Consider the following 56,975-nt stretch of genomic DNA (forward strand, 5'->3'; position numbering starts at 1 on the left):
CAGCCCAGGCCGGATTGTTCGGGTTATGGTTCAGGAAATCACGCCACAGCACTTCGGCAATGTCAGCCATACCCATCGGGGCCCCCGGGTGGCCGGATTTGGCTTTCTGTACAGCGTCCATGCTCAGGGCGCGCAGCGCGTTGGCGCATTGGCTGCGAATGGTTTTTGTCGTCTTCATCAGTCTTTATCCCTGCGGCTTACAGCATCTGCTGAATCTGTTGTTCCAGTTTCACCTGATCGACAGCAAACAGTCGGATCCCTTCCGCTAGTTTTTCCACTGCCATGGGATCCTGATGATGCTGCCAGAGAAACTCCGCCTGCGTCATCGGGCTGGGACGGGTTTCCGTCACGCAGCCGGGGGCCAACTGGCGGGTCAGCGCCCCTTCGCTGGCCGCCAGCTCGTCCAGCAGTGCCGGAGAGATGGTCAGGCGATCGCAGCCCGCCAGCGCCTGGATCTGCTCAATACGACGGAAGCTGGCGCCCATTACCACCGTGTCATAGCCATGGGATTTGTAATACTGATAAATCTGGCGCACGGAGACCACGCCCGGATCGCTGTCCACCTGATAGGCTGACTGCGGCTGGTGCTTCTGATACCAGTCGTAGATGCGGCCCACAAAGGGCGAGATGAGAAAGACGCCCGCTTCGGCGCATGCCCGGGCCTGAGCGAAAGAGAACAGCAGCGTCAGGTTGCAGTTTATACCGCTCTGCTCCAGCTCTTCGGCAGCGCGAATGCCCTCCCAGGTGGCGGCGAGCTTAATTAGAATCCGCTCGGGACCAATGCCATTTTTTTCATATAACTGGATGAGCTTGCGCGCCTTCGCGACGCACATCCCGCGATCCCAGGCAAAGCGGGCATCCACTTCGGTGGAGATACGCCCGGGCACATGGCGCAGCACCTCGCTGCCGATATCCACTGCCACCTGATCGCAGGCGTTAATCAATTGTGTTTCTACGCTGCCTCCCTGGCGGCGTGCCTTGCCAATCGCATCGGCAATCAGCGGCTGATACTGCGGCAGCTGCGCGGCCTTCAGCACCAGCGAGGGGTTGGTGGTCGCATCCTGGGGTGCAAACTTTTTAATCGATTCAATATCGCCGGTATCAGCAACAACCGTGGTGTATTTTTTCAGTTCGTCTAACTGGCTCATCATCTGTTCCTTATTTTACGACTGCGGAGGTTAATCTCTGGCATGCTGGTGTTCGTAATAATCAATACGTTCCACTTTGGGCGCGGATCCGCCGCCTTCATATTCGGATTCAAGCCACGCCTGAATGATTTTTTTACCCAGCTCGGTGCCAATCACGCGCGCGCCGAGGGTAATAATCTGCGCGTTGTTACTTTTACGCGCTCGCTCAGCGGAGAAGGTATCGTGACACTGGGCGGCACGGACCCCGGGGACTTTATTGGCCACAATACTCATCCCAATGCCGGTACCGCAGATCAGAATGCCGCGCTCGTGTTCGCCCTGTTTAATCGACATCGCCACCGCATGGGCAACATCCGGATAAACGGTACTCCCCTGGCGTTTATCGCTGCTGTAATCCGCGACGTTAATTCCCAGCCCATTCAAATAAGCGACGATAGTATCGCGAAAAGCATAGGCGGCATCATCCGCACCAATAGCGATTGTTTTCATGGTTATTTCCTTAATTTAACAGTACGTCTTAATGACAATTCGGGTAAAACGAAATTTGGTCGCCGGGCTGAATAATTTGTGGTGGTTCGCCGTAAAGGTGTACCGTCCCGGGTAATTCAGCGATATCTGCGCCATCAAAATTTAGCGTGATATGGCCAAGCTGTCGTAAATTTGCCGTTGCCACACTACCTACCGCGGTCACCCGATAATTTTTATCATTTAATTTCATTCGCTGACCTGGCGCTAACTCGGCGGTCAGTTCGCTAGCCTGGTGTACGGCGCAATAACTCGCAATATCGTCGGGAACGGCATCGGAGAATAAAATAAGCCGCTGCTCCCGCAAAGAGCACTCAACATATTCCCCGACGGCGGTAATTCGTAATGAATACAACGGCACGCTCATGCTATTTGTGTCCTTTGGCGGCAGGGGAAGATAATGTCACGCTCTCTTCACTTTTCGCGTCTTTCAAAGGCTCAGCGGCTGGCGCCCGCTTTTTCAGCCGTTTATCAAACCAGGCGACCAGTATCGGCGCGGTGATCATGGTGATAATGCTCGCCGTCGCCAGCTGCGCGGTGGCGGCATCCACATACATCGCCAGAGAAGGATCCGCCTGGGCAACCATCGCCGGCGTCAGCGCTGAGCTGGCGGCGGTGGTTCCCAGCGCAGCGCCCAGCGCGCTTTTCTTCTTCAAAAACAGGTTGTAGATAAAGTAGAACACAATCCCGGTGAGCGCGGAGATAATCCCCAACAGGATCCCGGACAACCCGGCGGTGAACACCGTATTGATACTGGAATTGGCGCCGATGGCGAACGACATAATAATGATCACCAGCGGCTGCGCCGCGGCGCATAACTGTTTAAAACGTTCGTCCAGATTGCCCCACAGCATGCCAATCAGCAGTGGAATCAGCATCGACAGCAGCGCGGCGAAGGGAATATTGGCCAGGCCGCTGACGCCCAGCACCATCATGGTAACAAACGGACCATCCTTGATGCAGAACACGGAGATCGCCCCGGCATCACTGGCATCGCCATAGTTGCTGCACAATGCGATATAGAGGGAGCTGTTCGAGCTGGTCAGGCAGGCAATCAGCGCCAGGGTCGATATACCGAGAAAACCACTCGGGCCAAACAACGTTCCCGCAGCCCATACCGCCAGGGCCCCGGCCAAACATTTGAGAAACAGCAGCACGGCGCCTTTATAGAGCGGCAACCCGGCCTGACGGATATTGATCGAGGTTCCGCAAATGAGCAAAAATATGCCCATCATGGCACTGGATCCGACTTTAAATAAGGCGGTGGTCGGGCCGCCAATGCTGAGCACTTGGGGCGCGAAAGTATTAATCAATATGGCCACCAACAGTGGAATAATAATTAACCCACCCGGCACCTTGTTCATTTTCTCAAGTATATTAATATTCATAGGGTAACTCTTAAATTAAGATTTAACAGAGATAACGACGCAATACTACCCTGACGACCATTACGTCGTTTATTATTTATTAGATGACTGGGTTATTGCTGTGCTTCTTGATAAATTCGGTCAACAATGATGCTAATAATATCTTCCGGTCCGGTTAACCCTCCTTTTCCGACACAAATTAGGCCGGCATAATCACCACCAATAATCCGCACCATATCGGTTTGCGGGATGACATAGTCAATCATTTCTATTCCGGTCGCGCCCAGCTCTTTTAGTACATTGACCATGGTGTCACCGCCGGTCATATACAATCCTTTAATTTCACCCGACGCACAGTTAAGCACCTCGCGTACAATACTGCCCAATCCGTGGTTAATATTTTGCGCAGCCTCACCGTGGGCCAGACCAAATCTCTGCTCCTCTTCCTGAAGGTTTAGCAACCGCCCGGTCAACGCGGATTCAAAAACAAAGAGCGCGTTGTGCTGCGCCGGAACGCACTGTCGGGCATGCTGTACCACGCGATTGACTTCAATCTCAGCGGCGTTTTTCCTGTCAACCAACAGCTCGGCATCAACCGGGATATGGCAGACCCGGTCATCCCTGGCGATCAAATACTGGAGCTGCTTTTTGGTTACTGGCGTTGCGCTGCCGGCGACGATCAGAACCGAGCCGCGCTGACTGTCCGCGGTCAGGCTCGTGGGCGCGCTGCTCCGCGCTTCGCGCATCAAGCCGCGACGAACCGCCAGCCGTTCGGTAAAGGGCCCCGGATCGACGGCCAGCACGTTCCAGTTCAGGGCCACTACTGCCCCGGCGATGGCATCAACATCGTCGACGGTAATTGCATCGACCACTATCACCCGCACGCCGTGCTGCTGTTGCTCCTGCAAATCCTGCTGGATTTGCCCTTCGCCTTTCATCACCGACGTCAGCGCGATATGCCCGACCTGATGATGGGTCTGCGCCGCCAACAGTCCCGGCACCCACGACTCGGTGACCGGGGTACGTACATCGCGAGCCACATCGGTCCGCGACAGGGCTACCGAATCAATCACCGAATAACCGCCGACGAGAATACGCCGTGACTGCGGCATCGCCGGCACCACAACCGCCACCGTCTCCTGCGGCAGTTGTTCCAGCATGGCATCGATTTCAAATCCGATGCCGCCGCGCAGCGTGGTATCAATCCGCTTGGTGAAGTAGTGCGCGCCGCGAGCCTGCAGCTGTTTCACCGCAGCGCTCACTTTCTGCTGGGCCTCCGCTTTCGGCAACGGGCGGCTGTCGCTGCTGACGACCATCGCCGGATACTCGACCTCATTGCGGGAGAAGGATTCGGTATCGAAAAACGCGGCGGTTTTTAAACCGCTGCGCGCCAGCAGCACCCCGACGGTGGTCGCCCCGGTCAAATCGTCAGCCACGATCCCAAGCTTTCCGCCTTCCCCTTGTGGCCAGACCATCTCAATGCAGGCAGGCGTAACCCCGGAGACGTAGATCCCTTCGTGTATAAATTCCGCCAGCGGGCCGCTTTTGCCGGTGGGATGCAGGTTAATGGTGGGAATTCCCCGCTTCGGATAGAGTCCGCAGCGCAACGTGCCGCCGCAGTCGATGACCATTAAACCAATCTCTTCTGCCGGCGGTTCGCCATTTTTGAATACATCAATGGAGGGCCAGCCGGTCAGTTCGCTCAGGCGGTCGACGACGGGGGGACGGATCCCCCCGGTAATGTACGCAATCTTTTTCCCCTGACCCAGCGTGATAGTCAGAGGCCCACCCCAGCCCTTACAGCCCTTGCTAATCAACAGATGTTTTTCCATTTCTCTGTCCTCGTGATTCGCATGAACCTCAGCGATTATTGATGCTTCATTTTCCAGTAACGGGCCGCCACCAGCGTCGACTCCAGCATACTGACGGTACCCGCCTTACCGGTACCGGCGATATCAAACGCCGTCCCATGGTCAACGGAGCTGCGCATAAACGGCAAGCCGAAGGTAATAGTGATCGAACGTTCAAAGTCGAGGGTTTTGCAGGCGATATGCCCCTGATCGTGATACAGCGAGAGAATGGCGTCGTAGCGCCCCTGTTTGCCGAGATGGAACACGGAATCGGCCGGTACCGGCCCGATAGCGTTGATCCCCATCTCCTGGGCCGCTTTCACCGCCGGGATCAGATTGTCTGCCTCTTCGTGACCAAAAAGACCGTTGTCGGAACCATGCGGGTTCAGGGCGGCCACGGCAATGCGCGGATTGTTGATGTTAAGGGCAGTAAATTCATGATGGATCTGCTGAACGCAGGCCAGCACCCGCGCTTTATTGGCATAGTCACAGGCAGCTTTTAGCGCCATATGGCGGCTCACGAAGAAGACGCGCAGGTTGTGGACGTGGAACATGGTCAGACCGTAATCAGATTGGGTTTCCACCTGATAGATTTCGGTATGGCCCGGGAGCTTACATCCTGCCAGCTTGATGGCTTCCTTATGAATTGGTGCAGTAGAGACCACGTCGATCAGCCCCGCTTTGCCCAGTTCAATCGACTTCATCACATAATCCAGCGACATTTGCCCCGCCAGCTTCTGCACCTTGCCCCATTCGATGCTGTCGCAGTCGTAGTCGCCGGTTTCCAGGACATCCAGCGTCCCCCAGCTGAAACGGGCCTCCTGCGGATGGGCAATCTTATGGATAGCAAAATCGCAGCCCATGATTTTCATCGCCCGGCTGATAATCGGTACCGAGCCGATCAGGAACGGTTTGCACTCGTCATACACGCTTTTGTCCATCATGGTGGCCACGGTGATCTCTGGGCCGATCCCTGCCGGATCGCCAATGGTAATCGCCACAACGGGTTTTTTCTCTGCTGACATCATGCGCCTCTCTTGTCTCAGTTGATTGTTCATATGTTCATAGTCAAATCATATGCTCAAAACATTACCTGATGAATGAGCCGCCATTAGTGATGAGGATCACATAAAAAAATTCATAGATTTTTTTCATCGAAAAATGTGATCTAACATATGTTCATGTACTGATAAAAAGTTCAACCTCAATACAGGGTATAACACCCACATTTGGCAAGCGTTTGATTTTATTAAGAGGAGAAGCAAAGATGCCCCCGATATGGTTAGGAACCAGCTGGAAAATGAATAAGCCGCTGTCGCAGGCCATGGCCTGGTGCGAAACGCTGGCAGCGCGGATGCCAGAGGGCTGTCACCCTGCTATTCAGCCCTTCGTCATTCCCCCCTTCACCGCTATCCAACCCGTCAGCCATTTTCTGCAAATGCATCAGTTACCACTTTTGACCGGCGCGCAGAATATGCATGAAGCGGATCAGGGCGCCTGGACCGGGGAAATCTCGGCGGCCATGTTGGCAGAAACCGGCGCCACGCTTGTTGAGCTGGGACATTCAGAACGACGCGCCGCCTTTAATGAAAGCGATGCCGCGATTAATCGAAAAGTACATAGCGCCTTAGGTCATGGCCTGCGCCCACTGATCTGTATTGGCGATAGCGCCGAGGAGAAACGCTGGCAGGTGTCGCGTGAAAGCGTGGTGCGGCAGATGAAGATCGCCCTGTATGGCCTGAGCCACCAGCAAGCGCTGCAGACCCTGATTGCGTATGAACCGGTGTGGGCCATTGGCGAACATGGTACGCCCGCTTCACCGCAGGAGGCGGGCGTCATTCATCAGGCGTTGCGTGAGGCGCTTTGCGAGCGGTTTGGTCATGAGACGGGGATCCGTATCCCACTGCTCTATGGCGGCAGCGTTACGCTGCAAAACGCGGTGGAACTGCTGCGCCAGCAGGAGATCAATGGCTTGTTTATCGGCCGCGCGGCCTGGGACGCACAAGGCTATTGCGACATTGTTCAACGCGTTACACAGGAATTTATTTTGCAGGCGCAGTAATATAAGAGGGACACCAGAGATGGAAATTCCAGGCCATGATTGAACAAGACTCAGATTACGCCCTGCTCACTGAAATTGCGGTGGCTTATTACGATCAGGAACAAACGCAGGAAGAGATCGCCAAACGATTCGGCATTTCGCGTATCAAAGTCGGGCGCCTGCTGAAAAAAGCGCGCCAGGAAGGGATTGTTGAGATCAGCGTCAAATACCATCCGGTCTTCAGCTCCCAGATTGAGCAGCAGTTTATTTCGCACTTTGGCATTAAGCGCGCGCTGATTGCCCTGGATCACCATGATGAAGATGAACAGCGCCAGCAGGTGGCGGCCCTGGTCAGTAACTACCTGGCTGGGGTGTTAAAAAACGATATGACCGTCACCGTTGGTCAGGGGCGCAATGTGGCCGCGGTGGCGAATCACGTCGGCGTGTTTCCTGAGCGCCACTGCCGCTTTATCTGCGGCATCGGCGGAACCAAGCGCGACAATCAGCTGATCGACGCCGACCACATCAGCCGGAATCTGGCGCGCAAATTTAACGGCTTCAGCGAAACGCTTTACGCCCCGGCCTATGTGGAAACCCCGGAGCTGCGCGCCGCCTTTATGCAAAACCGCCTGATTAAGGCCACGCTCGAACAGGCCAGCAAAGCTGACGTGGCGATCATTGGCCTCGGCGATATGAATGAAAACAGTTTTATGGTCCAGCTCGGCTGGTTTACGCCGCAGGAAATTGCCACCGCGCGTCAGGAACAGGGGGTGGTGGGCGATCTGGCGGGGTACAGCTTTTTCAATATTCAGGGCAAACCCGTCGATACGGTGATGAATGACCGGGTCATTGGCTTAAGTCTCGAACAGCTGCGGGCCATTCCCTGCGTCATCGCTATCGCCTCCGAAAGCACGAAAGCGACGGCGATCCTGGGGGCATTACGCACCGGGGTTATCGATGTGCTGGCTACCAGCGCCTCGAACGCCCGTTCGGTCATTAATATGCAAAAGGCGCTATAAATAAGCCACAGCGCAGGCGGCGGATCAGCGTCGTCCACCGTCACGCTGGCCTTTGCCCTTCCCTTTTTCGGCTCGCCGCTGCACAAAATCTTCAATGATGCCGACAACCCAGTTGAGAGGTTTCCACAACACCACCAGCAGCAGCATGGGGCCGTATATCCGCACACTACCTGTCGCGACCTGACCAGTGAACAGCAGGGCTAAGATATCCAGCAGCAGGCACAACGCGCTGCCAGTGCCGACGAACAGACACAGCAGGAAGAGGATCGGTCGGCTATCGGCGTGTAGTGGTAAAGCACGCTGGCTCCAGACGCCAACGAGAATGGCCGCGATCAACATGATCGCTTCGATAACCAGCGGATTGTGCATGGTCTGACTCCTGTCATGACGTTTCATCCTTGTCAGCAGCGCTGCCGGAATCAGTGGCCAGGGCCCTGGCTACCGGCAGGCGGCTTCAGTTTATAGCGGGTTTTCCTGCAGCAGCTTATCGATAAAGGCCGGCACCACTTCGCTTGCCAGCCCGTAGTGCTGCTCGGCAAACTCGCTGCCCACCTGGCTGGGCTCCAGGTTCAGCTCTACCGTATGGGCGCCGTGCAGCCGCGCCTCGTGCACAAAGCCAGCCGCCGGATAGACATGGCCGGAGGTACCGATGGCGATAAAAATATCCGCGTCGGCCAGCGCGCTGTAGATCTCGTCCATCCCCAGCGGCATTTCGCCAAACCAGACTACGTGCGGACGCAGCGCCGCCGGGAACTGGCAACAGTGGCATTTGTCCTCAGCGGTGACGTCGCCGGTCCACTCCAGTACCTGGCCGCTCCACGAACAGCGCACCTTCAACAGCTCGCCGTGCATATGGATCACCCGGCGGTTGCCGGCGCGCTCGTGCAGATTATCGATATTCTGTGTGACCAGCAGGAAATGGTCGCCCAGTAGATCTTCCAGACGCGCCAGCGCCAGATGCGCCGCGTTCGGCGCGATTTCCGGACTCTGCAGCTGACGACGACGGGCGTTGTAGAACGCCTGCACCAGCGCCGGATCGCGGGCGAAGCCTTCCGGCGTCGCCACATCTTCCACCCGATGATCTTCCCACAGGCCATCGGCCGCGCGGAAGGTTTTGATCCCCGACTCCGCCGATATGCCCGCGCCGGTTAACACCACCACTCTCGGTTTTGCCATCGCTTCAGGTTTCATCCTGTCCTCCCTAAAGAAAATCCGCTGACGCAGACGGTCACGCAACCGACGTTTATTGCGACGAAAACGGCTCAATCGATGTAAACGGCGCGACTGCATAGCTACCTCTGTGATTAATGGGTCAGATGAAGGAAGGCCGCACCGCGCATTCCCCCGGCATCGCCGTGGCGCGCGCGCTCAATGCGCGGAACCCTGGCGACCGGCAGAAGATGGCGCGGCAATCGTTGCGCCAGCCCTTCGCTAATGGCCGTAAAGTTAGATAATCCACCGCCGAGCACCAGTAAATCCGGGTCGACAATGGTCAGTATATTCCCCAGACACACCGCCAGCAGATCGAGATAGCGCTCAACGTGCGCCTGGGCGCGCGGATCGTGCTGCTGCCACTGCGCCACAATCTCCGGCGAGGAGAGCGGGTGTTGGTAAAAATGTTCGTACAGCCAGGCGAAACCGCGGCCGGAGAGATAATTTTCAATGCAGCCCAGCTGGCCGCAGCCGCAGCGCAGCAGCGGAAAATCGCGCCCGACCACCTCCAGGGCATCCACCGGCAGGCGAATATGGCCGAACTCGCCGGTGATATAGCTATGTCCGGTAATCGATTTACCGTTCAATACCAGGCCGCCGCCCACGCCGGTGCCGAGGATCAGCCCCATCACCAGCGGGTATTGCGTAAACTCATCGTCCCACGCTTCAGACAGCGCAAAACAGTTAGCGTCATTATCGAGGCGCACATCGCGCCCCAGCCGCGCGCTAAGGTCGGCGCGCAGCGGCCGGCCGCTGGCGGCTGGCACGTTAGCGGCATACAGCGTGCCGTCTGCCGTTTCCGGCATCCCCGGGATACCAATCCCGACCGACCCCTGCTGGTCGAAGCGCTCATCGGCCTCGCGGACCAGCGCCTCCACCGCCTGGAGAAAATCCTCATAACTGCTTTTCGGCGTGGCGACGCGTTTTTCCCACTGCAGTCGCCGCTCCTGATTAAATACGCCCAGCGCTATCTTGCTGCCGCCAATGTCAAATCCATAATACATTTCAGCAATTCCTCTTGTGTCGTCAGCAAAGCCGACGATGACGATAAATTACTGGCCACTCAGCACCCTCGCCGGGTCGATGCGGCTGGCGCGGCGGGCGGGATACCAGCTGGCCAGCAAACTCAGCAACAGTGCTGTCACCAGCACATAAAAGACGTCCAGCCAGTGCAGTTCTGACGGCAGGAAGTCAATAAAATAGATGTCGCCGGAGAGGAATTTATGCCCAATCAGGTATTCGATGCCGTTGATGATTGACGTCAGGTTCAACGCGCAGATCACGCCGATCACTACCCCGAACAGGCTGCCTACCGATCCGGCTAATAAACCATACCACACGAAAATCGCGCGAATTAAGCCGTCTTTTGCGCCAAGCGTGCGCAGCACCGCAATATCGCCGCTTTTGTCTTTGACCGCCATCACCAGCGTCGAGACGATGTTAAAGCAGGCCACGCCGATCACCAGCACCATCGCCAGGTACATAATGGCGCGGATCATCTGGATATCGCGATACATATAGCCATAGGTGCCGATCCAGCTCTTGATGTAGACGTAGCTGTTGGTCACTTCTCCCGCATCGCGTACCAGCTTGTTCGCGTGGAAAACGTCGGTGACCTTGATGGCGATGCCGGTCACGCTGCTGCCCATCTCCAGATACTGCTGCGCATCCTGCATCGGGATCATGGCAAAACTATGATCGAGCTGGCCGCTCAGCTGTAAAATTCCGGTCACATGCAGCCTGACGCGTTTTGGCTGCAGCAGTTGATGGTCGGCGTCGGCATTAGGGATCATGATCGACACCCAGTCCCCCTGCTTCACGTGCAGCGCATCGGCGACCCCTTTACCCAGAATCACCTGCTGTTCACCAGCCTTGAATCCGGCCCACGCGTTATTCTGCACGAAGGTAGGCAGCGCGCTGAGCCGGGTTTCCTGCTGCGGATCAACGCCTTTCACCTGGATGGCGCGCATATTACTGCCGCTCTCCACCAGGCCGGTGAAGTTAATATAGGGCGCCGCCGCGACAACTCCCTTCACCTTCTGCACCTTCGCCAGCGCCTCCTGCCAGTTATTCCACGGCTGGTTCACGGGTTCGATTTCACCGTGCGGCACCACCGCCAGCACGCGGTTATTCAGCTCGCGTTCAAAACCGTTCATCGCGCTGAGGCCGACGATCAGCACCGCCACCCCCAGCGCAATGCCGATGGTGGAGATCACCGAGATCAGCGACACCATGCCGCCGCGCCGCCGTCCGCGGCTGAAACGTAACGCAATCAGTAACGATAACGGAGACGCCATTACTCGGCCCCCATCAGGGTCAGGTCGGCGGTCAGACGGCCATCGCGCATCTCCAGCTGGCGGCTCATCCGTTTCGCCAGCTGCAGGTCGTGGGTCACCACCAGAAACGCGGTGCGCTGCGCGACGTTCAGTTCGCCCAGCAACTGGAAGATGCTGTCGGCGTTGCGAGCGTCGAGGTTACCGGTCGGTTCATCCGCCAGCACCAACCGCGGTTTATTCACCAGCGCGCGGGCAATCGCCACCCGCTGGCGTTCGCCGCCGGAGAGCTCCGACGGACGGTGATGGCTGCGGTGTTCAAGCCCGACCGCCTGCAGCATCGCTTTCGCCTGGCGTTCAATGTCCGCCGGCTTCTTTTTACCAATCAGCAGCGGCATCGCCACGTTTTCCAGCGCGCTAAAATCCGGCAGCAGATGGTGAAACTGATAGATGAAGCCCAGCTCGCGGTTACGCAGGTCGGCGCGCGCGGCGGTAGAAAGCTTACTCATCGGCTGGCCAGAGAAAATCACGTCGCCAGAGGTGGGCGTATCCAGGCCGCCGAGCAGATGCAGCAACGTACTTTTGCCAGAGCCGGAGGTGCCGACAATGGCCATCATCTCGCCTTCACCAATGCTGAAGCTGACATTGTGCAGGACATCGGTTTGCACATTGCCTTCCTGATAGCGTTTGCACAGGTTGTCGCATTGCAGCAGGATCTTATTCATAACGTAAAGCCTCAGCGGGTTGAGTGGCGGCAGCGCGCCAGGAAGGGTACAACGTAGACAACAAGGCCAGCACCATCGCCACCAGGGCGATAACAATAACCTGCAGCGGCTCAATCGCCACCGGCAGCGCTGCGCCGTCAAGGAAGGCGCCGATGATTGGCATTAAATTATTCAACTGGCTGGCGAGCAGCGCGCCAAGCGCGGCTCCCAACAGCGCGCCGACGATCCCGGCGCTGGCGCCCTGCACCATAAAGACGGCCATAATCTGCCGCGGCGTCAGCCCCTGGGTCTGCAGGATCGCCACTTCGCCCTGCTTCTCCATCACCATCATCCCCAGCGAGGTAATAATGTTGAAGGCCGCGACGGCGACGATCAGGCTCAGCAGCAGGCCCATCATATTTTTCTCCATGCGCACCGCCTGGAACAGTTCGCCCTTGCGCTCGCGCCAGTCCTGCCACTGGGTACCCGGCGGCAGAGTCTGCTGACTCAGGGTGTCGACCTGCAGCGGTTTATCCAGCCACAGGCGCCAGCCGGTGATATTGCCCAGCGGGTAGCGCATTAAACGAGAGGCGTCGTCGATATTGGTCAGCATCTGATAGCCATCGACTTCGCTGTTGGCGGCGAAGGTGCCGATGACCGTGAACAGACGCTGGCTCGGCACGCGGCCCATTGGCGTAAACTGACTGGCGGAAGGAACCATCACACGAATTTGATCGCCACGATTAACCCCCAGCTGGCCCGCCAGCTGTTCGCCAAGAATGACGTTATATTTGCCCGCCTGCAGATCGCTCTGTTTGACGTTCACCAGGTACGGAGTCAGGGGATCGTTCTGCGCCGGATCAATGCCCAGCATGACCCCGACCGCCACGCTGCGCGCGCTCTGCAGGACGACGTCACCGGTGGTGATCGGCGCCACGCGGGTCACCCCCTGTAGTTTCGCCTCGCGCTCCGGCAGTTGCTGAGGGTTCACCGAGCCCTGTTTGGCGCTAAGAATGGCCTGCGGCATCAGCCCCAGGATGTTGTTTTGCAGCTCGCGTTCAAAGCCGTTCATCACCGACAGGACCGTCACCAGCGCCATTACGCCAAGCGTAATGCCGATGGTTGAGAGCCAGGAGACGAAACGACCGAAGCGGTCGGCTGCGCGCCCGCGCATATAGCGCAGGCCGATAAAGAGTGCGGCAGGTTGGTACATGTCATCCATCTGGTTGCTGATAGCCGATGCCCGAGTATATAAGCGAATACGAGCAGCGTAAATGACTGATACCTGACGACTTTATTAGCAATAATCCTAAAAACCAAGCAAATACAATCGGATAGATAAGTACTCATTGATATATCTTTACGCTTATCCGCGACCCGGATGTTTGTTCAACCAACAGCTGATGGCAATTCGGGTTGGCGAATCCAGACCAATCGCGGATAATCTCACTATTGAATATCAGCGAGTTGCCCTCCATATCGGCAGAGCGAATCCCCAAGAGACCATGAAACCGTCTATGCCTGAACAATATCGATACTCATTGCCGGCCAAGGCCGGTGATCTGCGCCAGCTTGGCGAGTTGACCGGCGCGGCCTGCGCTACCCTGGTGGCAGAGATGGCCGAACGCCACAAGGGCCCGGTGGTGCTGGTGGCACCTGACATGCAAAACGCGCTGCGCCTGAACGACGAGATCAGGCAGTTTACCGACAGCATGGTGATGGGGCTGGCTGACTGGGAAACGCTCCCCTACGACAGCTTCTCGCCGCACCAGGACATCATCTCCTCCCGTCTTGCCACCCTTTACCAGTTACCCACCATGCAGCGCGGCGTACTGATCGTCCCGGTCAGCACCCTGATGCAGCGCGTCTGTCCGCACAGCTTCCTCCACGGGCACGCGCTGGTGATGAAAAAAGGCCAGCGCCTGTCGCGCGATGCGCTGCGCGATCAACTGGAGGGTGCCGGCTATCGCCATGTCGATCAGGTGATGGAGCACGGCGAATATGCCACCCGCGGCGCGCTGCTCGACCTGTTCCCGATGGGCAGCGACCAGCCCTACCGCCTCGATTTCTTTGACGATGAAATCGACAGCCTGCGTCTGTTCGACGTCGACAGCCAGCGCACGCTGGAGGAAGTGGCGGCCATTAACCTGCTGCCAGCGCATGAGTTTCCCACCGACCAGACCGCCATCGAGCTGTTCCGCAGCCAGTGGCGCGACCGTTTTGAGGTGAAGCGCGATGCCGAGCATATCTATCAGCAGGTCAGTAAAGGGACACTGCCTGCCGGTATCGAATACTGGCAGCCGCTGTTCTTCAGCGAGCCGCTGCCGCCGTTATTTAGCTATTTCCCGGCCAGCACGCTGATCGTCAACACCGGCGATCTCGAGGCCAGCGCGGAACGTTTCCAGAATGAAGCCCGCGCTCGCTTTGAAAACCGCGGCGTCGATCCGATGCGCCCGCTCCTGCCGCCGGAACTGCTGTGGCTGCGCAGCGATGAGCTGTTCGGCGAACTGAAAAAATGGCCGCGCGTACAGCTGAAAACCGAGCGCCTGGCGGACAAAGCGGCGAATACCAATCTGGGCTACCAGACGCTGCCGGACCTCGCCGTGCAGGCACAAAACAAAGCGCCGCTGGATAATCTGCGCCGCTTCCTCGAGTCCTTTAGCGGCCCGGTGATTTTCTCGGTGGAAAGCGAGGGTCGCCGTGAAGCGCTGAGCGAAATGCTGGCGCGGATTAAAATTGCGCCAAAACACCTGCTGCGTCTGGAAGAAGCCACCGACAATGGCCGCTATCTGATGATTGGCGCCGCCGAGCACGGGTTTATTGACAGCCAGCGCGACCTGGCGCTGATTTGCGAAAGCGACCTGCTCGGCGAGCGCGTGGCGCGCCGTCGGCAGGATTCACGCCGCACCATCAACCCTGACATCCTCATTCGCAACCTTGCCGAACTGCATATCGGCCAGCCGGTTGTCCATCTGGAGCACGGCGTGGGCCGCTATGCGGGAATGACCACCCTGGAAGCCGGCGGCATCACCGGCGAATACCTGATGCTGACCTACGCCAACGATGCCAAGCTATACGTTCCGGTATCCTCCCTGCATCTTATCAGCCGTTACGCCGGCGGGGCGGAAGAGAACGCGCCCCTGCACAAGCTGGGCGGCGATGCCTGGACCCGGGCGCGACAAAAAGCGGCTGAGAAAGTACGCGACGTAGCGGCAGAGCTGCTGGATATCTACGCCCAGCGCGCGGCGAAGGCAGGCTTTGCCTTTAAACACGACCGCGAACAGTATCAGCTGTTCTGCGACGGCTTCCCGTTTGAAACCACGCCGGATCAGGCGCAGGCGATTAACGCCGTCCTCAGCGATATGTGCCAGCCGCTGGCCATGGACCGCCTGGTGTGCGGCGATGTGGGCTTCGGTAAGACCGAAGTGGCTATGCGCGCCGCCTTCCTCGCCGTGGAAAACCACAAGCAGGTGGCGGTGCTGGTGCCGACCACCCTGCTGGCTCAGCAGCACTATGATAACTTCCGCGATCGCTTCGCCAACTGGCCGATACGCATCGAAATGCTCTCCCGCTTCCGCAGCGCTAAAGAGCAGGCGCAGATCCTCGAACAGGCCGCGGAAGGCAAAATCGATATCTTAATCGGCACCCACAAACTGTTGCAGAGCGAAGTGAAGCTACGCGATCTGGGGCTGCTGATCGTCGACGAAGAGCACCGCTTTGGCGTTCGTCACAAAGAACGCATCAAAGCGATGCGCGCCGATGTCGATATCCTGACCCTCACCGCCACGCCGATCCCGCGGACGCTGAACATGGCGATGAGCGGGATGCGGGATCTGTCGATCATCGCCACACCGCCGGCGCGCCGTCTGGCGGTGAAGACCTTCGTTCGTGAATACGACGCCCTGGTCGTGCGCGAGGCGATCCTGCGCGAAACGCTGCGCGGCGGCCAGGTCTACTATCTGTTTAATGACGTCGAAAACATCCAGAAAGCCGCCGACAAGCTGGCGGAGCTGGTGCCTGAGGCGCGGATCGCCATCGGTCACGGTCAGATGCGGGAGCGCGAACTGGAGCGGGTGATGAATGATTTCCATCACCAGCGCTTCAATGTGCTGGTGTGCACCACCATCATCGAAACCGGGATCGACATTCCCACCGCCAACACCATCATCATCGAACGCGCCGACCATTTTGGCCTCGCCCAGCTGCACCAGTTGCGCGGCCGCGTTGGCCGTTCGCATCATCAGGCCTATGCCTGGCTGCTGACGCCGCATCCGAAAGCAATGACCACCGATGCGCAAAAGCGCCTTGAAGCCATTGCGTCGCTGGAAGATCTTGGCGCCGGCTTTGCGCTGGCGACCCACGATCTGGAGATTCGCGGGGCCGGGGAACTGCTCGGCGAAGATCAGAGCGGCCAGATGGAAACCATCGGTTTCTCTCTGTATATGGAGCTGCTGGAGAACGCAGTCGATGCGCTGAAAGCCGGACGCGAGCCCTCGCTGGAAGATCTCACCAGCCAGCAAACGGAAGTTGAACTGCGCATGCCTTCCCTGCTGCCTGACGATTTCATCCCCGACGTCAATACGCGCCTGTCGTTCTATAAGCGCATTGCCAGCGCCAAAAACGAACTCGATCTGGAGGAGATCAAAGTCGAGCTGATCGATCGTTTTGGCCGCCTGCCCGATGCCGCCCGCAACCTGCTGGATATTGCCCGGCTGCGTCAGCAGGCGCAGAAACTGGGGATCCGCAAACTGGAAAGCAACGAAAAAGGCGGCGTGGTCGAGTTCAACGAGAAAAACAACGTCAATCCGGTGTGGTTGATCGGCCTGCTGCAGAAGCAGCCGCAGCACTTCCGGCTGGACGGGCCGACGCGCCTGAAATTCATGCAGGATCTGGAAGAGCGTAAAACGCGGATGGACTGGGTTCGCCAGTTTATGCGTCAGCTGGAAGAGAACGCCGTCGCCTGACTGGCAGGAGATACGGCCCCCGAGCCGTATCTCCCTTCCTACATACCTGGCAATCTTTACAAACATTTTGCAATCCGCCTGGATTTCCCCACACAGACTCACGCCATAATCTCATCTGCTTTTCATATAAAAATAACCACTTATATATTTTGGAGTTATGGTAATGAGAAACCGTTTCCCCGTTACGCTCTGGCTGGCGCTGGTCGCGCTGGTCGCCGCGCTGGCACTGCCCGCGCGCGCCAACACCTGGCCCCTTCCCCCGCCGGGCAGCCGGCTGGTAGGTCAGAATACGTTCCATGTGGTGCAGGATAACGGCGGTTCGCTGGAGGCGATTGCCAAAAAGTACAATGTCGGCTTTCTGGCCCTGCTGCAGGCCAATCCCGGGGTTGACCCCTATGTTCCCCGCGCCGGCAGCGTGCTGACCATCCCCCTGCAGACGCTGCTGCCCGATGCGCCGCGCGAAGGGCTGGTGATTAACCTCGCCGAACTGCGTCTTTACTATTACCCGCCGGGCAAGAATGAAGTGACCGTCTACCCGATCGGCATCGGCCAGCTGGGTGGAACCACCATCACACCGACGATGGTCACGACCGTGTCCGACAAGCGGGCCAATCCGACCTGGACGCCTACCGCTAACATTCGCGCCCGCTACAAGGCAATGGGAATTGAGCTGCCGGCGGTGGTGCCTGCCGGTCCTGACAACCCGATGGGCCATCACGCCATCCGCCTCGCCGCCTATGGCGGAGTCTATCTCCTGCACGGCACCAATGCCGATTTCGGCATCGGCATGCGCGTCAGCTCCGGCTGCATTCGTCTGCGCGACAATGATATTAAGGCGCTGTACAACGCCATCTCGCCAGGCACTAAGGTGAATATCATCAACACGCCAATCAAGGCGTCGGTAGAGCCGGATGGTCGCCGTCTGGTTGAGGTCCATCAGCCGCTGTCTGAGCATATCGATGACGACCCGCAGACCCTGCCCATTACGCTTAACGCGGCCATGACGGAGTTCAAACAGGCACCGCAGACCGACGGGACGGTGATGGAGCGTGCGATGAATTACCGCTCGGGCATGCCCATTGACGTCACCCGTCATTTCGCGCCAGGCCCGCAGTCGATGTAGTCTCATGTTGCAGAAAACAAAAAACCCGCCTGATGGCGGGTTTTTTGTTGGCAAGGGTCAAACAGGGGTACAACAGGGTCTTACTCATCGCTGTCCGGTGAAGGGGGCCGGGCAGCGACGCATCGGGCTTACTTGTAGATAACGGCGGTACCGTGAAGGGTGTTCGGACCGGTTACCGAAGTAATACGGAATGAGGTGGCGCCCATCTCTTCTGCTTTCTGCGCCAGCTGGTCTTCCAGCGAACCCAGGTTGGTCCCGGCAGAAGCAGAGATGGTGCCTACTTTATGCTGACCCGCTGGGGTGGACTGCACCTCAACAGCGGCAAAGCTGGCGAAAGAGAGTGAGCTAAGAACGGCGGCAATAGCCAGAGTATTAACGGTTTTCATGATTATTATACCTGTGCAGATGAATTTTTTAGTAGGGTCGCAAGTATTAACTTAACGATCGATAGGTAAATAGTAATGTGATCTACATCACACGTCAACGCATTTTTATAACGATCGTTTAACTATTTATAAAATGCTTAAATTTCATACTCATATGAATTATTTATTTTTAAACCAACAGCGCTGGCCCCGGCGATCGTTTATTTTTATAATGACCTTTCACCAAACCAACATAGGTACAACGGCATCATGACAACTGACGTTCAAAGTTGCGCCAAAAAAAGCCGTGGCCGACCGAAGGTGTTCGACAGGGATGCGGCGCTGGACAAAGCCATGACACTCTTCTGGCAGCACGGCTATGAGGCGACCTCGCTCGCCGATCTGGTCGAGGCGACAGGAGCAAAAGCCCCCACCCTGTATGCGGAATTTGTGAATAAAGAAGGACTGTTCCGCGCAGTGTTGGATCGTTACATTTCGCGCTTTGCCGCGAAGCATGAAGCGGTGCTGTTTGCCGAGGGGAAACCCGTCGACGGTGCGTTGCGGGATTACTTCACGGCGGTCGCCACCTGCTTTACCAGCAAAGAGACGCCGGCTGGCTGTTTTATCATTAATACCTCCGCCGCGCTGGCCGCCTCCTCGACGGATATCGCCAATACCATCAAGTCACGCCATGCGATGCAGGAGCAGGCGCTGACCCAGTTTCTGCAGCAGCGGCAAGCGCAGGGCGAACTGCCCGCTGGCCGCGATGTCGCGCAGCTGGCGCAGTTTTTAAACTGTGTACTGCAGGGCATGTCGATTAGCGCACGGGAAGGCGCGGATTTCGATAAGCTGATGCAAATCACCGATACCACCTTCCGTCTCTGGCCGCAGCTCCTCGAGTCCTGATGCGCCCGCTTCCGGCGGTATTCTGCCGCCGGATCCGCTCTCCAGTTCGCTTTACCCACACAAAATAGATTGATTTCTATTGTCTTTCCCCGCAAAAGATAAACGCAAATGATATTGATTGCGATATTCATTATGTGCAAAATCCTTTTTTGAGTTTTTCCAGATGTTTCGCATTGTAACTAATGCCGACCCGGCGTCGGCCTATAACAACGACAAAGCAACTTGCTCATAAAAGGAATGGATATGAAAAAGCGCCTCTGGGTGCTCCACCCTCTGCTGCTGGTCAGCACGCTGCCTGCGCTGGCGGCTCAGTCTGATGAAGACAGCATCATCGTTAGCGCAAACCGCACCCATCGCACCGTGGCCGAAATGGCCCAAACCACCTGGGTCATTGAGGGCCAGGAGATTGAGCAGCAGGTCCAGGGCGGGAAAGAGTTCAAAGACGTTCTGGCGCAGTTGATCCCAGGCATCGATGTGAGCAGCCAGGGGCGCACCAATTACGGGATGAACATGCGCGGGCGCGCCATCGTCGTGCTGATCGATGGCGTCCGGCTCAATTCCTCACGCACCGACAGTCGCCAGCTCGACGCCATCGACCCATTCAACATCGAACATATCGAAGTAATCTCCGGGGCGACCTCGCTGTATGGCGGAGGCAGTACCGGCGGGCTTATCAACATCGTCACCAAGAAAGGGCAACAGGATCGCCAGGTCGATCTCGAGGTGGGCAGCAAGAGCGGGTTTGCGAACAGTAACGATCATGATGAGCGCATCGCGGCAGCCGTCAGCGGCGGGACAGACCATGCATCCGGGCGCTTATCGGTGGCCTATCAGCGTTTCGGCGGCTGGTACGATGGCAATAATGATGCGCTGATCCTCGATAACACGCAAACGGGGCTCCAGCACTCTGACCGCCTCGACGTCATGGGGACGGGGACGATTGAGATCGATGACAACCGCCAGCTACAGCTTGTCACCCAGTATTATAAAAGCCAGGGCGATGATGACTACGGCCTGTGGCTCGGGAAGAACATGTCCGCGGTCACCAGCGGCGGCAAAGCGTACACCACCGACGGGCTCAACTCCGACCGTATCCCCGGCACCGAACGCCACCTGATCAGCCTCCAGTACTCCGATGCCGACTTCTTCGGCCAGAATCTGGTGAGTCAGGTGTACTATCGCGATGAGTCCCTCACCTTCTATCCGTTCCCGACGCTCACGAAAGGCCAGGTCAGTAGCTTCTCCTCGTCGCAGCAGGATACCGATCAGTATGGGGCAAAGCTGACCCTCAACAGTCAGCCGCTGGCAGGATGGGATCTCACCTGGGGTCTCGACGCCGATCATGAGACCTTCAATGCCAACCAGATGTTCTTCGATCTGCAGCAATCGCTGGCGTCCGGCGGGCTGCACAACGAATCGATCTACACCACCGGCCGCTACCCGGGATACAGCATCTCCAACGTCGCGCCGTTCCTGCAGTCTAGCTACGATCTGAACGATATCTTTACTCTCAGCGGCGGGGTTCGCTACCAGTGGACCGAAAATCGGGTTGACGACTTTGTCGGCTACGCCCAGCAACAGGATATCGCCAACGGGAAAGCGCGCTCCGCCGACGCCATCAAAGGCGGCAAAACCGACTACGATAACTTCCTGTTTAACGCCGGGATCGTGGCGCATCTGACCGAGCGTCAGCAGACCTGGTTTAACTTCTCGCAGGGCGTCGAGCTACCGGATCCTGGCAAATACTACGGTATCGGTAAATACGGCGCGGCGGTCAATGGTCATCTGCCACTGATTTCCAGCGTCAATGTCGGTGACTCGCCGCTGCAGGGGATCAAAGTTAATTCGTATGAGCTGGGCTGGCGATACACCGGCGATAACCTGCGCACCCAGCTGGCGGCGTATTACTCGACGTCAGATAAGACCATCGTCGTCAACCGCACCGACATGACCATTGACGTTCAGTCCGACAAACGGCGTATTTATGGCGTTGAGGGGGCGGTCGATTACTTTATTCCAGACAGCGACTGGAGCGTCGGCGGCAACTTCAACGTGCTGAAATCACAGGTGCAAACCGACGGTCGCTGGCAAAAATGGGATGTCACCCTCGCCTCGCCGTCCAAAGCCACCGTCTGGGTGGGTTGGGCGCCGGATCCGTGGAGCCTGCGCGTGCAGAGCCAGCAGGTGTTTGACCTCAGCGACGCCGCCGGCAACAAGCTGGAAGGCTATAACACCGTTGATTTTATTGGCAGTTACGCGCTGCCGGTGGGGAAACTGACCTTCAGTATCGAAAACCTGCTTAATGAGGACTATGTCACCATCTGGGGCCAGCGGGCGCCGCTGCTCTACAGCCCGACCTACGGCAGTTCATCGCTGTACGAATACAAAGGCCGTGGCCGTACCTTCGGTCTGAATTACGCGTTAACCTTCTGATAAAAAAAGCCCCTCAGCCTGAGCGATTGAGGGGCTAATCAATAAACAAATCTGTTTTTAGATTTTGTTGTTCAGGACCAGCTGGCCGTTGTTGTCCAGCGGGATCTGGCTGCCAGGATTGTGATCCATACGGATTTTCCCCTGCTGATCGCCTATCTTATAGGTCACATCGTAGCCCAGCATTTTATCGGATTTGTCATACACCGTTTTACAGCGCTGCTGGGTGGTGGTGTAGGTATCGTTGTCCTGCATCGCCCCCTGCAGCTGGTTGCCGGCATAGCCGCCGCCCAGCGCACCCACGACCGTCGCTACACTACGTCCGCGACCGCCGCCAAACTGGTGGCCAATCACCCCACCCGCCACCGCGCCCAGTACCGAACCGGCGATGCGGTTTTCATCCTGGACCGGACGACGATGGGTCACCGTGACATTGCGGCATTCCTGACGCGGCGTTTTCACGGTTTCTTTAATCGGTGTACTGGAGACCACTTGCGCATACTGCGGGCCGCGATCTAACACGTTGAGACCAGCGACAGCTGCAACGCCCAGCGCGGCAGCCACGCCTATCCCTATACCCGCCAACATAGATTTATTCACGGGAGATCCTCCTTTGTTGCTGTTGATACAATTTTGCAACCGGAGCCGGGAAGGCGCAAATCAGATAGCGGATGAAAAGTGCGAGAATTCGCAGCAAATCAAAGGGATTCAGAGGATTCTGAGCGGGATCGCCGCCGTTTCAGCAGACGAGCCCGGAGGCACCGCCAGGGTGCGCTCCGGGTAGAGACAACAATTAGTGCAGCTTAAGGCGCGGGCGAATGATGCGGTTGATGCGCCCGACCAGCATCATCAGGCCGGTCTTAAAGTAGCCGTGCAGGGCGATCTGGTGCATACGGTACAGGGAAATGTACACGAAGCGCGCAATGCGCCCTTCCACCATCATCGAGCCGCGCATCAGGTTACCCATCAGGCTGCCGACGGTGGAGTAATTAGACAGCGACACCAGCGAGCCATGGTCTTTATAGGTGTAAGCCTTCAGCGGTTTGCCTTTCATCTGCGCGAGGATGTTGTTCAGCGCGCAGGTAGCCATCTGGTGCGCTGCCTGGGCACGCGGAGGGACAAAGCCGCCTTCCGGACGCGCACAGGAGGCGCAGTCGCCGATGGCGAAAATATCCGCGTCGCGGGTGGTCTGCAGCGTCGGTTCGACCACCAGCTGATTGATACGGTTGGTTTCCAGGCCGCCGATCTCTTTCATGAAATCTGGCGCTTTGATCCCGGCCGCCCAGACCATCAGATCCGCCTCAATATATTCGCCATCTTTGGTGTGCAGGCCGCCCGCATCCGCGCTGGTGACCATGGTCTGCGTCAGCACCCGTACGCCCAGCTTGGTCAGCTCATTATGCGCCGCCCCGGAAATGCGCGGCGGCAGTGCCGGCAGAATACGCTCGCCCGCCTCGACCAGCGTGACGTTCAGCGCTTCGTTAGTCAGCCCTTTGTAGCCGTAGCTGTGCAGCTGTTTCACCGCATTATGCAGTTCAGCGGAGAGCTCCACGCCGGTAGCACCGCCGCCGACAATGGCGATGTTCACTTTACCGTTGGCACCCAGATTGGCGGAGTATTTGAGGAACAGGTTGAGCATTTCCTGATGGAAACGACGCGCCTGATGCGGGTTGTCGAGGAAAATGCAGTTCTCTTTCACGCCAGGGGTATTGAAGTCATTCGAGGTACTGCCCAGCGCCATCACCAGCGTGTCGTACGGCAGTTTACGCTCAGCCACCAACAGCTCGCCTTTTTCATTGCGCAGCTCGCCGAGGGTGATGGTCTTCCCTTCGCGGTTGATATCGACCACCGAACCCAGCTGGAACTGGAAACCGTGGTTGCGGGCATGGGCCAGATAGCTCAGCGCATCGACACCTTCATCCAGAGAACCAGTCGCCACTTCATGCAGCAGCGGCTTCCACAGATGGCTGTGGTTACGGTCCACCAGGGTGATTTTCGCTTTTTTATGGCGCCCTAACTTTTTCCCCAGCTGAGTTGCCAGTTCCAGTCCGCCAGCGCCGCCACCCACAATTACGATTTTTTTCAATGGCGTAGTCATGTGTACCCCTAAAATTATTAACCAATTGTTAAATAAAAGTTATGATAATAGCCTTTATTTAACAACAAGTTACGTCAATGAAACCATTCAGCACCGTCGAGAATACCATGAACGGTGCATTGGTCATACCAAAATTGATATGCATCAAGTTTTGTCGCGTATTTTTTCAGCGAAACCAATAAGTGTAGACATGAAAAAAACCCGCGCGGTGAACACGGCGCGGGTTTGATGACAGGGGAAAAGGCTTAACCGAGGGTTTTAAACGCTTTCAGCCGCTGCAGGTGCGGCGAGATGTTTTTAAACTTATGAGTCTGCTCTTCATCCCAGATAATTTCATAATAATGGTGCAGGAGGTCGGCGGAACGCTGGCTGTCCAGCGCTTCGTCCTGCCGGGAGAGCACCACCAGGCAGCGATCGCGATTCTTCTCACGGAAGTTGGTCACACACTTGGTCGCGATGTCAGCATACTCTTCCGGGCGGTCGATTTTGCCTTCCATGTTCTCATGCGGAAACAGGTTTGGATTGAACACCGCCTGGCGGATATCGCACAGAAAACCAATCCGCTCCGCCCAGTATCCGCCAAGGCCGACGCCGCAGATCAGCGGCCGGTCATCGGCGGTAAGCTGCAGCATTTTATCGACCTCTTTCAGCAAATGCTGCATGTCGTGCTTGGGGTGACGCGTGCTGTAGCTAATCAACCGCACGTCCGGGTCGATAAACTGCAGCTGCATCACCTTCTCATGGTTACCGGGGCTGTTCGAGTCAAAACCGTGTAAATAGATAATCATCGCATCCTCACCTGACAACAACGCCCCACAGAGCGTTACGCGGACTTCGCCTCTTGCCAGCGCGCATGAAGCTGCTCCAGCTGGGCACTCACCGTTTTCCAACGGGCTGAATCCCTTAACTCCTGACGGGAAAAGGAACCTTTATGATACAATTTCGTAACACGCTCTGCTTTGATCGGCGACAGGTTATCCAGCACACTGACCGCGCCTTTACGATTATTGCAGACCAGTATCATATCGCAACCGGCGTCGAGCGACGCCTGACCGCGTTCGGCATAGCTGCCCATGATCGCCGCCCCTTCCATCGACAGATCGTCTGAGAAAATCACTCCGTCGAAGCCCAGCTCGCCGCGCAGCACCGTTTTTAACCAGTACGCTGAGCCGCTGGCCGGGCGCGGGTCGAGCTCCGGGTAAATCACATGCGCAGGCATAATGGCATCCAGACGCTGTTCGGCGATGAGGCTTTTGAACACCGCCATATCGTGGTCGCGAATCACCGATGCCGGACGCGGATCGAACGGGGTCTCTTTGTGCGAATCGGCAGTCACCGCCCCGTGCCCCGGGAAGTGTTTACCGGTGGTTTTCATGCCCGCGGCGTGCATGCCGTCAATAAAGTGACGCGCCATCGTCAGCGCTTTCTGCGGATCTTCATGATAAGAACGTTCGCCGATCGCGGCACTGATATGGCCGACGTCCAGCACCGGCGCAAAGCTGATATCAATATCCATGGCGATCATTTCGCTGGCCATCAGCCAGCCGGCTTCGGCGGCCAGTTTGCCCCCCTCTTCCATCCCCAGCAGCGCGGCAAAAGACTGGGCCGCCGGTAAACGGGTAAAGCCTTCACGGAAACGCTGAACACGCCCCCCTTCCTGATCCACCGCCACCACCAGATGGTTCCGGGAGGCGTCGCGGATCTGGCGCACCAGCTCCCGCAGCTGCGCCGGATCGTGATAATTACGGGTAAAGAGGATCAATCCTCCCACCAGCGGATGCGCCAGAATCTCTCGCTCTTCCGCATCCAGTTCATACCCTTCGACATCCAACATGACTGGGCCCACACTGACCTCTCTTATTCTTTACGTTCGTTGTCTAACTGACACCATATTTCATCTGCCAGCGTGATAAATTGCCGATCGCCGCTCTGCCGCCAGCGCATTTCATACCACCCCGCCATCAGCAGCAAGACCCACGGGCGCCAGCGTGCAACCTGCCGCCAAAGCTGCTGCGCGTCGATAGCCGCCCGCCGGGCATAGGCCGCCACCAGCTGGCGGCGCTGGTGAGGGGAAATCCACACCGCGGCCAGCTCCAGCGCGATATCGCCATCGCCGGCATATTCCCAGTCGATCAGCCTCAAGCCGGATGCGCTGTGGATAATATTGCCGGCATGGACGTCCATATGCAGCGGCGCCAGCCGCAGAGGACGGGGCTCGCCCTGGCGGCGCAGCCGCTGATGCCAGCGCAGCCAGCGCGGCGTGCGTCGTGCCGGATCGCACGTCTGCCAGTACTGGGCCAGCAGCGGTGCGAGGGTAACACGCCAGCCGAATCGCGGTTGCTGATGCACGTCATACAATAAGTCTGACAGCATCGCGCAGGCCGGTAACTCGCTTTTCACCTCCCCCGCGCAATATTCCACCACCATCCAGCAGGGTGAGTAAAACAGCGGGGCTGGCGCCAGCCTGGCAGGCAGTTGGCGGAGCGCGCGATACTGACGGCGAAAATAACAGGAAGCGGCTGACGGGTCGTGCGGCTGACGCAGCACGTGCCGCCGGTCGCCGTCGCTGATAATCACACTGCCGCCGCTGAGGCCATTCTGGCTCAGCGAGGCGACAGGATGATAACGGGGGAAGAAGCGCGACAAGAGCTCATCGCGCGTCAGCTTATTGTTGCTGAACAGCACCTTTACCTGACCAGATAATCTCGCCGGTTTGCACCAGCATCAACTGCATCTTCAGTTCAGGCGCGTTGACGTTGCCGGTGGCATTGGAGTAAAGCACATACTGCGCGCCCACGTTGCGGGCGATACCCATGGCTTTGCTGCGGCTGCCGAGGCTGTCCTGCGGCGACAGGCCCAGCTGCTGTTTGGCGACCCCCAGCTGCTGCGCCGAGACCAGCGTAAACTTGCCGTTGCCGGCCAGCGCATTACGCAGCGCGGTAGTGGCTTCTCCCGCATTCAGCGTACCGTTGGTGCGGTTGTTCACGCTGTCAACCAGCAGAATGCTGCCCGCATTGACGCCGCTGGCCTGCAGCATCTGCCCCACCAGCGGCTGGACCGCGCCGTTCCAGTCATAATGACGCACGCGCGGCGCCGGCTGGCCCGACTGCTGATCCTGATGCTCAATGGGCCCCGGCTGCGACGGTACGGCAGGAACCGCCGGCACAGTCGGCACCGTTGGCTGCGGCTGCGCAGGCTGCTGCGGCTGCGGTTTGGCCTCTTCGACCGGCGCAGGCTTCTCACGTAACCCCGCACAACCTGCGAGGAATATCGCCAGTGCTGTGATTAACGCATAGCGACACATTTTCATCATTATAATTACCCCTTACAGATAAAGATAAAGGCGGGCCTTATGCGCCCCCAGGATATTGGCGCTACCATACAATGTCACCGAAGAGCGTGCCGGGACCACGATGGTGCGCGGTGCGTCCAGCGGGTGCATCTCCAGACCTCGGGCGTCATACCAGAAAAAACGATAATGCACGGTGACGGGCTGCTGGCGCTCGTTATACAGCGTCGAGGAGGCAGTGGCCTGGATCTCCGTCGCCACCACGGCAGGCTCGCTGGCGCTGATCCCGGCCGCCAGCACGCTCGATTCCATCACCAGCGCCTGCTGGTCAGAAACCGGGATCTCCGGATGTGAACTACATCCGGCCAGCAGTCCCGCCGCCAGGCAGGCGCCCAAAAGGGTCCTGAGCATGGCCTTAGCCTTTATGCGCCAGCATCGGGCCCAGCGGACGACCGCCCAGCAGATGCATGTGGATATGGTAAACTTCCTGGCCGCCGTGGCGGTTGCAATTAACGATCAAACGGTAGCCATCGTCGGCAAGACCTTCATCGCGGGCGATCTTCGCCGCGACGGTCATCATCCGGCCCAGCGCCAGCTCATGTTCGGTGGTGACGTCATTCACGGTAGGAATCAGAACATTCGGGACAATCAGAATGTGGGTGGGCGCCTGCGGGGAGATGTCGCGAAAAGCGGTCACAAGCTCATCCTGATAGACAATATCCGACGGGATCTCCCGGCGAATGATTTTGCTGAAAATCGTTTCTTCTGCCATGACTGATTCCTTATTAGTTTTATCCCATACGCTGGCCTGCTTCTGCAGATAAACGCGGACGCACAGGTTCAGATAAGAGTATGAGCGACATCCTCCCTCTCTTTCAACCTGAAAGCAGTTTTTCTTATTCAACTATAGACTTAGCTGCTGAGGGATTAAGCATTTGCCGGACAATCTCCAGGGTTATCGCCACAGAAAACCTCACCTCGTAACGTAAAAAAGGCAGCCAATTGGCTGCCTTAGTCTCCCCGATACTACGTCTTAACTGTTACGGATGTACTCATCCATTTCAGTTTTCAGGTTATCGGACTTGGTACCGAAGATGGCCTGTACGCCAGAACCTGCCACTACCACGCCAGCGGCGCCCAGTTTTTTCAGGCCAGCCTGGTCAACTTTCGCTACATCCGCCACGCTAACACGCAGACGAGTAATACATGCGTCGAGGTTGGTGATGTTCTCTTTACCGCCGAAAGCGGCGATCAGAGCCGGAGCCATCTCGCTGGTTGCGCCAGCTTTGCTCTCTTCGGTGGTATCTTCACGACCCGGTGTTTTCAGATCCAGGGCTTTAATCAGCACGCGGAAAATGACGTAGTACACGATCGCATAGCAGATACCGACAATCGGGAACAGCCACAGCTTGCTGCTATTACCGGACAGGACGATAAAGTCGATCAGGCCGTGGGAGAACGAGGTACCGTCACGCATACCCAGCAGGATACAGATCGGGAACGCCAGACCCGCCAGAATGGCATGGATAACGTACAGGATCGGCGCCACGAACATGAAGGAGAACTCGATCGGCTCGGTGATACCGGTCAGGAACGAGGTCAGCGCGGCGGAGATCATGATACCGCCCACTTTGGCGCGGTTTTCCGGTTTAGCAGAGTGCCAAATCGCGATAGCCGCTGCCGGCAGACCGTACATTTTGAACAGGAAGCCGCCAGACAGTTTGCCCGCGGTCGGGTCGCCTGCCATGTAGCGCGGGATATCGCCGTGGAACACCTGACCAGCCGCGTTGGTGTATTCGCCGATCTGCATCTGGAAAGGAACGTTCCAGATGTGGTGCAGACCAAACGGCACCAGGCAACGCTCAATGAAACCGTAGATGCCAAACGCTACCACTGGGTTCTGATAAGCAGCCCACTGGGAGAAGGTCTGGATCGCGGAACCGATCGGCGGCCAAATGAAGGAGAGGATCACGCCGGTGAAGATAGCGGCCAGACCAGAGATAATCGGTACAAAGCGCTTGCCCGCAAAGAAGCCCAGGTATTCTGGCAGCTTGATGCGATAGAAGCGGTTGAACATGTACGCGGCGATAGCACCGGAGATAATACCGCCAAGCACGCCGGTATCAGCCAGGTGTTTTGCCGCAATCTCTTCAGCAGGTAAATGCAGCACCAGCGGCGCAACAACCGCCATGGTTTTCACCATGATGCCGTAAGCCACGACTGCAGCCAGTGCGGATACACCGTCGTTATTAGTGAAGCCGAGGGCCACACCGATAGCGAAGATCAGCGGCATGTTGGCGAAAACTGAACCGCCTGCTTCTGCCATAACGTGGGAGACCACGGCTGGCAGCCAGCTGAAGTTTGCGGAACCGACGCCCAGCAGGATACCTGCGATAGGCAGTACGGATACCGGCAGCATCAGCGATTTACCGACCTTCTGCAGGTTAGCAAATGCATTCTTAAACATAATTGAGAGTGCTCCTGAGTATTTGGTACTTTTTTACGTTTTCACGCATTGGCCCGGGGGGAGAACCGTGCCGTGGACAGGACATCTAAGCGCCCTTTATTTATTACACAGAGTAAAATAATTAACAGGATGATTGTTTGACGGCTATCACGTTTCAATCAGCCTTCCGGTAAAAATTTACATCAGCTTACATAAGTTGTATCTGGATGTTGCCAAAAAACCTTCACCGCCACTTTTGTGGCGGTGAACTTTACTCGCTTTGGTTATTAATTACGAGCCTTAAAATAATAGGCAGATCAAGCAGGTTGCAAGCGGGCGGGGTCAATGTGGAACAGGGTGGCAAAATTGTCAGTGGTCTGCTGGGCCAGTTGCTCCAGCGACACACCTTTCAGCACCGCCATGTATTCCGCAACGTCACGGACCAGCGCCGGCTGGTTCTCTTTGCCGCGATGGGGGACTGGCGCCAGGTACGGCGAATCGGTCTCCACCAGCAGACGATCCAGCGGAACATAGCGCGCCGCATCGCGCAGCTGCTCGGCGTTACGAAAAGTGACGATGCCGGAAAACGAGATATAGAACCCCATGTCGAGCAATTTACCCGCTGTCTCCCTGTCCTCAGTGAAACAGTGTAGTACGCCACCGCAATCCGTCACCTTTTCTTCGCGTAAAATGGCCAGGGTATCGGCGCGCGCGTCGCGAGTGTGGACGATCACCGGCTTATTCAGCTCGCGGCCAATGCGAATGTGGTCGCGAAATGAGGTTTGCTGCTGGGCTTTGGTTTCCGGGGTATAAAAATAATCCAGACCGGTCTCCCCCATCGCCACAACGCCCTCTTCCGCCGCCAGCGTGCGCAGCATCTCCACATCGTAGGGTTCGTCCTGGTTTAACGGGTGCACGCCGCAGGAGAAGACGACGTTATCACGCGTCCCCACCAGCTCACGCATACTGCGGTAGCCGGGCAACGTCGTGGCGACCGCCAGGCAGAATTTCACATCACGCGCGGCCGCTTTTGCCAGAACGTCGTCGACGTTTTTGTGCAGGGTTTGATAATCCAGACCATCAAGATGGCAGTGGGAGTCGACTAAAAACATAATGTCTCACTCAGAGGTGGGATACGGGTAAAACCGTCCCGGGTTGCAGGTAATGTTCCCAGCGCAGCAAGCGCTCGGTGAGCAGCAGTTCGCGGTTGACGCCGACGACGTTCAGCAATTGCTCGCGGCAGGTACAGACGTCATAGGCGATCGCCTGCAGCCGGGCGGCGGGCAGGCTGTGCGCCAGTTGCTCCAGCAGCGGCCAGACGTCCGGGTTACTTACCAGGGCAATCCCCTGCTGTCGTTTTTGCGCATCGACCAGCAGCGATGCCAGCCAGTGCAGGCGAACCGCCGCCTGTTCATGATTGAGTATCGGCAGCAACGCCAGCCAGTCACCGCTCGCCAGGGTGCTTGCCAGCGCCTGACACAGCTGCTGACGCGCCGTCCACTGCGGCTCCTGTAACAGTTCGAGCGCCGCGGCTGGCGCGCTGGCGCACAGACGCAACGCCGTCAGTAGCGCCTCCTGCGGCAGGCTCACCTCACGCTCCAGCCAGGCCAGAGCATAAGATTCCGTCGGCGGCGACAGGTGGTGCAGACGACAGCGGCTGCGCAGGGTCGTCAGCAGACGCGCCGGCTCCTGGCACGCGAGGAAGAACCAGGTATTTTCCGGCGGCTCTTCCAGCGTCTTCAGCAACGCGTTGGCGGCGGCATCTGTCAGTAAAGCGGCATCGCTAATCCACACCACTTTCGCCCCGCCAAGGCGCGCGCGCTCATAGAGCTTTTCGTTGACATCGCGCACCGCATCAATGCCCAGCGCACTCTTACCCTTTTCAGGGGCCAGCGGATAGTAATCAGGATGCGTGCCGGCCTGCATGAGCTGGCAGCTGTGGCAGTGGCCGCAGCTTTTATGCCCTTCGGGCTGGCGGCACATCAGGAAGCGGCACAGCGCGTAAATCAACGCCTCACCGCCCATTCCGCTCAGAGACTGTAACAGTAAGGCGTGGTGGCCTCGTCCGGCCTGATAGCTACCGACCAGTTGCTCGAACGACGGACGCAACCACGGATACCATTTCATGCCGGTTGCTCCGCCATCCACTGGGCGATCGTGGCGCGAATGTCGCGAGCGACGGCGTCGAGCGGCTGGGTCGCGTCAACCGTGCGGATCGACGGGTCTGCAGCGGCCAGCTCAAGGTAGCGCGCACGGGTACGATTGAAGAAGTTCATGGACTCCTGCTCAATGCGATCAAGCTCGCCGCGGGCCCGGGCGCGCTGCAGCCCCACCTCCGGCGTGACGTCGAGGTACAACGTCAGATTGGGGCGGAAATCGCCGAGTACCGCATCGCGCAGCGTCGCCAGCATCGTACGGTCGATTCCCCGGCCGCCGCCCTGATAAGCCTGAGTCGACAGATCGTGACGATCGCCGATCACCCACTGGCCGCGGGCCAGCGCAGGCTTAATCACGGTCTCCACCAGCTGGACGCGCGCCGCGTAAAACATCAGCACTTCCGCTTTATCATTAATGACTTCATCACCCGTGGACTGGATATCCAGCACCAGGCTACGCAGTTTTTCGGCAAGGACAGTGCCCCCCGGCTCGCGGGTAAACACCATATCGTGAATACCTGCCGACTGCAGCGTCTCCACCACCAGTTGACGTGCGGTGGTCTTCCCGGCGCCCTCCAGCCCCTCGATGACGATATAGTTACTGCGCATTTTTTTCCTTAAGTACTTTCAAATAGTCCTGCACCGCACGGTTATGACTGACCAGGTTTGTGGTAAACGTATGGCCCCCTTTCCCGTCGGCGACAAAATAGAGATATGACGTTTTCGCCGGATGGGCGGCCGCCTTCAGCGATGCCTCGCCCGGCACCGCGATAGGACCAGGCGGCAGGCCGCTGATGGTATAGGTATTGTATGCGGTCGGCGTCTCGAGATCCTTACGCGTTAGTTTACCAGTATACCCCTCGCCCATCCCGTAGATCACGGTCGGATCGGTCTGTAAGCGCATACCGATGCGCAGACGGTTGATAAATACCGACGCGACGCGGTCGCGCTCTTCCGCCACCGCGGTCTCTTTCTCAATAATCGAGGCCATGGTCAACAGCTGGTTCTGATCGGCATAGGGCAGATTCTCCATCCGTCCTTCCCAGATCTTCGCCACTTCCGCGACCATTTTCTGATGCGCACGCTTGAGGATGGCGATATCGCTGGTATTGGCGGTGTACATCCAGGTATCCGGCCAGAACCAGCCCTCCACCCAGTCGGCATGCTCAAGACCTAACGCCTTAGCCACCGTCGCGTAGCTATCATCATCAAGAGTGTGCTTCACGTACGGGGCATCGCGCAGCTGGCGCAGGTAGTCGCTGACGCGCATGCCTTCGACAAAGCGCAGCGGAAACTGCGCCTCTTTACCGCTGGCCAGCAGCTGCAGCATCTCGCGTACCGTCATCTGCGGCGTGAAGCGATAGGTCCCGGCTTTGAAGTGAGACAGCTCAGGTTCCACCCGCAGCAGCCACTGGAAAACGCGGGGGCGATTGATTACCTTTTCGCGATAAAGAGCCTGACCCAACGCCTGACGGCCGGTACCGGTCTCCAGGGTGAAGACGGTCTCTTCTTTAATCAGCAGCTTGCTGTCCGCCAGCTGGCGTACCTTCCACATGCCTGCCGCTGCAGCGATGCCCAGCACCACCACCAACAGCAGAATAAAACGTAACATTTTCTTCATACTAACCAGACAGCTCACACAAAGGGGCTAAAAAATGGTAAAGCTCGCGCGAGGACCAGACGGTCTCCTCCCAGCGACGAACCGGCACCAGCGGCATCAGCGCATTGCAGATAAGCACTTCATCGGCTTCCCGCAATGCCTCAGGACGCGCTGTCACTTCGACAACACGAAATGTCGATGGTGCCAGCTGCGCGATACAGCGCTGCCGCATAATGCCGTTGACCCCGGCGTAATCGAGTCGCGGAGTAAATACATCCCGTCCCTGACGCCAGAATAAATTCGCGGCACAGCATTCCGTAAGCCACCCGTCACTGTCAAGGACCAGCGCCTCATCGGCGTCCGTCTGCTCAAGATGAGAGCGGATCAGCACCTGCTCAAGACGATTAAGATGCTTCAGGCCGGCAAGCCAGGGGTTGCGACCCAGGGGCACCGGGCTCTGGGTCAGGATAATGCCCTCCTCCCGCCAGCGCGCATAATGTGCCGGGAATGGAGAGACGCTGAGAATGCGGGTGGGCGAAACGCAGCCCGCCGTACTGTATCCCCTTCCGCCAACGCCGCGGGTGAGGGTCACCTTCAGCACGCCCTGCGCGTGCGGCCGCGCCAGACGCTGCATCTCTTCGCTCAGTGTCAACCAGTCGTGAAACGGGATACGTAATTTTTCACAGGTTGTCTGCAAACGCGCCAGATGAGCCGTCAGCAGCGCAACCTGCCCCTGCTGAATGCGGGCGGTAGTAAAACAGCCGTCGCCAAACTGGGTGGCGCGATCGTTCGCCGCCAGCGTGTCCTGTGCAACGCCATTTATCAAGAACATAAAGGACTCCTTTTCACTGGTCGGTCAGTGTCTCAGGACCCAGAGCAGAGGACAAGCGGAGAAAACTGAATAAAAAAAGGCCCGACAAACGGGCCTTTTGTTAAAGCAGTACCGGGGCAAGCCCTGTCACACTTTTTTGAAGATCAACGAACCGTTAGTGCCGCCAAAGCCGAAGGAGTTGCACAGGGTGTACTCCAAACCGGAAACCTGACGCGCTTCGTGCGGAACGAAGTCGAGGTCGCAGCCGTCATCCGGGTTATCGAGGTTGATCGTCGGCGGAACCGCCTGATCGCGCAGCGCCAGAATAGAGTAGATCGACTCTACCGCCCCTGCCGCGCCCAGAAGATGCCCGGTCATGGATTTGGTGGAGCTCACCATGACGCGGCTCGCCGCATCGCCGAATACAGACTTAACCGCCTGCGCTTCCGCTTTATCGCCAGCCGGCGTCGAGGTGCCGTGGGCGTTGACGTAGCCAATCTGACCCGGTTCGATGCCCGCATCGCGAATGGCATTCACCATCGCCAGCGCGGCACCCGCGCCATCTTCCGGCGGTGACGTCATATGATAAGCATCGCTGCTCATCCCAAAGCCAACGATCTCGGCATAGATTTTCGCGCCGCGTTTTTTTGCATGCTCGTACTCTTCCAGCACCACCATGCCCGCGCCGTCGCCCAGCACAAAGCCGTCGCGATCTTTATCCCACGGACGGCTCGCCGCCTGCGGGTTGTCATTGCGCGTGGAGAGCGCACGCGCCGCGCCGAAGCCACCCACGCCAAGCGGGGTACTGGCTTTTTCCGCACCGCCTGCCACCATCGCATCGGCATCGCCATAGGCGATAATGCGCGCGGCCTGGCCAATGTTGTGCACGCCTGAAGTACACGCGGTCGCGATAGAGATACTTGGTCCACGCAGACCAAACATAATGGTCAGATGCCCGGCCACCATGTTAACAATTGTGGAAGGAACGAAGAATGGGCTGATCTTACGCGGTCCGCCGTTGACCAGCGAACTGTGGTTTTCTTCGATCAAGCCGAGACCGCCAATACCGGAGCCGATAGCGGCGCCAATACGGGTTGCATTCTCTTCCGTCACTTCAAGGCCAGAATCCTGCATGGCCTGAACGCCAGCGACAATTCCATATTGAATGAAGGCATCCATCTTGCGCTGTTCTTTGCGCGAGATGATGTCCTCACAGTTAAAATCCTTTACTAAGCCAGCAAATTTCGTTGCATAGGCGCTAGTATCGAAATGGTCGATCAGGCTGATGCCACTCTGACCGGCAAGGAGAGCTTTCCAGGTAGACTCTACGGTATTGCCGACAGGAGACAACATGCCCAGTCCGGTCACAACTACACGACGCTTAGACACGTTTGTCCTCCAGGGAGGGAAAATAGATTCTTGTGGGACAAAAAAAAGATAAAACTCAGGCGGTCGAATGACCGCCTGGAGATGTTCACTTACGCCTGGTGGCCGTTGATGTAATCAATGGCAGCCTGAACGGTGGTGATTTTCTCAGCTTCTTCGTCCGGAATCTCAGTATCAAACTCTTCTTCCAGAGCCATTACCAGCTCAACGGTGTCAAGAGAATCAGCGCCCAGGTCTTCAACGAAGGAAGCATTATTGGTAACTTCTTCCTGCTTAACGCCCAGCTGCTCGCCGATAATTTTCTTAACGCGTTCTTCGATAGTGCTCATACTCTTAAATTTCCTATCAAAACTCGCTTTCGCGATGGTTTTCGTAGTGTATAAAATGTTGAAAAATTTGCAACTAAATCCCGGCAGGTCTTACCACGATTTTGCGCTATTTTGAGGCCGTTTGCCCTAAGAACGCAAATCTTTTCGCACAAAACCGCACAGGGAACCGTGCGAAGTGCGCGGTTCCTGAACGTTTTGCACAAATCTCGGTCAGACCATGTACATTCCGCCGTTAACGTGCAGCGTTTCACCAGTGATGTAACTTGCTTCGTCAGAGGCTAAAAATGCAACCGCACTGGCGATTTCATTTGGGGTGCCAAGGCGCCCCGCAGGAACTGCCGCCAGCGTACCCGCACGCTGCTCATCGGTCAGCGCACGCGTCATGTCCGTTTCAATAAAGCCCGGAGCAACAACGTTTACAGTAATACCGCGTGACGCAACTTCACGCGCCAGTGATTTACTGAAGCCAATCAGACCCGCTTTCGCCGCAGCGTAGTTGGCCTGACCCGCATTTCCCATGGTACCAACCACAGAACCGATAGTGATAATACGTCCATGACGCTTTTTCATCATAGCGCGCATTACCGCTTTTGACAGACGGAAAACCGATGACAGGTTGGTTTCGATAATATCGTTCCACTCATCATCTTTCATGCGCATTAACAGGTTGTCGCGAGTGATCCCGGCATTATTCACCAGGATATCCACTTCGCCAAACTCTGCGCGCACATTTTCCAGAACAGATTCAATAGATGCTGGGTCGGTCACATTCAACATCAGACCTTTACCGTTGGCACCTAAGTAGTCGCTGATGGCCTGCGCGCCGCTTTCGCTGGTCGCAGTACCGATAACTTTCGCGCCACGAGCGACGAGCGTTTCAGCGATTGCACGGCCAATACCGCGGCTTGCACCGGTAACCAGCGCGATTTTTCCTTCAAAACTCATGGTTTTCCTCTTTTATTGCTCAAGCGCCGCAGACATCGCCGCCGGCTCGTTAAGCGCGGAAGCGGTCAGGGTGTCAACAATACGTTTGGTCAGACCGGTGAGGACTTTACCCGGGCCAACCTCATACAGATGCGTTACGCCCTGAGCAGCCATAAACTCAACGGTTTTGGTCCACTGAACCGGGCTGTACAGCTGGCGCACCAGCGCGTCGCGAATGGCGTCTGGCGTGGTTTCGCATTTCACGTCGACGTTATTCACCACCGGAATCGTCGGCGCGTTGAAGGTGATTTTCTGCAGCTCCAGCGCCAGTTTTTCTGCAGCTGGCTTCATCAGCGCACAGTGGGACGGCACGCTCACCGGCAGCGGCAGCGCACGTTTGGCGCCTGCAGCTTTACATGCAGCGCCCGCACGTTCAACGGCCTCTTTGTGCCCGGCGATAACCACCTGGCCCGGCGAATTGTAGTTCACCGGCGAAACCACCTGCCCTTCGGCGGACTCTTCACACGCTTTGGCGATAGAAGCGTCATCGAGACCGATAATCGCAGACATCGCGCCAGTACCCGCCGGTACGGCTTCCTGCATGAATTTCCCGCGCAGTTCAACCAGACGAACGGCATCCGCGAAATCAATAACGCCGGCACAGACCAGCGCGGAGTATTCGCCGAGGCTGTGACCCGCCAGCAGCGTCGGCGCTTTGCCGCCCTGCTGCTGCCAGACGCGGTACAGCGCCACGGAGGCGGTCAGCAGCGCCGGCTGAGTCTGCCAGGTTTTATTCAGTTCTTCTGCCGGGCCCTGTTGAGCCAGCGCCCACAGATCGTAACCCAACGCTGCGGAAGCTTCACCGAAGGTCTCTTCAATCACCGGCCAGGTGGCAGCCATATCGGCCAGCATACCTACGGCCTGAGAACCCTGTCCCGGGAACACAAAAGCAAATTGCGTCATGTTTAAATCCTTATACTAAAAACGAACCAGCGCGGAACCCCAGGTGAAACCGCCACCAAAGGCTTCCAGCAAAATCAGCTGACCGCGTTGAATGCGGCCATCGCGGACAGCCTCATCCAGCGCACAAGGAACTGACGCCGCGGAGGTGTTGCCATGGCGGTCAAGCGTCACGACGACGTTATCCATCGACATGCCCAGTTTCTTCGCCGTCGCGCTGATGATACGCAGGTTAGCCTGATGCGGCACCAGCCAGTCCAGCGCCGAGCGCTCAAGATTGTTGGCTGCCAGCGTCTCGTCAACGATATGCGCCAGTTCGGTGACCGCTACTTTAAAGACTTCATTGCCGGCCATCGTCAGATAGATCGGGTTTTCCGGATCGACGCGATCGGCGTTCGGCAGGGTCAGCAGTTCACCATAGCTCCCGTCGGCATGCAGGTGCGTCGAGATAATGCCTGGCTCTTCAGACGCGCCCAGCACCACGGCGCCGGCGCCGTCGCCGAAAATAATAATCGTTCCGCGATCGGCCGGGTCACAGGTGCGCGCCAGCACATCGGCCCCCACCACCAGCGCATAATCCACCGCGCCGTTTTTCACGTACTGATCGGCGACGCTCAGCGCATAGGTGAAACCGGCGCAGGCGGCGGCGACGTCAAACGCCGGACAGCCCTTGACGCCCAGCATAGACTGAATCTGGCATGCCGAACTCGGAAACGCATGCGTGCCGGAGGTGGTCGCAACGATAATCAGACCAATTTGCTCCGCGGACACGCCCGCCATCGCCAGCGCCTGCTTTGCGGCTTCAAAGCCCATCGTAGCAACTGTTTCATGCGCTGCGGCAATACGACGCTCACGGATACCTGTGCGGGTGACAATCCACTCGTCAGAGGTCTCTACCATTTTTTCCAGGTCGGCGTTTGTACGCACTTGCTCGGGCAGATAGCTGCCGGTACCAATAATCTTCGTATACATGTACGCTCAGTCACTCTTGGGTAATATACCCGCCTCTTTCAACCTGCCGCGGCGTCAATCGTGGCCATTCGTCCCGCTTTGCTGTCGGGAGTTCACGTCACTGTCGCTTTCCGGCAGCGCGAAACCAGCTGGGTATAAAGATTCCAGGCGCGCGGCGATCCGTTGAGGAATTTGCCGCTGCACCGCCTGCACTGCCTGCTCTATCGCGACGCTAAAGGCGCGTTGATTGGCAGCACCATGACTCTTGATCACGGAACCGCGCAATCCTAACAGACAGGCGCCATTATACTGGTCGGGGTTGAGGTGACTGAATCGCCTCGCCAGGCTTTTTTGTAACCAACGTTTTAATAACAGCAGCCACCACGACCGTTTTTTGCCCTCTCCCTGAGATTTCAGCAGCGAAAGGAACATTCTGACAACACCTTCCATGGTTTTTAATGTGACGTTGCCCGTGAATCCATCACAAACCAGCACATCGGTTTTTCCGGTCAACAATTCATTGGCTTCAAGATAGCCGATGTAGTTGAGGGAAGGCAGCGTTTTCAGCACTGCGGCAGCATCGCGAATGCTGCTGAGGCCTTTCATCTCTTCTTCGCCGATATTCAGCAAGGCGACGCGCGGGTTGGTAATGCCAACCACTTCCTCCGCCAGCACCGCGCCCATGACGGCGAACTGCACCAGCATCGTGCTGTCGCAATCGACGTTGGCGCCGAGATCCAGCACCACGGTTTTGCCCTTCTGCTGGTGCGGCAGAACCGTCACCAGCGCCGGCCGCTCAATACCTTCGATCGGTTTGAGCAGCAGTTTCGCCAGCCCCATCAGCGCGCCGGTGTTGCCGGCGCTGACGCAGGCTTCCGCCCGCCCTTCTTTCACAAGCTCCAGCGCCACGCGCATTGAGCTTCCGCGACTGCTGCGGATAGCCTGTGCGGGTCGCGCATCACTGGCAATAACTGACTGCGCAGGAATAACCTGCAGACGCGAACGTTGTTCAAAGTCAGCTTTGGCGAGTAATGGCGTGATGGCGTCGGGGTCGCCGACTAAAAGAAGTGTGAGTTGCGAATTAGAGTTCAGTGCCTGCAGTGCTGCAGGCACCGTCACGGATGGGCCAAAATCGCCCCCCATGACATCTAACGCCAGGGTTAGACGTGTCAAGGTATCGTCGCTGCCCGGTTCGGTGATTCCCCAGTTGCCCGGGGAGTCCTCACTAAGCTTCATCACGCTGGCACTCGCGAATATTCACGCTGCAGACGCAACAATTCGGGCATTGATGCCCCTGGTGACCGGGTTAACCGAGTTTCCAGGGACGCACACGCCCGCCATGGCCTGCAACGGGAAATCCTGCGAGTATCGCGTGATTACTTAGCGATAACCTTGCGACCGCGGTAGAAACCGTCGGCAGTGATGTGGTGACGCAGGTGTTTCTCACCAGAAGTTTTGTCTACAGACAGGCTGGTGACTGCGGTCAGCGCGTCATGGGAACGACGCATGCCACGTTTGGAACGGGTTGGTTTATTCTGTTGTACGGCCATGGACCTTACTCCTCAATTACTTACGCTTTAAGCTGGCTAATACGGCAAATGGATTTGGTTTTTGTGCCTCTTCAGGCAATTCGCCAAAGACCATGTCCGCGTCGGACACTTCACAGTGTTCAGAATCATGCACCGGAACTACGGGCAGGGAGAGGATAATTTCATCCTCGACCATTGCCTGCAGGTCGATTTCACCGAATTCGTTAACCTCAATCGGCTCATACGCTTCCGGTAGTGCTTCGGCCTGTTCGTCATTTCTGACGGGGCTAAAACAATACGTGGTGTGGACGTGATGAGGGAACGGTTTCCCGCAACGCTGGCATTCGAGGGTTACCGTCACCTTTGCATCGCCAGTGATGACGGCGAGACGCTGGTTATCGATAGCGAACGACATGCTGCATTCCACATCGCTGTCCACGCTGACTACAGAATCGGCTACACGTTCAACCTGATCGCGGGCATAGATGCCTTCGTAATCAAGGCGTTTTTGAGCCGTGCGGACCGGATCAAGAGTCAGGGGTAATTTTACCTTTTGCATAGGGCGCGCATATTAACTTTGTAATGTCATAGAGTCAAAGAAAAAGGCAGCCTCAGGTTGCCTTTTGCCATTTATTCGCACACATTGCGGCGCATAGTTTAAGATGATGCTCTGCGAAGCGCTATATGTGGATGAAAAAATATGTCTGAACTTATCCTCGCGTCAACCTCTCCCTGGCGGCGCATGCTGCTGGAAAAACTGGGCTTACCGTTTGAATGTGCCGCGCCTGACGTTGACGAAACGCCGCTGCCGGAAGAATCCGCGCGTCAGCTTGTCACCCGGCTGGCACAAGCCAAAGCGCAAAGCCTGGCCACCCGCTACCCGCACCACCTTATTATAGGCTCCGATCAGGTTTGCGTATTAGATGGTGAGATCACCGGCAAACCGCACACCGAGGAAAAAGCCCGCCAGCAGTTGAGAAAGGCCAGCGGGACCATCGTCACCTTTTATACCGGTCTGGCGCTATACAACTCCGCCAGCGGCCATCTGCAAACCGAATGCGAGCCCTTTGACGTTCACTTTCGCCATCTCAGCGATAAAGAGATTGAAGGCTACGTCCGCAAAGAGAACCCGCTGCAATGCGCCGGGAGTTTCAAGAGTGAGGGGTTAGGAATTACGCTATTTGAAAGGCTGGAAGGCCGCGACCCGAATACCCTGGTCGGTTTACCCTTAATTGCGCTGTGTCAGATGCTGCGCCGAGAGAATAACAATCCGCTGTTAGACTAAAGGAAAAAAACGGCGGAACTGATTCCGCCGTTATGCTTATTTGCTTTTACGTAGCACCTGTAAACAGTGCTTCAGCTGGTTATCCAGCGGCGCTTCAACGCGCATCACCTCCCCGCTGCCCGGGTGGGTAAACTTCAGCGCCGCCGCGTGCAGGAACAGACGGTTTAAGCCGGTAGCGGACAGCTGCTTGTCGAACTCGCGGTCGCCATAGCGATCGTCAAAAGCGATAGGATGGCCGGCATACTGGGTATGAACGCGGATCTGATGCGTGCGCCCGGTGACCGGGCTGCAGCGCACCAGCGTGGCGAATTCGTAACGCTCTTCCACTTTAAAGCGCGTCTCCGACGGTTTGCCTTCCTGACTCACGCGAACGATACGCTCTCCGCTCTGCAGAATGTTCTTCAACAGCGGGGCCTGCACCACTTTGGTATGCGACTGCCACTGACCGCGCACCAGCGCCAGGTAATCTTTCTGCATGCCTTTATCGCGCAGTTGCTCGTGCAGCGAACGCAGCGCTGAGCGTTTTTTTGCCACCAGCAGCACGCCGGAGGTATCGCGGTCGAGACGATGCACCAGCTCAAGGAAACGAGCCTCCGGGCGCAGGGCGCGCAGCCCTTCAATCACGCCAAAGCTCAGGCCGCTGCCGCCATGTACCGCAGTACCGGAAGGTTTGTTGAGCACCAGAATATGGTCGTCTTCATAGAGGATCACTTCAGAGAGCGCCGCTACTTTCTGCAGATGTGGCGATACCGCCTCTTCTTCACGCTCTGCCACGCGCACCGGCGGGATACGGACTTCATCGCCCGCTTCCAGCTTATACTCCGGCTTCACACGCTTTTTGTTTACCCGCACCTCGCCTTTACGCAGGATGCGATAAATCATGCTCTTCGGTACGCCTTTCAATTGGGTACGCAAAAAGTTGTCGATACGTTGCCCCGCTTCATCAGCAGCGATGGCAATCATTTTTACGGTTGGGGTCTCAGTTTTCATGGTGCGCGATTCTAAATAGCCGGACGCATTAGCGCCACTCATTTTTATATGCTTATATTTATCATTATCCTGTTTTCACGGTTTACCTGTCCGCCATTTTGTTTGTTATTAGAACAATCTGTATGGGCAGGTGATAAAACTGTGAGTAACCGGGTGATAAAAGGTGAAAGTCAACTTGCTATAACAAGGTTAGCAATGGAATAATGAGACCGTTTTCCGTATTGCATCTTGTTAGAACAAGACATTAGCGGAATGACCAATTTTGTCTGACCGATCGCCCACGCAGCAATGGCGTAAGACGTTGTGATCTTTCAGACAGTTAGCGGGCTGCGGGTTGCAGTCCTTACCGGTACAGGCTCTATGGATTTCAAGTCGCAGGAAGGCGTCAACTCCGGGACTCCCGGGAGCTCATCTGGATCCTTTGATCGAGGTGAGCAGGTTAAGCCACCATGCCTGCAACGCGAAAGACGACGAGTATAAATGGAATATTCTCTGGTGATACATCCCAGGCTGTTCCCCTGAATAATTGCGCTGTGTTTCCGTTTGAAACACAGGCGACCGACACTCTGCGCCTCTTAAGCGCGCGACAACCGTGAGGTTGGCGACGTGAACCAGACACGAGGCCATCGGTTTTCCCCCGGAAAGGCATTACTCTGCCCGCAGCTTAGTCGTCAATGTAAGAATAATGAGTAAGTTACGATGAAAAGAATGTTAATCAACGCAACTCAGCAGGAAGAGTTGCGCGTCGCCCTTGTTGATGGGCAGCGCCTGTACGACCTGGATATCGAAAGCCCCGGGCACGAACAGAAAAAAGCGAACATCTACAAAGGCAAAATCACCCGCATTGAACCTAGCCTTGAAGCCGCGTTTGTCGATTACGGCGCTGAGCGTCATGGTTTCCTCCCCCTCAAAGAAATCGCCCGCGAATACTTCCCCGCTAACTACAATGCGCACGGTCGTCCTAATATCAAAGACGTGCTGCGTGAAGGTCAGGAAGTTATCGTGCAGATTGATAAAGAGGAACGCGGCAACAAAGGCGCTGCGCTCACCACCTTTATCAGCCTGGCAGGCAGCTATCTGGTCCTGATGCCGAACAACCCGCGCGCGGGGGGAATTTCCCGCCGTATCGAGGGTGACGATCGTACCGAACTGAAAGAAGCGCTGGCGAGCCTGGAGCTTCCGGATGGCATGGGCCTTATCGTTCGCACCGCTGGCGTCGGCAAATCTGCCGAAGCCCTGCAGTGGGACCTGAGCTTCCGTCTGAAACACTGGGAAGCGATTCAGAAAGCCGCGGAAAGCCGTCCGGCGCCGTTCCTGATCCACCAGGAAAGCAACGTGATTGTCCGCGCCTTCCGCGACTATCTGCGCCAGGACATCGGCGAAATCCTGATCGATAACCCGAAAGTGCTCGAGCTGGCGCGCCAGCATATCGCCGCGCTGGGTCGCCCGGATTTCAGCAGCAAAATCAAACTGTACACCGGTGAAATCCCGCTGTTCAGCCATTACCAGATCGAATCGCAAATTGAGTCCGCCTTCCAGCGTGAAGTGCGCCTGCCTTCCGGCGGGTCAATCGTTATCGATAGCACCGAAGCGCTGACCGCGATCGATATCAACTCCGCCCGCGCCACCCGCGGCGGCGATATCGAAGAGACGGCCTTCAATACCAACCTCGAAGCGGCTGACGAGATTGCCCGCCAGCTCCGTCTGCGCGACCTTGGCGGCTTGATCGTTATCGACTTCATCGATATGACCCCGGTTCGCCACCAGCGCGCAGTGGAAAACCGTCTGCGTGAAGCCGTCCGTCAGGACCGCGCGCGCATTCAGATCAGCCATATTTCGCGCTTCGGCCTGCTGGAGATGTCTCGCCAGCGCCTGAGCCCGTCGCTGGGCGAGTCCAGCCATCACGTCTGCCCGCGCTGCTCCGGCACCGGTACCGTGCGTGATAACGAATCGCTGTCGCTCTCTATTCTGCGTCTGATTGAAGAAGAAGCGCTGAAAGAGAACACCAAAGAAGTCCACGCTATCGTTCCGGTACCGATCGCCTCTTATCTGCTGAACGAGAAACGTGCCGCAGTGAGCGCTATCGAATCCCGTCAGGGTGATGTCCGCGTCATTATCGTGCCAAACGACGAAATGCAAACGCCGCACTACTCCGTCCTGCGCGTGCGCAAAGGTGAAGAGACCTCAACGCTGAGCTATCTGCTGCCGAAGCTGCATGAAGAAGAGATGGCGCTGCCTGGTGACGAAGAGCCGGCAGAACGTAAACGTCCGGAACAGCCTGCGCTGGCCACCTTTGTGATGCCTGACGCACCGCCAGCACCGATGCTGGAAGAGCCTGTTGCCGCCCCTGTCGTCGTCGCAGCGACACCGGCCGTGGCCGCTGCACCGGCGCAGCCAGGACTGCTCTCGCGCTTCTTCAGCGCACTGAAAAATATCTTCTCTGGCACCGAAGAAGAAGCCAAGCCGGTTGACGTTCCGGTCGAGAAGAAAGCGGAAGAAAAACCGGAGCGTCAGCAGGAGCGCCGTAAACCGCGGAGCAACAACCGCCGCGACCGCAACGACCGCAACGACCGCAACGACCGCAACGATCGCCGTGATAACCGCGACAATCGTGACAACCGCGATAACCGTGACAATCGCGACGCCCGTGCGGACAATGCCGAGGGCCGCGAGCCGCGTGAATCGCGTGAAGAAAACCGTCGCAACCGTCGCGAGAAGCAGCCGCAAAACGCAGAAGCGCGTGACGTTCGTCAGACCGTCGGCGATGATGCGGACAAGACCAAATCCCGTGACGAGCAGCAGCCGCGCCGTGAACGCTCCCGCCGCCGCAATGACGACAAACGTCAGGCGCAGCAGGAAACCAAAGCGCAAACGCGTGAAGAGCCGGAAGTGCAGGAGACTGAGCAGGAAGAGCGTGTGCAAACTCTGCCGCGTCGTAAACCGCGTCAGCTTTCCCAGAAAGTGCGCTTTGAGTCTACCGTCGCTGAGCAAACTGCCGAGATCGCGCCTGAGGCCGTTGTGGCTGAAGTCGCCGCCCCGCGCAGCGAGCCGGTGAACGCCGAACTGCCAGCGGTAGTGGAAAGCGTGGTGGACCACGACGAAAACGGCGAATCCCGTGAAGCTAACGGCATGCCGCGCCGCTCACGTCGTTCCCCGCGTCATCTGCGCGTCAGTGGGCAGCGTCGTCGTCGCTATCGTGATGAACGCTATCCGACCCAGTCGCCAATGCCGCTGACCGTCGCCTGCGCCTCGCCGGAGATGGCTTCCGGTAAAGTCTGGATCCGCTACCCGGTCGTTCGTCCGCAGGACCAACTGCCGGAAGAGGTTCAGGTTCCGGTTCAGGACACCAGCGCCATTGAAGCCGTCGAAGCTGTAGCGGCGCCGGTTGCCGTGGTTGAACCCGTCACTGCCGCGCCGGTTACCGTCGAACCAGCTACCATGGAGCCGGTTACCGCTGAGCCGGTGGTCGTCGAACCCGTCGTCGCCGCCGAGCCGGTGATCGTTGATACTCCGGAAGTTGTCGAGCCAGCAGCTGTCGAGCCAGTCCCGGCCGAAGCGCCAGCTGTCGAAGCGCCTCAGGCCATTGCGTCAGTGACGATCGACGCCGAGCCGGTCACGGTTGAACCTGAAGTGGTGGAAACGGCGTCTGTCGTTGAAGCGCCAGTAGAAACCATTGCGCCGGCTGCAGAAACCGAGGTGGAAGCACCGGTGACCGAAGCCGCCCCTACGGCCCCTGTCGAACCGGTCAAAGCTGAAACGCCGGTAAGTCAACCTTTGGTTGTGGCTGGCGATCGCCATGCTACCGCGCCGATGACCCGTGCGCCTGCTCCGGACTATGTCCCGGAAGCGCCGCGCCACAGCACCTGGGTGCGCCCGCCGTTCGCTTTTGAAGGTAAAGGCGCCGCCGGTGGTCATAGTGCGACCCATAAAGCCACCGCAGAACCGACCCGCCCACAGCCCGTCGAGTAAGCGTGCTTAATAAAAAAACCGGCCTCTGGCCGGTTTTTTTATGCGCTTTGCGGACGCTGCATCCCGGCCAGATCCGGCATGATCTCCCGCATCAGGTCAAGGAACTTACGCAAGCGTGTCGGATAATAGCGCGCCCAGGGATAAACCAGATGAACCGGCAGCGAGGCGGGACGCCACTGCGGGAACAGCTCAATCAGCCGTCCGGCGGCAATATCCTCCACGACCGTCCAGCTGGACACCATCGCCACCCCCAGCCCCGCCAGCGCGGTATTTCGCGCGACGTACAGGCTGTCAGTGCTCAGGCAGGGGGTGATGGCCGTCGAGACGATTTGCCCACTTTCCAGATGCCGGAGCCGTACCTCATGCTGATAAAAGGTATTAATGGCGATCCACGGCAGGCCGGATAGCGCCTCCAGCGAGGTTAACGGCGGGTACTTCGCCAGGAGTTCAGGGGAGGCCACCACACAGCGCGGCACTTCCGCCAGCAGCACGGATACCGTGGCTGGATCCACCTCCGCGCCAACGCGGATGGCGCAGTCGATATTATCGCTGAGAAAGTCGACGGTATTATCATTCAGCATCCACTCGACCGACAGTTGCGGATAACGCTGCAGAAATGCGACCAGCGGCGCCAACAGCTGTTGCTGACCAAAAGCATGGGGCGCCCGTACCCGCAGCACCCCCACGGGCTGATCGTCGGCAATACGCAGGTCATCCTCCAGCGCCAGCCAGGCGTCCACGACCTGACGGGCATGGCGATAACAGCGTTCGCCATCGTCAGTGAGCTTCATCGCATGGGTCGTGCGCAGGATCAACTTCACCCCCAGCAGTCCTTCAAGGGACTGCAGGCGGCGGCTGACGGTCGCCTGGGTGGTATCCATCTGCCCCGCGGCGGCGGAGAGTGAGCCGGCCTCTATAATACGAATATAGGTGCGCATCAGCTCAATGCGGTCTATACGCTCCTGTCTTTTCATTTTTCTTTTGCCTATACGTGCTACGTATAACCGTTTTACCACCAGCCCGGCTACCGCGCCAGCTGCATTCAGGGAAAAATAGCGCCATCGCATCTATGAGGTACTGATCATGACACCGACTTCCCTTTCCACCCGCGACGCAGGTTGGATTATCTTCATTCTCGCGCTCGGCGCCGGCTTTAGCGTTGCCTCTATCTATTATGCGCAGCCGCTGCTGCCGCTGATGGGCGCTAATCTCCACCTGTCGGTAGAAGGAATGGGGCTGGTCCCTACCCTGACGCAGGCTGGCTACGCGCTCGGCATTCTGTTCCTGCTCCCGCTCGGCGACCGTCACGATCGCCGCCGGCTGATCCTGCTGAAGAGCGCAATGCTGGCGATCCTGCTGTTCCTGTGCAGCCTTACCGGCCAGCTCACCTCACTGCTGGTGGCCAGTCTGCTGATCGGCATGGCGGCCACCATGGCGCAGGATATCGTTCCTGCGGCGGCGATCCTCGCCCCGGCAGGTAAGCAGGGAAAAATGGTGGGCACGGTGATGACCGGACTGCTGCTGGGGATCCTGCTCTCCAGGACAGTCAGCGGTGTAGTGGGCGCCGTATTCGGCTGGCGGGTGATGTATCAGGCGGCTGCAGTCAGCGTTGCGCTGATTGGCCTGGTGATGTGGCGGGTCCTGCCACGCTTCGCCATTCACTCGACGCTGAGCTATCCGCAGCTGATGGCCTCAATGGCCCATCTGTGGCAGCGCTATCCGGCGTTACGCCGCGCCGCGCTGGCTCAGGGGGCGCTCTCTGTCGCCTTCAGCGCTTTCTGGTCGACGCTGGCGGTGATGCTCTCAGAACACTATCACATGGGGAGCGCAGTAGCGGGTGGCTTTGGTATCGCCGGTGCCGCCGGGGCGCTGGCGGCACCACTGGCGGGCGGACTGGCCGATAAGTTTGGCGCCGGCAAAGTGACTCAGATGGGCGCAGCGCTGGTCACCCTCTCCTTCGCCCTGATGTTTATGCTGCCGCTGCTCCCTCTGCACGGCCAGCTGGCGCTGATTGCTCTCTCGGCTATTGGCTTCGATCTCGGCCTGCAGTCAAGTCTGGTGGCGCATCAGAACCTGGTTTACAGCCTGGAGCCGCAGGCCCGTGGCCGCCTTAACGCCCTGCTGTTCACCGTCGTTTTTATTGGGATGTCGCTGGGGTCAGTGCTGGGCAGCAAGCTGTACGTGCTGGCCGGCTGGAACGGAGTGGTCACGCTGGCCGTCGTCAGCGGGGCAATCGCCCTGGCGATCCGCCTGCTGGAGAATGCGCGCATCATCGCAGTCGAACGCCGCACATCATAAAAAAACCCGCTTCGCCTGAGGCGAAGCGGGTTTCCTCTTTCCCTCGCAATGGCTTACGCTGTGCGACGGGCAAACTCTTTTACGCGGAAACCCAACACCAGCAGCGTGGCGAAATAAGCCACCACTCCGGCGACCACCACCACCAGCAGGCGCATCAGACGGAACGGCATCGTCCCCTGAGACCACTCCGGCATGAGATGCATGACGCCCAGCAGCGCGGCGGCCATCACCACCACCGCCGCGATCAAGCGCAACAGGAAGGCTAGCCAGCCGGGCTGTGGAGTGAAAATTTTCTGTTTACGCAGTTGCCAGTACAGCAGCGCGGCATTGAGACAAGCCGCCAGGCCGATGGACAGCGACAAACCCGCATGCTTGAGTGGGCCGATAAACGCCAGGTTCATCACCTGGGTCATCATCAGGGTGACAATGGCAATCTTGACCGGCGTTTTGATGTTCTGACGAGAATAGAAGCCAGGCGCCAGTACTTTCACCACGATAAGACCCATCAACCCCACGGAATAGGCCACCAGCGCACGCTGGGTCATCGCCGCATCAAAGGCGCTGAATTTACCGTACTGGAACAGGGCCACGGTCAGCGGCTTGGCGAGGATCCCCAGCGCCACCGCGCTCGGCAACGCCAGCAGGAAGCAAAGTCGCAGCCCCCAGTCCATCAGGCGGCAATACTCGTCATGGTTACCGCTGGCGAAGCTTTTCGACAATGACGGCAGCAGAATGGTGCCGAGCGCCACGCCCAGGACACCTGACGGAAACTCCATCAGACGGTCGGCATAGTACATCCACGACACCGACCCCGACACGAGAAACGAAGCGAAGATGGTATTGATGATAAGGGAGATCTGGCTCACCGACACGCCAAGGATTGCCGGCCCCATCTGCTTCACAACCCGCATTGCACCAGCATCTTTCAAATTAATTCTGGGCAGAACCAGCATGCCAATCTTCTTCAGATGCGGCAGCTGATAGGCCAGCTGCAGCACGCCGCCGACCGTCACCGCCCAGGCCAGCGCCAGCACCGGCGGATGGAAGTACGGCGCGGCAAACAGCGCAAAGCCAATCATGCTGACGTTGAGGAATGTCGGTGCAAAGGCCGGCACCGAGAAGCGGTTCCAGGTATTGAGGATAGCGCCCACCAGTGAAGCCAGGGAGATCAGCAAAATATAGGGGAAGGTAATGCGCAGCAGCTGGGTGGTCAGCGCAAATTTATCGGCGGTATCGGCAAATCCGGGCGCTGTAATGGTGATCACCCACGGCGCCGCCAGCATCCCGATAACGGTGACGATCGCCAGGGCCAGGGTCAGCAATCCGGAGACGTAAGAGACAAATACCCGGGTGGCATCTTCGCCCTGTTTGCTTTTATATTCGGCAAGGATCGGTACAAATGCCTGCGAGAAGGCGCCTTCGGCAAAAATACGCCGCAGCAGATTAGGCAGCTTGAAGGCGACAAAAAAGGCATCGGTCGCCATCCCGGCGCCAAAAATGCGCGCGACAATCGCATCGCGGGCAAAGCCCAGCACGCGCGAAAACATGGTCATCGAACTGACGGCCGCCAGTGATTTTAAAAGATTCATTACGTTATTATTCCAAACCCTGGAGTAAAACGCCCGCAAATGCGGGCGCTGGAAAGTGGCGATAGTCTACCGGGTTCAATATGAATTACTACAGTCAGTTGTTACAACGGATTATTCGCTGATGGCGTCACGCCAGAGCTTATCGACCACCCGCTGAGCCAGCAGCGCCTGTTCGCCTGCGGTTTCCGGAACCGTCTGATTTTGCACGCATTCGATGAAATGACGCGCACAGCCGACAAAACCGCGCTGCTCGAGCGTGGTTTGCCAGCCTGCCACCGGGCGCTGGACCACGCCAAGACCACACTCCTCCTGCCACTCGCGCATCTCGCTCACCGCATATAACCCGCCATCGGTGACCGCCTGCACCCACTCACGCTGGCTTCCGGCACGGCGGTGCATGCTGGTGGTGACCTGCAGCCTGGATGAACTGAACTGGTGTTCGGCATAGAGCATTTCGCCCTGCGGGGTGATCTGCAGCGCGCCGCCGCGCAGGCGCGCCTGGCCGTCAGCCAGCCACAACGCGGTATCTACCACGTGCAGATAATCATCGAGAAGGGTAAAGCGCAGATCGTTGCCTACGCTATCGCTACGGTGCTTATCCATTCGCAGCGAGGCCGCCTCGCCCAGCCGCCCCTTCAGTTCGCGATAGAGTGGCGCAAAGCGGCGATTGAAACCGACCATCAGCGTCAGATGACGCCGGACAGCCAGCTCGACCAGCGCTTCCGCCTCGCTCAGTTTGTCCGCCAGCGGTTTATCCACACAAACATGAACCCCGGCATTCAGCAAGTGATTCACCACTTCATAATGTGAAGCCGTCGACGTATGGACAAAGACCGCATCACACTGCGCCGCCAGGGCATCCAGCGAATCAGCATACGGGATCCGCCAGGTTTCGCAGATGCGCAACGCCTTCTCTTTTCCTGGCGACCAGGCCGCCTGCAGCGTCCAGCTTTCCGCAGCGCCTAACACCGGCAACCACGCTTTCTGCGCGATGCCCCCTAAGCCAACCACCCCAATGCGCAGTCTTGTCCCCACGTTTAGTCCCCCAGATGGTGTAACAGCGAGTCAAGGCGCGCTTTCAACTCTGCCACCTCGCCTTCCAGTGCTTCAACCCGGGCGCGCAGATCGTCATCGTCTTCCAGCGGCGAGAGTGCTTCCACCGTGGTGATCAGCGTGTCCATGTCATCGCAAAACAGATGCATATAGCGGCTTTCCCGTTTCCCCGGCTCCCGGGGCAGACGAGCGACAAAGGGGCCATCTTCGCGTGTCGCCAGCCCTTCCAGCACGCTTTCCACTTCCGCCATATCGCTGAACTCATGCATCCGCTGCGCCCGGCTGCGTAATTCACCCGGCGTCTGGGCGCCGCGCAGCAGCAGCGTCGTCACCACCGCCACCTCGCCGGCGTTGAGTTTCAGATCGCCAAATTCGGAGTTGCAAAAACGCTGCTCATATTTGGTGACCCGATTGCCAAACCCGCTGACCGTGCGCAGATAGTGGCGCTTCACCAGGGTATCCAGCAGCGTCTGGACCTCGCCTTCGCTCAGCGACATCACAGGCTCGCGGTTGGTTTTCTGATTGCAGGCGGTCACCACGGCGTTCACCGACAGCGGGTACTGCTCGGGCGTGGTGACCTGCTTTTCCAGCAGACAGCCAATGACGCGCGCTTCGTGCGCGGTTAACTGATATTTCATCCTCTCTCCTTAGCGCCCTGCTGACCAGTCCGGCGTCGTTAGCGCCGTCAGTACATGGTCACGCCACTGCCCGTCAATCAGCAGATAATCTTTGGCGTAACCCTCTTTTTCGAACCCCAACCGTGCCAGCAATGCGCCGCTGCGCTGATTATGCGGCATATAGTTGGCCATAATGCGATGAATATGCTGCGTGCGCTGCATATAGCGAATCGCGGCGGTCAGCGCTTCAAACATCAGCCCCTGCCCTTGCCACTTTTCGCCAATGGAGTAGCCGAGATAACAGGCATGGAATGATCCGCGAACCACGTTGGAGAAATTCGCCACGCCAACGATCTCTTTTTCCTCCGCATCGAGCAGCGCGAAATAAAAGGCTGACCCCTGCTTATGAAACTCGCCGATCATCGACAGGCGCGCCTGCCACCCGGAGGGGTAGCAGTGGCTGTCGTCACGTACCGGCTCCCAGGGTTTTAAGAATACTTTATTCTCGGCGTAATAATCGGCCAGACGCCAGGCGTCACGATCGTGGACCAGGCGCACCACCAGCCGGTCCGTCGTCAAACGCACCTTCGGCACGTTACTGCGATAGCCAAACATTTCCTTTTCAGTCCCCCTGACTTCAATCTTGCTCTCATCACTATACCTGTCCTGCACGATAGTGTGAAAACAGCAACATACCATTTTCTGCGCCATCTCCTCTTTTCGATGAATAGGCTCAATCGATCTTGCTTTTTGATAAAAAAATATTGTCGCAAGGGTGCTGGGAAAAGCAGCAGATTGCCCGCAGAATATCCTCGCTTATCTCTATTTTTCCCTGGAGGGGAAATGTCCCGCGTCTCGCAGGCAAGGAGCCTGGGTAAATATTTCCTGTTAGTCGATAACATGCTGGTCGTGCTGGGCTTTTTTGTCGTCTTTCCGCTGATCTCCATCCGCTTTGTCGATCAGATGGGCTGGGCAGCGCTGATGGTCGGCATTGCGCTCGGCCTGCGCCAGCTGGTGCAGCAGGGATTAGGTATTTTTGGCGGCGCCATCGCCGACCGCTTCGGCGCCAAACCCATGATTGTCACCGGCATGCTGATGCGCGCCGGCGGTTTCGCGGCGATGGCCGTCGCCCATGAGCCGTGGGTGTTGTGGTTATCGTGCATTCTCTCCGGGCTCGGCGGGACGCTGTTCGATCCGCCGCGGGCCGCGCTGGTGGTCAAACTAGTGCGCCCGCATCAGCGCGGCCGCTTTTTCTCCCTCCTGATGATGCAGGACAGCGCCGGCGCGGTGATTGGCGCCTTGCTGGGCAGTTGGCTGCTACAGTATGACTTCCGCCTGGTGTGCAGCGGCGGGGCTGCGCTGTTTATCGCTTGCGCGGCGTTTAACGCCTGGTATCTGCCAGCATGGAAACTGTCGACGGTGAAAACGCCAGTCCGTGAGGGGCTGGGCAGGGTGCTGCGGGACAAACGCTTCGTCACCTATGTCCTGACGCTGACGGGCTATTACATGCTGGCGGTGCAGGTGATGCTGATGCTGCCGATCATGGTAAACGACATCGCCGGTTCGCCGGCCGCCGTGAAGTGGATGTACGCTATCGAAGCCACCATTTCGCTGACCCTGCTCTATCCCATTGCCCGCTGGAGCGAGAAACGCTACCGCCTTGAGCACCGGCTGATGGCTGGTCTGCTGGTGATGACGCTGGCGATGCTGCCGATTGGCATGACCAGCAGTTTGCAGCAGTTATTTACCCTGATCTGCCTGTTTTACATCGGTTCAATCATCGCGGAACCGGCCAGGGAGACGCTGGGCGCCTCGCTGGCAGATGCCCGGGCACGCGGCAGCTATATGGGGTTCAGCCGCCTGGGACTCGCCTTCGGCGGCGCACTGGGTTACGCGGGCGGCGGCTGGCTGTTTGATGCCGGGAAAGCCGCGGGCCAACCCGAACTGCCGTGGCTGATGCTCGGCGCCATCGGCTTTATCACCTTCCTTGCCCTGTGGTGGCAATTCAGTCCGAAACGCTCTGCCTCCGGCATGCTGGAGCCGCGTACCTAGACCGTACGTCCGTGGTTTCTCCTGCCTTTCAGCCTATTCTGCTGGCATGAAGGGTGCTGACAGGTCATGATGCTTTGTGTCAGGATGAATGATGGTACGAGCTTGAGGAACCCCATGAAAAAGATATTGATCGCCGCGGCGCTGATTGTCAGCGGTCTGCTGAGCGGCTGTAACCAGTTGACCCAATACACGGTAAGCGAGCAGGAGATAAACCAGGCGCTGCAGAAGCGTAACCATTTCACCAAAGATATTGGTCTGAAAGGCGTTGCCGACGCTCATATTGAACTGCAGAACCTGACCAGCGCTATTGGCCGTGAAGAGCCGGGCAAAGTCACGCTGACCGGGGTCGCCAACGTCGATCTGAACTCCCTGTTCGGGACGCAGAAAGCGACGATCGATCTGAAGCTCAAAGCGCTACCAACCTTTGACAGAGACAAAGGCGCTATCTTCCTGCAGGAAATGGAGGTGGTCGATGCCAAAGTGGCACCTGAGAAACTGCAGTCGGTGATTCAGGCTCTGCTCCCCTATCTGAATCAGTCGCTGCGCAGCTACTTCAGCCAGCAACCGGCCTATGTCCTGCGTGAAGACGCCAGCACCGGCGAAGCGCTGGCGAAGAAATATGCCAAGGGCATAGAGGTGAAACCGGGCGAAATTGTCATCCCCTTTACCAATTAATCTCCAGGGCGCTACGGCGCCCTGAATTTTTTACGGAAATGAGTGCAAAGGAAAACGTTTACGCTTATCCTTAGTGCCCGGCAAAAAACAGCCCTGATGACTGAACCTATTAGCCGGAGCCTTCCATGACAGCACAACCCCAGGTATTGAAAATCCGCCGCCCAGACGACTGGCATATCCATCTGCGTGATGACGATATGCTGAAAACCGTCGTGCCTTACACCAGTGAGTTTTATGGCCGGGCGATCGTGATGCCGAATCTGGTGCCGCCTGTCACCACCGTCGCGGCGGCTATCGCCTATCGCCAGCGCATTATGGACGCCGTCCCGGCCGGGCACGATTTTACCCCGTTGATGACCTGCTATCTGACAGACTCTCTCGACCCGGCGGAGCTGGAGCGCGGCTTTAACGAAGGCGTGTTCACCGCCGCCAAACTCTACCCGGCCAACGCCACCACCAACTCCAGCCACGGTGTCACCAGCACCGATGCCATTATGCCGGTGCTGGAGCGGATGGAAAAACTGGGCATGCCGCTGCTGGTTCACGGCGAAGTGACCCACGCCGAGATTGATATTTTCGATCGTGAAGCGCGCTTTATTGAGACGGTAATGGAACCCCTGCGTCAGCGCCTGCCCGGCCTGAAGGTGGTTTTTGAACATATCACCACTAAAGATGCCGCCGAGTATGTACGTGACGGCAATGAGTTATTAGCGGCCACCATCACCCCGCAGCATCTGATGTTTAACCGCAACCATATGCTGGTGGGCGGTATTCGTCCTCACCTGTACTGCCTGCCGGTGCTCAAGCGCAATATTCATCAGCAGGCGCTGCGCGAACTGGTCGCCAGCGGCTTTAGCCGCGCCTTCCTTGGCACCGACTCCGCGCCGCACGCCCGCCATCGTAAGGAAGCCAGCTGCGGCTGCGCCGGCTGCTTCAACGCCCCGACCGCCCTCGGCAGCTACGCCACCGTTTTTGAAGAAATGAACGCTCTGCAGCACTTTGAAGCCTTCTGCTCGCTGAACGGCCCGCGCTTCTACGGTCTGCCGGTCAATGAAAGCTATGTTGAGCTGGTGCGTGAAGAGACCACCGTCGTTGACAGCATTGCGCTGCCCAATGATAGCCTGGTCCCGTTCCTGGCGGGTGAAACCGTTCGCTGGACGATGAAGCGATAAAAAACGTAGCCCCCTGTTGTCAATGCTCACCAGATACTGTATAAATAACCAGTATCAAACACAGGGGGCAATTATGCGCATCGAAGTGTCTATCGCCAAAACGACCGCCTTACCCAACGGCGCGCTGGAAGCGCTGAATAACGAACTCTCCCGGCGTATCGCCGAGCAATTCCCGGCCATCGACAGTCAGGTGAGCGTGCGCTACGCGACCGGCAACCAGCTCTCGGTGTTCGGCGCCCTGAAAGAAGACAAAGACCGGATAAGCGAAATCCTGCAGGAAACCTGGGAAAGCGCGGACGACTGGTTTGTCCACGATCTCTCCTGAAGCATGGCGGGATCCAGTTACTCTGGTTTGCTCCCTCATTGTGCTTTTCTTTGCCGGGTCGCCCCGGCTTTTTTATCCCCGCCTCATGTTCAGAATATTCCTGATTATTCTGCTTAATATCGACTAAAATGGCCATTTCTCACGCTTATCTTGCGTAAAAAAGCGGCGAAAACAAGAAAATCATGCTGCCTTTCATTTAATTTCTCGAGTTTATTCTTGATCCCTGATATAATTAACTTGCTTCAAAAAACATGCATTAAACCTCGAGAATTGTTGTCTTTTAACATATGAATAAGGGGTTATGATGGAAAAAAATAATGAAGTCATTCAGACCCATCCCCTCGTTGGATGGGACATCAGCACCGTTGATAGCTACGATGCGCTGATGTTGCGCCTGCACTACCAGAACCCCACTCAAGAAAACAGTCATGATGCTGAAATTGGCCAGACGCTATGGCTAACGACGGACGTCGCACGTCAATTTATTTCAATCCTGGAAGCAGGCATTGCGAAGATTGAATCTGGCGAATACCAGGAAAACGAG

At 57.6% G+C, this 56,975-nt stretch carries 59 protein-coding genes (1 of these 59 running past the window's edge); 15 read left to right on the forward strand and 44 right to left on the reverse strand.

Translation table 11 applies throughout. The annotated features are described in order from the left end of the window. From CWM53_RS04455 to pdxA, 7 genes are all read right to left on the reverse strand, one after another. The coding region (locus CWM53_RS04455; RefSeq protein WP_206062605.1) for a hypothetical protein at positions 1–178 on the reverse strand (178 nt) is incomplete at its 3' end. Positions 179–197: 19 nt separating this feature from the next. Beyond that, positions 198–1,148 (reverse strand): transaldolase, encoded by a 951-nt coding sequence (gene tal / locus CWM53_RS04460; protein WP_074386318.1) that lies wholly within the window; start codon positions 1,146–1,148, stop codon positions 198–200. A 30-nt stretch (positions 1,149–1,178) separates the two neighbouring features. After that, positions 1,179–1,637: a ribose 5-phosphate isomerase B gene (gene rpiB, locus CWM53_RS04465; protein ID WP_008806013.1), complete on the reverse strand. Its 459-nt coding sequence runs from the start codon at positions 1,635–1,637 to the stop codon at positions 1,179–1,181. Positions 1,638–1,665: 28 nt separating this feature from the next. Then, positions 1,666–2,040, reverse strand: a complete 375-nt coding sequence (locus CWM53_RS04470) for a PTS glucitol/sorbitol transporter subunit IIA (RefSeq protein WP_064180330.1) — start codon at positions 2,038–2,040, stop codon at positions 1,666–1,668. Between the two features lies 1 nt (position 2,041). Next, positions 2,042–3,061 (reverse strand): 2-keto-3-deoxygluconate permease, encoded by a 1,020-nt coding sequence (locus CWM53_RS04475; RefSeq protein ID WP_004204602.1) that lies wholly within the window; start codon positions 3,059–3,061, stop codon positions 2,042–2,044. A 92-nt stretch (positions 3,062–3,153) separates the two neighbouring features. Then, positions 3,154–4,872 (reverse strand): four-carbon acid sugar kinase family protein, encoded by a 1,719-nt coding sequence (locus tag CWM53_RS04480; RefSeq protein ID WP_074386319.1) that lies wholly within the window; start codon positions 4,870–4,872, stop codon positions 3,154–3,156. 35 nt (positions 4,873–4,907) lie between these two features. Further along, the gene (pdxA, locus tag CWM53_RS04485) at positions 4,908–5,915 is read right to left on the reverse strand and encodes a 4-hydroxythreonine-4-phosphate dehydrogenase PdxA (protein ID WP_008806010.1); all 1,008 of its coding nucleotides are present in this window, start codon (positions 5,913–5,915) and stop codon (positions 4,908–4,910) included. 242 nt (positions 5,916–6,157) lie between these two features. Between pdxA and CWM53_RS04490 the strand changes: the two genes are divergently transcribed. Together CWM53_RS04490 and CWM53_RS04495 are read left to right on the forward strand one after the other, a co-directional pair. Further along, the gene (locus tag CWM53_RS04490; protein ID WP_100730512.1) at positions 6,158–6,952 is read left to right on the forward strand and encodes a triose-phosphate isomerase; all 795 of its coding nucleotides are present in this window, start codon (positions 6,158–6,160) and stop codon (positions 6,950–6,952) included. Positions 6,953–6,987: 35 nt separating this feature from the next. Continuing rightward, positions 6,988–7,950, forward strand: coding sequence for a sugar-binding transcriptional regulator (locus CWM53_RS04495; RefSeq protein ID WP_004140612.1), 963 nt, complete (start codon positions 6,988–6,990; stop codon positions 7,948–7,950). A 24-nt stretch (positions 7,951–7,974) separates the two neighbouring features. Here CWM53_RS04495 and CWM53_RS04500 read toward each other — a convergent pair whose 3' ends face one another. The 7 genes from CWM53_RS04500 to CWM53_RS30785 form a co-directional block, all read right to left on the reverse strand. Next, entirely contained in the window at positions 7,975–8,319 is a 345-nt protein-coding gene (locus tag CWM53_RS04500) for a hypothetical protein (RefSeq protein WP_074386321.1), read from the reverse strand. 90 nt (positions 8,320–8,409) lie between these two features. After that, positions 8,410–9,240 (reverse strand): Sir2 family NAD+-dependent deacetylase, encoded by an 831-nt coding sequence (cobB, locus tag CWM53_RS04505; protein WP_074386322.1) that lies wholly within the window; start codon positions 9,238–9,240, stop codon positions 8,410–8,412. 14 nt (positions 9,241–9,254) lie between these two features. After that, positions 9,255–10,166: an N-acetylglucosamine kinase gene (nagK, locus tag CWM53_RS04510; protein ID WP_038422335.1), complete on the reverse strand. Its 912-nt coding sequence runs from the start codon at positions 10,164–10,166 to the stop codon at positions 9,255–9,257. A 48-nt stretch (positions 10,167–10,214) separates the two neighbouring features. Next, positions 10,215–11,459 (reverse strand): lipoprotein-releasing ABC transporter permease subunit LolE, encoded by a 1,245-nt coding sequence (lolE, locus tag CWM53_RS04515; protein ID WP_074386323.1) that lies wholly within the window; start codon positions 11,457–11,459, stop codon positions 10,215–10,217. Then, positions 11,459–12,160, reverse strand: coding sequence for a lipoprotein-releasing ABC transporter ATP-binding protein LolD (gene lolD, locus CWM53_RS04520; RefSeq protein WP_002900798.1), 702 nt, complete (start codon positions 12,158–12,160; stop codon positions 11,459–11,461). The genes lolE and lolD overlap by 1 nt, the downstream gene beginning before the upstream one ends. Continuing rightward, complete coding sequence (gene lolC / locus CWM53_RS04525; protein ID WP_074386606.1) at positions 12,153–13,352, reverse strand: lipoprotein-releasing ABC transporter permease subunit LolC; 1,200 nt, start codon at positions 13,350–13,352, stop codon at positions 12,153–12,155. The genes lolD and lolC overlap by 8 nt, the downstream gene beginning before the upstream one ends. Positions 13,353–13,485: 133 nt before the next feature. Next, on the reverse strand, positions 13,486–13,617 hold the full coding sequence (locus CWM53_RS30785) for a hypothetical protein (protein WP_165785015.1): 132 nt from the start codon (positions 13,615–13,617) through the stop codon (positions 13,486–13,488). 39 nt (positions 13,618–13,656) lie between these two features. Between CWM53_RS30785 and mfd the strand changes: the two genes are divergently transcribed. After that, positions 13,657–17,103, forward strand: coding sequence for a transcription-repair coupling factor (mfd, locus tag CWM53_RS04535; RefSeq protein ID WP_100632025.1), 3,447 nt, complete (start codon positions 13,657–13,659; stop codon positions 17,101–17,103). 163 nt (positions 17,104–17,266) lie between these two features. Continuing rightward, complete coding sequence (gene ldtC, locus CWM53_RS04540; protein WP_061155068.1) at positions 17,267–18,226, forward strand: L,D-transpeptidase LdtC; 960 nt, start codon at positions 17,267–17,269, stop codon at positions 18,224–18,226. Positions 18,227–18,354: 128 nt separating this feature from the next. Here ldtC and bhsA read toward each other — a convergent pair whose 3' ends face one another. Further along, positions 18,355–18,612: a multiple stress resistance protein BhsA gene (bhsA, locus tag CWM53_RS04545; RefSeq protein ID WP_022065354.1), complete on the reverse strand. Its 258-nt coding sequence runs from the start codon at positions 18,610–18,612 to the stop codon at positions 18,355–18,357. Positions 18,613–18,745: 133 nt separating this feature from the next. Between bhsA and CWM53_RS30790 the strand changes: the two genes are divergently transcribed. Both CWM53_RS30790 and CWM53_RS04550 read left to right on the forward strand, forming a co-directional pair. Further along, entirely contained in the window at positions 18,746–18,865 is a 120-nt protein-coding gene (locus CWM53_RS30790; RefSeq protein ID WP_165451836.1) for a hypothetical protein, read from the forward strand. Further along, positions 18,862–19,497 carry a TetR/AcrR family transcriptional regulator gene (locus CWM53_RS04550; RefSeq protein ID WP_074386326.1) on the forward strand — a complete coding sequence of 212 codons (636 nt, stop codon included), beginning with the start codon at positions 18,862–18,864 and terminating at the stop codon, positions 19,495–19,497. Before CWM53_RS30790 ends, CWM53_RS04550 begins: the two co-directional genes overlap by 4 nt. Positions 19,498–19,548: 51 nt before the next feature. On the opposite strand, the gene CWM53_RS30795 is transcribed toward CWM53_RS04550, so the two are convergent. After that, positions 19,549–19,671: a hypothetical protein gene (locus CWM53_RS30795; protein WP_162677766.1), complete on the reverse strand. Its 123-nt coding sequence runs from the start codon at positions 19,669–19,671 to the stop codon at positions 19,549–19,551. 69 nt (positions 19,672–19,740) lie between these two features. Between CWM53_RS30795 and CWM53_RS04555 the strand changes: the two genes are divergently transcribed. Next, positions 19,741–21,930, forward strand: coding sequence for a TonB-dependent siderophore receptor (locus CWM53_RS04555; protein WP_100730511.1), 2,190 nt, complete (start codon positions 19,741–19,743; stop codon positions 21,928–21,930). Between the two features lie 57 nt (positions 21,931–21,987). On the opposite strand, the gene CWM53_RS04560 is transcribed toward CWM53_RS04555, so the two are convergent. The 22 genes from CWM53_RS04560 to yceD all read right to left on the reverse strand — a co-directional run bounded on the left by CWM53_RS04560 (position 21,988) and on the right by yceD (position 40,965). Beyond that, entirely contained in the window at positions 21,988–22,527 is a 540-nt protein-coding gene (locus CWM53_RS04560; protein WP_008805999.1) for a glycine zipper 2TM domain-containing protein, read from the reverse strand. Between the two features lie 193 nt (positions 22,528–22,720). Continuing rightward, entirely contained in the window at positions 22,721–24,025 is a 1,305-nt protein-coding gene (locus tag CWM53_RS04565) for an NAD(P)/FAD-dependent oxidoreductase (protein ID WP_008805997.1), read from the reverse strand. Positions 24,026–24,270: 245 nt separating this feature from the next. Continuing rightward, positions 24,271–24,813, reverse strand: a complete 543-nt coding sequence (gene ycfP, locus CWM53_RS04570) for an alpha/beta hydrolase YcfP (RefSeq protein ID WP_002900775.1) — start codon at positions 24,811–24,813, stop codon at positions 24,271–24,273. 35 nt (positions 24,814–24,848) lie between these two features. After that, the gene (gene nagZ / locus CWM53_RS04575; protein WP_162494430.1) at positions 24,849–25,859 is read right to left on the reverse strand and encodes a beta-N-acetylhexosaminidase; all 1,011 of its coding nucleotides are present in this window, start codon (positions 25,857–25,859) and stop codon (positions 24,849–24,851) included. A 23-nt stretch (positions 25,860–25,882) separates the two neighbouring features. After that, a complete protein-coding gene (gene thiK / locus CWM53_RS04580) occupies positions 25,883–26,710 on the reverse strand; it encodes a thiamine kinase (RefSeq protein WP_074386328.1) in 828 nt (275 codons plus the stop codon). Further along, a complete protein-coding gene (gene lpoB / locus CWM53_RS04585; RefSeq protein WP_162678317.1) occupies positions 26,691–27,329 on the reverse strand; it encodes a penicillin-binding protein activator LpoB in 639 nt (212 codons plus the stop codon). Before lpoB ends, thiK begins: the two co-directional genes overlap by 20 nt. 21 nt (positions 27,330–27,350) lie before the next feature. Beyond that, positions 27,351–27,725, reverse strand: a complete 375-nt coding sequence (locus CWM53_RS04590; protein ID WP_002900683.1) for a YcfL family protein — start codon at positions 27,723–27,725, stop codon at positions 27,351–27,353. Positions 27,726–27,729: 4 nt separating this feature from the next. Continuing rightward, positions 27,730–28,086 carry a purine nucleoside phosphoramidase gene (gene hinT / locus CWM53_RS04595; RefSeq protein ID WP_004204571.1) on the reverse strand — a complete coding sequence of 119 codons (357 nt, stop codon included), beginning with the start codon at positions 28,084–28,086 and terminating at the stop codon, positions 27,730–27,732. Positions 28,087–28,347: 261 nt separating this feature from the next. Continuing rightward, positions 28,348–29,781: a PTS glucose transporter subunit IIBC gene (gene ptsG / locus CWM53_RS04605; RefSeq protein WP_008805993.1), complete on the reverse strand. Its 1,434-nt coding sequence runs from the start codon at positions 29,779–29,781 to the stop codon at positions 28,348–28,350. 296 nt (positions 29,782–30,077) lie between these two features. Beyond that, positions 30,078–30,872, reverse strand: coding sequence for a metal-dependent hydrolase (locus CWM53_RS04610; RefSeq protein WP_074386329.1), 795 nt, complete (start codon positions 30,870–30,872; stop codon positions 30,078–30,080). A 10-nt stretch (positions 30,873–30,882) separates the two neighbouring features. Further along, entirely contained in the window at positions 30,883–31,887 is a 1,005-nt protein-coding gene (holB, locus tag CWM53_RS04615) for a DNA polymerase III subunit delta' (protein WP_074386330.1), read from the reverse strand. Then, positions 31,884–32,525 carry a dTMP kinase gene (gene tmk, locus CWM53_RS04620; RefSeq protein WP_008805990.1) on the reverse strand — a complete coding sequence of 214 codons (642 nt, stop codon included), beginning with the start codon at positions 32,523–32,525 and terminating at the stop codon, positions 31,884–31,886. Before tmk ends, holB begins: the two co-directional genes overlap by 4 nt. After that, a complete protein-coding gene (yceG, locus tag CWM53_RS04625) occupies positions 32,515–33,537 on the reverse strand; it encodes a cell division protein YceG (RefSeq protein ID WP_100632024.1) in 1,023 nt (340 codons plus the stop codon). Before yceG ends, tmk begins: the two co-directional genes overlap by 11 nt. Position 33,538: 1 nt before the next feature. Then, positions 33,539–34,348: an aminodeoxychorismate lyase gene (gene pabC, locus CWM53_RS04630; RefSeq protein WP_074386332.1), complete on the reverse strand. Its 810-nt coding sequence runs from the start codon at positions 34,346–34,348 to the stop codon at positions 33,539–33,541. A 126-nt stretch (positions 34,349–34,474) separates the two neighbouring features. Next, positions 34,475–35,716 carry a beta-ketoacyl-ACP synthase II gene (gene fabF, locus CWM53_RS04635; RefSeq protein WP_061155078.1) on the reverse strand — a complete coding sequence of 414 codons (1,242 nt, stop codon included), beginning with the start codon at positions 35,714–35,716 and terminating at the stop codon, positions 34,475–34,477. 89 nt (positions 35,717–35,805) lie between these two features. Next, positions 35,806–36,042: an acyl carrier protein gene (acpP, locus tag CWM53_RS04640; protein WP_000103754.1), complete on the reverse strand. Its 237-nt coding sequence runs from the start codon at positions 36,040–36,042 to the stop codon at positions 35,806–35,808. Between the two features lie 210 nt (positions 36,043–36,252). Continuing rightward, positions 36,253–36,987 (reverse strand): 3-oxoacyl-ACP reductase FabG, encoded by a 735-nt coding sequence (gene fabG, locus CWM53_RS04645; RefSeq protein ID WP_002899294.1) that lies wholly within the window; start codon positions 36,985–36,987, stop codon positions 36,253–36,255. A 12-nt stretch (positions 36,988–36,999) separates the two neighbouring features. Beyond that, on the reverse strand, positions 37,000–37,929 hold the full coding sequence (fabD, locus tag CWM53_RS04650; protein ID WP_061155079.1) for an ACP S-malonyltransferase: 930 nt from the start codon (positions 37,927–37,929) through the stop codon (positions 37,000–37,002). A gap of 15 nt (positions 37,930–37,944) precedes the next feature. Beyond that, on the reverse strand, positions 37,945–38,898 hold the full coding sequence (locus CWM53_RS04655) for a beta-ketoacyl-ACP synthase III (protein ID WP_002899288.1): 954 nt from the start codon (positions 38,896–38,898) through the stop codon (positions 37,945–37,947). A 54-nt stretch (positions 38,899–38,952) separates the two neighbouring features. After that, entirely contained in the window at positions 38,953–40,050 is a 1,098-nt protein-coding gene (gene plsX / locus CWM53_RS04660) for a phosphate acyltransferase PlsX (protein WP_206052723.1), read from the reverse strand. A gap of 203 nt (positions 40,051–40,253) precedes the next feature. Beyond that, a complete protein-coding gene (gene rpmF, locus CWM53_RS04665) occupies positions 40,254–40,427 on the reverse strand; it encodes a 50S ribosomal protein L32 (RefSeq protein ID WP_000290724.1) in 174 nt (57 codons plus the stop codon). A 16-nt stretch (positions 40,428–40,443) separates the two neighbouring features. Next, positions 40,444–40,965 carry a 23S rRNA accumulation protein YceD gene (gene yceD / locus CWM53_RS04670; protein WP_008805983.1) on the reverse strand — a complete coding sequence of 174 codons (522 nt, stop codon included), beginning with the start codon at positions 40,963–40,965 and terminating at the stop codon, positions 40,444–40,446. A gap of 141 nt (positions 40,966–41,106) precedes the next feature. On the opposite strand from yceD, the gene CWM53_RS04675 reads away from it, so the two are divergent. Further along, positions 41,107–41,691 (forward strand): Maf family protein, encoded by a 585-nt coding sequence (locus CWM53_RS04675; RefSeq protein WP_074386334.1) that lies wholly within the window; start codon positions 41,107–41,109, stop codon positions 41,689–41,691. Between the two features lie 36 nt (positions 41,692–41,727). Here the strand turns inward: CWM53_RS04675 and rluC are convergent, their stop codons facing one another. Then, positions 41,728–42,681 (reverse strand): 23S rRNA pseudouridine(955/2504/2580) synthase RluC, encoded by a 954-nt coding sequence (gene rluC / locus CWM53_RS04680; RefSeq protein ID WP_074386607.1) that lies wholly within the window; start codon positions 42,679–42,681, stop codon positions 41,728–41,730. A 699-nt stretch (positions 42,682–43,380) separates the two neighbouring features. Here rluC and rne point away from each other — a divergent pair. Beyond that, a complete protein-coding gene (gene rne, locus CWM53_RS04690; RefSeq protein WP_100730510.1) occupies positions 43,381–46,650 on the forward strand; it encodes a ribonuclease E in 3,270 nt (1,089 codons plus the stop codon). Between the two features lie 38 nt (positions 46,651–46,688). Here rne and CWM53_RS04695 read toward each other — a convergent pair whose 3' ends face one another. Then, positions 46,689–47,717, reverse strand: a complete 1,029-nt coding sequence (locus CWM53_RS04695; protein ID WP_165785016.1) for a LysR family transcriptional regulator — start codon at positions 47,715–47,717, stop codon at positions 46,689–46,691. Between the two features lie 16 nt (positions 47,718–47,733). On the opposite strand from CWM53_RS04695, the gene CWM53_RS04700 reads away from it, so the two are divergent. Further along, positions 47,734–48,948, forward strand: coding sequence for an MFS transporter (locus CWM53_RS04700; RefSeq protein ID WP_100730509.1), 1,215 nt, complete (start codon positions 47,734–47,736; stop codon positions 48,946–48,948). Between the two features lie 53 nt (positions 48,949–49,001). On the opposite strand, the gene murJ is transcribed toward CWM53_RS04700, so the two are convergent. The 4 genes from murJ to rimJ all read right to left on the reverse strand — a co-directional run bounded on the left by murJ (position 49,002) and on the right by rimJ (position 52,822). Next, a complete protein-coding gene (murJ, locus tag CWM53_RS04705) occupies positions 49,002–50,537 on the reverse strand; it encodes a murein biosynthesis integral membrane protein MurJ (protein ID WP_074386338.1) in 1,536 nt (511 codons plus the stop codon). Between the two features lie 111 nt (positions 50,538–50,648). Continuing rightward, the gene (locus tag CWM53_RS04710; protein ID WP_165784198.1) at positions 50,649–51,560 is read right to left on the reverse strand and encodes a Gfo/Idh/MocA family protein; all 912 of its coding nucleotides are present in this window, start codon (positions 51,558–51,560) and stop codon (positions 50,649–50,651) included. A gap of 14 nt (positions 51,561–51,574) precedes the next feature. Continuing rightward, positions 51,575–52,228: a YceH family protein gene (locus CWM53_RS04715; protein WP_074386340.1), complete on the reverse strand. Its 654-nt coding sequence runs from the start codon at positions 52,226–52,228 to the stop codon at positions 51,575–51,577. 9 nt (positions 52,229–52,237) lie between these two features. Beyond that, positions 52,238–52,822: a ribosomal protein S5-alanine N-acetyltransferase gene (gene rimJ / locus CWM53_RS04720; protein ID WP_008805973.1), complete on the reverse strand. Its 585-nt coding sequence runs from the start codon at positions 52,820–52,822 to the stop codon at positions 52,238–52,240. Between the two features lie 228 nt (positions 52,823–53,050). Between rimJ and mdtH the strand changes: the two genes are divergently transcribed. The 5 genes from mdtH to bssS all read left to right on the forward strand — a co-directional run. Next, positions 53,051–54,259, forward strand: coding sequence for a multidrug efflux MFS transporter MdtH (mdtH, locus tag CWM53_RS04725; protein WP_100730508.1), 1,209 nt, complete (start codon positions 53,051–53,053; stop codon positions 54,257–54,259). A 114-nt stretch (positions 54,260–54,373) separates the two neighbouring features. Further along, positions 54,374–54,934 (forward strand): lipoprotein, encoded by a 561-nt coding sequence (locus CWM53_RS04730; RefSeq protein ID WP_074386342.1) that lies wholly within the window; start codon positions 54,374–54,376, stop codon positions 54,932–54,934. A 125-nt stretch (positions 54,935–55,059) separates the two neighbouring features. Next, a complete protein-coding gene (pyrC, locus tag CWM53_RS04735; RefSeq protein WP_074386343.1) occupies positions 55,060–56,106 on the forward strand; it encodes a dihydroorotase in 1,047 nt (348 codons plus the stop codon). A 73-nt stretch (positions 56,107–56,179) separates the two neighbouring features. Then, entirely contained in the window at positions 56,180–56,431 is a 252-nt protein-coding gene (gene dinI / locus CWM53_RS04740; RefSeq protein WP_002898994.1) for a DNA damage-inducible protein I, read from the forward strand. Between the two features lie 304 nt (positions 56,432–56,735). Then, a protein-coding gene (bssS, locus tag CWM53_RS04750; RefSeq protein WP_008805969.1) for a biofilm formation regulator BssS crosses the window boundary here: on the forward strand, positions 56,736–56,975 show its 5' portion. The gene runs 15 nt beyond the window's last position; only the first 240 of its 255 coding nucleotides appear in the window; the start codon lies at positions 56,736–56,738; its stop codon lies beyond the right edge, outside the window.

The sequence above is a fragment of the Klebsiella sp. A-Nf5 genome (assembly GCF_002810545.1).
Classification (GTDB): Bacteria; Pseudomonadota; Gammaproteobacteria; order Enterobacterales; family Enterobacteriaceae; genus Klebsiella; species Klebsiella variicola.

Bases quoted from the DNA above. Each gene is read 5' to 3' on its own strand.
- tal (WP_074386318.1), bottom strand. From the start codon at position 1,148: ATGAGCCAGTTAGACGAACTGAAAAAATACACCACGGTTGTTGCTGAT.
- rpiB (WP_008806013.1), bottom strand. From the start codon at position 1,637: ATGAAAACAATCGCTATTGGTGCGGATGATGCCGCCTATGCTTTTCGC.
- CWM53_RS04470 (WP_064180330.1), bottom strand. From the start codon at position 2,040: ATGAGCGTGCCGTTGTATTCATTACGAATTACCGCCGTCGGGGAATAT.
- CWM53_RS04475 (WP_004204602.1), bottom strand. From the start codon at position 3,061: ATGAATATTAATATACTTGAGAAAATGAACAAGGTGCCGGGTGGGTTA.
- CWM53_RS04480 (WP_074386319.1), bottom strand. From the start codon at position 4,872: ATGGAAAAACATCTGTTGATTAGCAAGGGCTGTAAGGGCTGGGGTGGG.
- pdxA (WP_008806010.1), bottom strand. From the start codon at position 5,915: ATGTCAGCAGAGAAAAAACCCGTTGTGGCGATTACCATTGGCGATCCG.
- CWM53_RS04490 (WP_100730512.1), top strand. From the start codon at position 6,158: ATGCCCCCGATATGGTTAGGAACCAGCTGGAAAATGAATAAGCCGCTG.
- CWM53_RS04495 (WP_004140612.1), top strand. From the start codon at position 6,988: ATGATTGAACAAGACTCAGATTACGCCCTGCTCACTGAAATTGCGGTG.
- CWM53_RS04500 (WP_074386321.1), bottom strand. From the start codon at position 8,319: ATGCACAATCCGCTGGTTATCGAAGCGATCATGTTGATCGCGGCCATT.
- cobB (WP_074386322.1), bottom strand. From the start codon at position 9,240: ATGCAGTCGCGCCGTTTACATCGATTGAGCCGTTTTCGTCGCAATAAA.
- nagK (WP_038422335.1), bottom strand. From the start codon at position 10,166: ATGTATTATGGATTTGACATTGGCGGCAGCAAGATAGCGCTGGGCGTA.
- lolE (WP_074386323.1), bottom strand. From the start codon at position 11,459: ATGGCGTCTCCGTTATCGTTACTGATTGCGTTACGTTTCAGCCGCGGA.
- lolD (WP_002900798.1), bottom strand. From the start codon at position 12,160: ATGAATAAGATCCTGCTGCAATGCGACAACCTGTGCAAACGCTATCAG.
- lolC (WP_074386606.1), bottom strand. From the start codon at position 13,352: ATGTACCAACCTGCCGCACTCTTTATCGGCCTGCGCTATATGCGCGGG.
- CWM53_RS30785 (WP_165785015.1), bottom strand. From the start codon at position 13,617: ATGGAGGGCAACTCGCTGATATTCAATAGTGAGATTATCCGCGATTGG.
- mfd (WP_100632025.1), top strand. From the start codon at position 13,657: ATGCCTGAACAATATCGATACTCATTGCCGGCCAAGGCCGGTGATCTG.
- ldtC (WP_061155068.1), top strand. From the start codon at position 17,267: ATGAGAAACCGTTTCCCCGTTACGCTCTGGCTGGCGCTGGTCGCGCTG.
- bhsA (WP_022065354.1), bottom strand. From the start codon at position 18,612: ATGAAAACCGTTAATACTCTGGCTATTGCCGCCGTTCTTAGCTCACTC.
- CWM53_RS30790 (WP_165451836.1), top strand. From the start codon at position 18,746: ATGCTTAAATTTCATACTCATATGAATTATTTATTTTTAAACCAACAG.
- CWM53_RS04550 (WP_074386326.1), top strand. From the start codon at position 18,862: ATGACAACTGACGTTCAAAGTTGCGCCAAAAAAAGCCGTGGCCGACCG.
- CWM53_RS30795 (WP_162677766.1), bottom strand. From the start codon at position 19,671: ATGCGAAACATCTGGAAAAACTCAAAAAAGGATTTTGCACATAATGAA.
- CWM53_RS04555 (WP_100730511.1), top strand. From the start codon at position 19,741: ATGAAAAAGCGCCTCTGGGTGCTCCACCCTCTGCTGCTGGTCAGCACG.
- CWM53_RS04565 (WP_008805997.1), bottom strand. From the start codon at position 24,025: ATGACTACGCCATTGAAAAAAATCGTAATTGTGGGTGGCGGCGCTGGC.
- ycfP (WP_002900775.1), bottom strand. From the start codon at position 24,813: ATGATTATCTATTTACACGGTTTTGACTCGAACAGCCCCGGTAACCAT.
- nagZ (WP_162494430.1), bottom strand. From the start codon at position 25,859: ATGTTGGATGTCGAAGGGTATGAACTGGATGCGGAAGAGCGAGAGATT.
- lpoB (WP_162678317.1), bottom strand. From the start codon at position 27,329: ATGTGTCGCTATGCGTTAATCACAGCACTGGCGATATTCCTCGCAGGT.
- CWM53_RS04590 (WP_002900683.1), bottom strand. From the start codon at position 27,725: ATGCTCAGGACCCTTTTGGGCGCCTGCCTGGCGGCGGGACTGCTGGCC.
- hinT (WP_004204571.1), bottom strand. From the start codon at position 28,086: ATGGCAGAAGAAACGATTTTCAGCAAAATCATTCGCCGGGAGATCCCG.
- ptsG (WP_008805993.1), bottom strand. From the start codon at position 29,781: ATGTTTAAGAATGCATTTGCTAACCTGCAGAAGGTCGGTAAATCGCTG.
- CWM53_RS04610 (WP_074386329.1), bottom strand. From the start codon at position 30,872: ATGTTTTTAGTCGACTCCCACTGCCATCTTGATGGTCTGGATTATCAA.
- holB (WP_074386330.1), bottom strand. From the start codon at position 31,887: ATGAAATGGTATCCGTGGTTGCGTCCGTCGTTCGAGCAACTGGTCGGT.
- tmk (WP_008805990.1), bottom strand. From the start codon at position 32,525: ATGCGCAGTAACTATATCGTCATCGAGGGGCTGGAGGGCGCCGGGAAG.
- yceG (WP_100632024.1), bottom strand. From the start codon at position 33,537: ATGAAGAAAATGTTACGTTTTATTCTGCTGTTGGTGGTGGTGCTGGGC.
- pabC (WP_074386332.1), bottom strand. From the start codon at position 34,348: ATGTTCTTGATAAATGGCGTTGCACAGGACACGCTGGCGGCGAACGAT.
- acpP (WP_000103754.1), bottom strand. From the start codon at position 36,042: ATGAGCACTATCGAAGAACGCGTTAAGAAAATTATCGGCGAGCAGCTG.
- fabG (WP_002899294.1), bottom strand. From the start codon at position 36,987: ATGAGTTTTGAAGGAAAAATCGCGCTGGTTACCGGTGCAAGCCGCGGT.
- fabD (WP_061155079.1), bottom strand. From the start codon at position 37,929: ATGACGCAATTTGCTTTTGTGTTCCCGGGACAGGGTTCTCAGGCCGTA.
- CWM53_RS04655 (WP_002899288.1), bottom strand. From the start codon at position 38,898: ATGTATACGAAGATTATTGGTACCGGCAGCTATCTGCCCGAGCAAGTG.
- rpmF (WP_000290724.1), bottom strand. From the start codon at position 40,427: ATGGCCGTACAACAGAATAAACCAACCCGTTCCAAACGTGGCATGCGT.
- yceD (WP_008805983.1), bottom strand. From the start codon at position 40,965: ATGCAAAAGGTAAAATTACCCCTGACTCTTGATCCGGTCCGCACGGCT.
- CWM53_RS04675 (WP_074386334.1), top strand. From the start codon at position 41,107: ATGTCTGAACTTATCCTCGCGTCAACCTCTCCCTGGCGGCGCATGCTG.
- rluC (WP_074386607.1), bottom strand. From the start codon at position 42,681: ATGAAAACTGAGACCCCAACCGTAAAAATGATTGCCATCGCTGCTGAT.
- rne (WP_100730510.1), top strand. From the start codon at position 43,381: ATGAAAAGAATGTTAATCAACGCAACTCAGCAGGAAGAGTTGCGCGTC.
- CWM53_RS04695 (WP_165785016.1), bottom strand. From the start codon at position 47,717: ATGCGATGGCGCTATTTTTCCCTGAATGCAGCTGGCGCGGTAGCCGGG.
- CWM53_RS04700 (WP_100730509.1), top strand. From the start codon at position 47,734: ATGACACCGACTTCCCTTTCCACCCGCGACGCAGGTTGGATTATCTTC.
- murJ (WP_074386338.1), bottom strand. From the start codon at position 50,537: ATGAATCTTTTAAAATCACTGGCGGCCGTCAGTTCGATGACCATGTTT.
- CWM53_RS04715 (WP_074386340.1), bottom strand. From the start codon at position 52,228: ATGAAATATCAGTTAACCGCGCACGAAGCGCGCGTCATTGGCTGTCTG.
- rimJ (WP_008805973.1), bottom strand. From the start codon at position 52,822: ATGTTTGGCTATCGCAGTAACGTGCCGAAGGTGCGTTTGACGACGGAC.
- mdtH (WP_100730508.1), top strand. From the start codon at position 53,051: ATGTCCCGCGTCTCGCAGGCAAGGAGCCTGGGTAAATATTTCCTGTTA.
- CWM53_RS04730 (WP_074386342.1), top strand. From the start codon at position 54,374: ATGAAAAAGATATTGATCGCCGCGGCGCTGATTGTCAGCGGTCTGCTG.
- pyrC (WP_074386343.1), top strand. From the start codon at position 55,060: ATGACAGCACAACCCCAGGTATTGAAAATCCGCCGCCCAGACGACTGG.
- dinI (WP_002898994.1), top strand. From the start codon at position 56,180: ATGCGCATCGAAGTGTCTATCGCCAAAACGACCGCCTTACCCAACGGC.